At 55.8% G+C, this 57,671-nt stretch carries 45 protein-coding genes, 1 other RNA gene and 3 pseudogenes (1 of these 49 cut by a window edge); 16 read left to right on the top strand and 33 right to left on the bottom strand.

Features of this window, described 5'->3' with window-relative positions; genetic code table 11:
* From ABEA08_RS03155 to ABEA08_RS03080, 17 genes are all read right to left on the bottom strand, one after another.
* Window positions 1-1,233: an NADH:flavin oxidoreductase/NADH oxidase family protein gene (locus tag ABEA08_RS03155; RefSeq protein WP_345333224.1), complete on the bottom strand. Its 1,233-nt coding sequence runs from the start codon at window positions 1,231-1,233 to the stop codon at window positions 1-3.
* 200 nt (window positions 1,234-1,433) lie between these two features.
* Window positions 1,434-1,673: a HypC/HybG/HupF family hydrogenase formation chaperone gene (locus ABEA08_RS03150; protein ID WP_345333223.1), complete on the bottom strand. Its 240-nt coding sequence runs from the start codon at window positions 1,671-1,673 to the stop codon at window positions 1,434-1,436.
* 12 nt (window positions 1,674-1,685) lie between these two features.
* On the bottom strand, window positions 1,686-3,416 hold the full coding sequence (locus tag ABEA08_RS03145; protein WP_345333221.1) for a Kae1-like domain-containing protein: 1,731 nt from the start codon (window positions 3,414-3,416) through the stop codon (window positions 1,686-1,688).
* Window positions 3,400-3,969, bottom strand: a complete 570-nt coding sequence (locus tag ABEA08_RS03140) for a HyaD/HybD family hydrogenase maturation endopeptidase (protein WP_345333219.1) — start codon at window positions 3,967-3,969, stop codon at window positions 3,400-3,402. Before ABEA08_RS03140 ends, ABEA08_RS03145 begins: the two co-directional genes overlap by 17 nt.
* Window positions 3,969-4,646, bottom strand: a complete 678-nt coding sequence (gene cybH, locus ABEA08_RS03135; RefSeq protein WP_345333217.1) for a Ni/Fe-hydrogenase, b-type cytochrome subunit — start codon at window positions 4,644-4,646, stop codon at window positions 3,969-3,971. Before cybH ends, ABEA08_RS03140 begins: the two co-directional genes overlap by 1 nt.
* Before the next feature lie 9 nt (window positions 4,647-4,655).
* Complete coding sequence (locus ABEA08_RS03130) at window positions 4,656-6,353, bottom strand: nickel-dependent hydrogenase large subunit (RefSeq protein ID WP_345333216.1); 1,698 nt, start codon at window positions 6,351-6,353, stop codon at window positions 4,656-4,658.
* The gene (locus ABEA08_RS03125; protein ID WP_345333215.1) at window positions 6,350-7,501 is read right to left on the bottom strand and encodes a hydrogenase small subunit; all 1,152 of its coding nucleotides are present in this window, start codon (window positions 7,499-7,501) and stop codon (window positions 6,350-6,352) included. The genes ABEA08_RS03130 and ABEA08_RS03125 overlap by 4 nt, the downstream gene beginning before the upstream one ends.
* Window positions 7,502-7,779: 278 nt before the next feature.
* Window positions 7,780-10,083 carry a carbamoyltransferase HypF gene (gene hypF, locus ABEA08_RS03120; RefSeq protein WP_345333213.1) on the bottom strand — a complete coding sequence of 768 codons (2,304 nt, stop codon included), beginning with the start codon at window positions 10,081-10,083 and terminating at the stop codon, window positions 7,780-7,782.
* A gap of 343 nt (window positions 10,084-10,426) precedes the next feature.
* Window positions 10,427-13,627: a DEAD/DEAH box helicase gene (locus tag ABEA08_RS03115; protein WP_345333211.1), complete on the bottom strand. Its 3,201-nt coding sequence runs from the start codon at window positions 13,625-13,627 to the stop codon at window positions 10,427-10,429.
* A 209-nt stretch (window positions 13,628-13,836) separates the two neighbouring features.
* Complete coding sequence (locus ABEA08_RS21985; protein WP_425557320.1) at window positions 13,837-14,247, bottom strand: DUF6538 domain-containing protein; 411 nt, start codon at window positions 14,245-14,247, stop codon at window positions 13,837-13,839.
* Window positions 14,248-14,619: 372 nt separating this feature from the next.
* Entirely contained in the window at window positions 14,620-14,775 is a 156-nt protein-coding gene (locus ABEA08_RS03110; protein ID WP_345333209.1) for a hypothetical protein, read from the bottom strand.
* Between the two features lie 131 nt (window positions 14,776-14,906).
* Window positions 14,907-15,527 carry a disulfide bond formation protein B gene (locus ABEA08_RS03105; RefSeq protein ID WP_345333207.1) on the bottom strand — a complete coding sequence of 207 codons (621 nt, stop codon included), beginning with the start codon at window positions 15,525-15,527 and terminating at the stop codon, window positions 14,907-14,909.
* Between the two features lie 11 nt (window positions 15,528-15,538).
* Complete coding sequence (locus tag ABEA08_RS03100; RefSeq protein WP_345333205.1) at window positions 15,539-16,159, bottom strand: thiol:disulfide interchange protein DsbA/DsbL; 621 nt, start codon at window positions 16,157-16,159, stop codon at window positions 15,539-15,541.
* 282 nt (window positions 16,160-16,441) lie between these two features.
* Complete coding sequence (locus tag ABEA08_RS03095) at window positions 16,442-17,407, bottom strand: hypothetical protein (protein ID WP_345333203.1); 966 nt, start codon at window positions 17,405-17,407, stop codon at window positions 16,442-16,444.
* A gap of 211 nt (window positions 17,408-17,618) precedes the next feature.
* Window positions 17,619-19,337: an aryl-sulfate sulfotransferase gene (locus ABEA08_RS03090; protein WP_345333201.1), complete on the bottom strand. Its 1,719-nt coding sequence runs from the start codon at window positions 19,335-19,337 to the stop codon at window positions 17,619-17,621.
* A 370-nt stretch (window positions 19,338-19,707) separates the two neighbouring features.
* Window positions 19,708-20,625 carry an IS5 family transposase gene (locus tag ABEA08_RS03085; protein WP_345333199.1) on the bottom strand — a complete coding sequence of 306 codons (918 nt, stop codon included), beginning with the start codon at window positions 20,623-20,625 and terminating at the stop codon, window positions 19,708-19,710.
* 122 nt (window positions 20,626-20,747) lie between these two features.
* Complete coding sequence (locus ABEA08_RS03080) at window positions 20,748-21,446, bottom strand: TetR/AcrR family transcriptional regulator (RefSeq protein ID WP_345333197.1); 699 nt, start codon at window positions 21,444-21,446, stop codon at window positions 20,748-20,750.
* Between the two features lie 311 nt (window positions 21,447-21,757).
* Between ABEA08_RS03080 and ABEA08_RS03075 the strand changes: the two are divergent.
* Together ABEA08_RS03075 and ABEA08_RS03070 are read left to right on the top strand one after the other, a co-directional pair.
* A pseudogene (locus tag ABEA08_RS03075) lies at window positions 21,758-21,910 on the top strand (transposase); the annotation flags it as partial.
* 70 nt (window positions 21,911-21,980) lie between these two features.
* A pseudogene (locus ABEA08_RS03070) lies at window positions 21,981-22,227 on the top strand (transposase); the annotation flags it as partial.
* 12 nt (window positions 22,228-22,239) lie between these two features.
* On the opposite strand, the gene ABEA08_RS03065 reads toward ABEA08_RS03070, so the two are convergent.
* Window positions 22,240-23,391: an IS30 family transposase gene (locus ABEA08_RS03065; RefSeq protein ID WP_345333195.1), complete on the bottom strand. Its 1,152-nt coding sequence runs from the start codon at window positions 23,389-23,391 to the stop codon at window positions 22,240-22,242.
* Window positions 23,392-23,455: 64 nt separating this feature from the next.
* Here ABEA08_RS03065 and ABEA08_RS03060 point away from each other — a divergent pair.
* Window positions 23,456-24,349, top strand: a pseudogene (locus ABEA08_RS03060) (IS3 family transposase); the annotation flags it as partial.
* Between the two features lie 27 nt (window positions 24,350-24,376).
* Here the strand turns inward: ABEA08_RS03060 and ABEA08_RS03055 are convergent.
* The 3 genes from ABEA08_RS03055 to ABEA08_RS03045 all read right to left on the bottom strand — a co-directional run bounded on the left by ABEA08_RS03055 (window position 24,377) and on the right by ABEA08_RS03045 (window position 26,705).
* Window positions 24,377-24,952, bottom strand: a complete 576-nt coding sequence (locus ABEA08_RS03055; protein WP_345333193.1) for a TnsA endonuclease N-terminal domain-containing protein — start codon at window positions 24,950-24,952, stop codon at window positions 24,377-24,379.
* 135 nt (window positions 24,953-25,087) lie between these two features.
* Window positions 25,088-25,185: signal recognition particle sRNA small type (gene ffs / locus ABEA08_RS03050), an RNA gene on the bottom strand.
* Between the two features lie 122 nt (window positions 25,186-25,307).
* Window positions 25,308-26,705, bottom strand: coding sequence for a DASS family sodium-coupled anion symporter (locus tag ABEA08_RS03045; RefSeq protein WP_345333191.1), 1,398 nt, complete (start codon window positions 26,703-26,705; stop codon window positions 25,308-25,310).
* 315 nt (window positions 26,706-27,020) lie between these two features.
* Here ABEA08_RS03045 and ABEA08_RS03040 point away from each other — a divergent pair, with 315 nt between their 5' ends.
* The 4 genes from ABEA08_RS03040 (at window position 27,021) to ABEA08_RS03025 (ending at window position 29,678) form a co-directional block, all read left to right on the top strand.
* On the top strand, window positions 27,021-27,314 hold the full coding sequence (locus ABEA08_RS03040) for a ComEA family DNA-binding protein (RefSeq protein ID WP_345333189.1): 294 nt from the start codon (window positions 27,021-27,023) through the stop codon (window positions 27,312-27,314).
* A gap of 127 nt (window positions 27,315-27,441) precedes the next feature.
* Window positions 27,442-28,332: a UTP--glucose-1-phosphate uridylyltransferase GalU gene (gene galU / locus ABEA08_RS03035; protein ID WP_345333187.1), complete on the top strand. Its 891-nt coding sequence runs from the start codon at window positions 27,442-27,444 to the stop codon at window positions 28,330-28,332.
* Window positions 28,333-28,547: 215 nt separating this feature from the next.
* A complete protein-coding gene (locus ABEA08_RS03030) occupies window positions 28,548-28,982 on the top strand; it encodes a bactofilin family protein (protein ID WP_345333185.1) in 435 nt (144 codons plus the stop codon).
* Window positions 28,983-29,003: 21 nt separating this feature from the next.
* Window positions 29,004-29,678, top strand: coding sequence for a DUF2982 domain-containing protein (locus ABEA08_RS03025; protein WP_345333183.1), 675 nt, complete (start codon window positions 29,004-29,006; stop codon window positions 29,676-29,678).
* On the opposite strand, the gene ABEA08_RS03020 is transcribed toward ABEA08_RS03025, so the two are convergent.
* The 11 genes from ABEA08_RS03020 to ABEA08_RS02970 all read right to left on the bottom strand — a co-directional run bounded on the left by ABEA08_RS03020 (window position 29,590) and on the right by ABEA08_RS02970 (window position 40,654).
* On the bottom strand, window positions 29,590-30,453 hold the full coding sequence (locus ABEA08_RS03020) for an EamA/DMT transporter family protein (protein WP_345333181.1): 864 nt from the start codon (window positions 30,451-30,453) through the stop codon (window positions 29,590-29,592). The genes ABEA08_RS03025 and ABEA08_RS03020 overlap by 89 nt on opposite strands.
* A 15-nt stretch (window positions 30,454-30,468) precedes the next feature.
* The gene (locus ABEA08_RS03015; RefSeq protein WP_345333179.1) at window positions 30,469-31,206 is read right to left on the bottom strand and encodes an ElyC/SanA/YdcF family protein; all 738 of its coding nucleotides are present in this window, start codon (window positions 31,204-31,206) and stop codon (window positions 30,469-30,471) included.
* Window positions 31,203-32,141, bottom strand: coding sequence for an ROK family protein (locus ABEA08_RS03010; RefSeq protein ID WP_345333177.1), 939 nt, complete (start codon window positions 32,139-32,141; stop codon window positions 31,203-31,205). Before ABEA08_RS03010 ends, ABEA08_RS03015 begins: the two co-directional genes overlap by 4 nt.
* 128 nt (window positions 32,142-32,269) lie before the next feature.
* Complete coding sequence (gene glmM, locus ABEA08_RS03005) at window positions 32,270-33,613, bottom strand: phosphoglucosamine mutase (protein ID WP_345333175.1); 1,344 nt, start codon at window positions 33,611-33,613, stop codon at window positions 32,270-32,272.
* A gap of 158 nt (window positions 33,614-33,771) precedes the next feature.
* Window positions 33,772-34,740, bottom strand: a complete 969-nt coding sequence (locus tag ABEA08_RS03000; RefSeq protein ID WP_345333174.1) for a DHH family phosphoesterase — start codon at window positions 34,738-34,740, stop codon at window positions 33,772-33,774.
* Entirely contained in the window at window positions 34,737-35,330 is a 594-nt protein-coding gene (gene cysC, locus ABEA08_RS02995) for an adenylyl-sulfate kinase (RefSeq protein ID WP_345333173.1), read from the bottom strand. Before cysC ends, ABEA08_RS03000 begins: the two co-directional genes overlap by 4 nt.
* A gap of 109 nt (window positions 35,331-35,439) precedes the next feature.
* Window positions 35,440-37,185, bottom strand: a complete 1,746-nt coding sequence (locus tag ABEA08_RS02990) for an SLC13 family permease (RefSeq protein WP_345333171.1) — start codon at window positions 37,183-37,185, stop codon at window positions 35,440-35,442.
* On the bottom strand, window positions 37,182-38,639 hold the full coding sequence (gene cysN, locus ABEA08_RS02985) for a sulfate adenylyltransferase subunit CysN (RefSeq protein WP_345333169.1): 1,458 nt from the start codon (window positions 38,637-38,639) through the stop codon (window positions 37,182-37,184). The genes ABEA08_RS02990 and cysN overlap by 4 nt, the downstream gene beginning before the upstream one ends.
* Before the next feature lie 85 nt (window positions 38,640-38,724).
* Complete coding sequence (locus tag ABEA08_RS02980; protein ID WP_345333167.1) at window positions 38,725-39,072, bottom strand: four helix bundle protein; 348 nt, start codon at window positions 39,070-39,072, stop codon at window positions 38,725-38,727.
* A 57-nt stretch (window positions 39,073-39,129) separates the two neighbouring features.
* Window positions 39,130-40,041 (bottom strand): sulfate adenylyltransferase subunit CysD, encoded by a 912-nt coding sequence (gene cysD, locus ABEA08_RS02975; RefSeq protein ID WP_345333165.1) that lies wholly within the window; start codon window positions 40,039-40,041, stop codon window positions 39,130-39,132.
* Window positions 40,042-40,168: 127 nt separating this feature from the next.
* Window positions 40,169-40,654 carry a GNAT family N-acetyltransferase gene (locus ABEA08_RS02970; protein WP_345333163.1) on the bottom strand — a complete coding sequence of 162 codons (486 nt, stop codon included), beginning with the start codon at window positions 40,652-40,654 and terminating at the stop codon, window positions 40,169-40,171.
* 179 nt (window positions 40,655-40,833) lie between these two features.
* Between ABEA08_RS02970 and ABEA08_RS02965 the strand changes: the two genes are divergently transcribed.
* The 9 genes from ABEA08_RS02965 to ABEA08_RS02925 all read left to right on the top strand — a co-directional run bounded on the left by ABEA08_RS02965 (window position 40,834) and on the right by ABEA08_RS02925 (window position 57,325).
* On the top strand, window positions 40,834-41,130 hold the full coding sequence (locus ABEA08_RS02965) for a DUF6916 family protein (protein ID WP_345333161.1): 297 nt from the start codon (window positions 40,834-40,836) through the stop codon (window positions 41,128-41,130).
* Window positions 41,131-41,176: 46 nt separating this feature from the next.
* A complete protein-coding gene (locus ABEA08_RS02960; RefSeq protein WP_345333159.1) occupies window positions 41,177-41,686 on the top strand; it encodes a phage tail protein in 510 nt (169 codons plus the stop codon).
* 12 nt (window positions 41,687-41,698) lie between these two features.
* Window positions 41,699-42,235: a phage tail protein gene (locus ABEA08_RS02955; protein ID WP_345333157.1), complete on the top strand. Its 537-nt coding sequence runs from the start codon at window positions 41,699-41,701 to the stop codon at window positions 42,233-42,235.
* Between the two features lie 30 nt (window positions 42,236-42,265).
* Window positions 42,266-42,811: a phage tail protein gene (locus ABEA08_RS02950; protein WP_345333155.1), complete on the top strand. Its 546-nt coding sequence runs from the start codon at window positions 42,266-42,268 to the stop codon at window positions 42,809-42,811.
* A gap of 18 nt (window positions 42,812-42,829) precedes the next feature.
* Window positions 42,830-44,104, top strand: a complete 1,275-nt coding sequence (locus ABEA08_RS02945; protein WP_345333153.1) for a S8 family peptidase — start codon at window positions 42,830-42,832, stop codon at window positions 44,102-44,104.
* 11 nt (window positions 44,105-44,115) lie between these two features.
* Entirely contained in the window at window positions 44,116-45,366 is a 1,251-nt protein-coding gene (locus ABEA08_RS02940; protein WP_345333151.1) for a TIGR03032 family protein, read from the top strand.
* An 838-nt stretch (window positions 45,367-46,204) separates the two neighbouring features.
* On the top strand, window positions 46,205-55,750 hold the full coding sequence (locus ABEA08_RS02935) for an Ig-like domain-containing protein (protein WP_345333149.1): 9,546 nt from the start codon (window positions 46,205-46,207) through the stop codon (window positions 55,748-55,750).
* Window positions 55,750-56,751, top strand: coding sequence for a methyltransferase domain-containing protein (locus tag ABEA08_RS02930; protein WP_345333147.1), 1,002 nt, complete (start codon window positions 55,750-55,752; stop codon window positions 56,749-56,751). The genes ABEA08_RS02935 and ABEA08_RS02930 overlap by 1 nt, the downstream gene beginning before the upstream one ends.
* Window positions 56,726-57,325 carry an aspartyl/asparaginyl beta-hydroxylase domain-containing protein gene (locus tag ABEA08_RS02925; RefSeq protein WP_345333145.1) on the top strand — a complete coding sequence of 200 codons (600 nt, stop codon included), beginning with the start codon at window positions 56,726-56,728 and terminating at the stop codon, window positions 57,323-57,325. The genes ABEA08_RS02930 and ABEA08_RS02925 overlap by 26 nt, the downstream gene beginning before the upstream one ends.
* Here ABEA08_RS02925 and ABEA08_RS02920 read toward each other — a convergent pair.
* Window positions 57,318-57,671: the 3' end of a phytanoyl-CoA dioxygenase family protein gene (locus ABEA08_RS02920; RefSeq protein ID WP_345333143.1), read on the bottom strand. It continues 675 nt past the right edge of the window; only the last 354 of its 1,029 coding nucleotides appear in the window; its start codon lies off the right edge, out of view; its stop codon occupies window positions 57,318-57,320. The genes ABEA08_RS02925 and ABEA08_RS02920 overlap by 8 nt on opposite strands.

Below are 57,671 nucleotides of genomic sequence, written 5' to 3'. Positions count from 1 at the left end.
TTAGGCCCTGCGCTTGATAAAAGCGTGTGTCCCTAAGGCTATGAAGATCTCGACTAACACCCCCCAAGCCGACAAACGTGGCTTGGGCGACTTCCCTTGAGCCATCCGCCTAAGCTGGGCCTCATACCAGGTAATATCGAGCATGGCAGCCCGATCCAGCGCTTTAAATCCTGTGGTTCGACGGGTCACATCAGCGACAAAAGCCGGATCCGCCAACGCCCGCGTCGGCAGATCTGGGATCAACGCCATCGAGCGCGCCACCCCCACCATGTCCGTCACCTTATCGGCAACGGCTTGCTCCATCGCCTTGGTGGAGCGAAAGCCACCGGTGACCACCAGCGGGGTGTCTATCCGCTGACGCAGCAGCTCGGCATACTCCAGGAAATACGCTTCGCGTTTCAGGGTGGATGCCTTAACCCCGGCGCCCACCATACTGGGCGACTCATAGGTGCCGCCGGAGATCTCGATCAGATCCACCCCGGCCTCGGCCAAGGCTTCCACCACCGCCATCGACTCCGCCTGGCTAAAGCCATCCTTCATGAAATCCGCCGAGTTCAACTTAATGCCCACCGGGAATGTCGGGCCAACGGCCTGGCGGATCGCTCCGAAAACCTCGAGCACAAAGCGTTGCCGCGCCTCACTGCTGCCGCCCCATTGATCGCTGCGCTGATTATGCCGAGGCGACAGGAATTGGCTGATCAGGTAACCGTGCGCCGCATGGATCTGAACCCCATCAAAACCGCACGCTTTGGCCTGCTTCGCCGCATAGGCAAAGGCATCGATGGTGGCGAGGATCTGCGCCTCGGTCATCGCCTTAGGCGTATTAAAATTGCTTTCCAGGCCACGCCCGAGCGGGATCGCGGAGGGAGCGAGCGGCTCTTTGCATAACATTGCGGGGATCTGCTTGCCGGGATGATTCAGCTGCATCCACAGCTGGGTGTCATGACCGCTGCCCTGCTCCGCCCATTGGCGAAAACGGGCCAGATCGCTGTGCTTGTCCAGCACCACATTGCCCGGCTCGCCCAGCGCGGTGCGATCCACCATCACATTGCCAGTCACCGAGATCCCCACGCCGCCTTCGCTCCAGAGCCGATACAGCTGAGCCAGTTGCGGAGTCGGATCATGGTGCCGATCGCCGAGCTGTTCGCTCATGGCCGACTTAAAGAAGCGGTTCTTGATGGCGAGTGATTCATTGAGTTTAAGCGGTGAGGCTAGGATCAGATCAGCGTCCATGGATCGTCTCTTTTCAGTGAAGTGGGTACTGGTATGGCCAGTGTGTTTCTGTTCTACCCCATTTCCTGCTCAGAAGAAAGGTCAGTTCCAGCTAAGAGGACAGTAAAAACAACAAAGCGGCAAGCCGGGAATGCTCCCCACTTGCCGCTGCTTGGCGTCAGCTCCTGCCCAAGCGTTATCGCCCGGGCAGCCACTCTCGGTTAGATCGTGCCCGCTTCCATCTTCTCGACGATCTCACGGTACAGTTGCAGGCTATCCAGCGCCCGCGCCTCGTCGATGATCTCCATGGCAAAGCCATGTGAGATCAGGACATAGTCCCCGACCTTGATCTCTGGCAGCAGGTGCACCGAGGTATGCCGGGTTCGCCCCAGCGTGTCGACTTCGGCGATATCCGTCTCTGGCTCCAGCGACAACACCTTGGAGGGTACGGCAAAACACATGACAACGCCTCCTTAAGCGGGCTCAGCAGCCGCCGCGGCCTGCCCCTTGATCTCCGCCAGATCGGCCGGATCAACAAACAAACCGCCCATTGCCAGTGTCGCACCGGCGAGATCCAGCGGGCTGGGCAGGCGGATCTTAACGTTGCGATCGAGTCGGCTGAACAACCTATCGAGCAACACCGGATTTTCAAATTCATCCCCTGCCAAGATCACCTCATCCAAGCCGTAGTCAGCATCAAGCTGCTCAACCCAGGTGGCAACAAAGTCACAGAAAGAATCGATAAACCCGTAGGCCAGTGCCGAGGCGCTCTCGGTACCCGCTAAGCGATAGCTCAGGCAGGATTGGAAGGCCCGCAGCCACTGCAATTCGAGTGCGCCGTCACCACCCGCTAGCTCGGCGTCAATACGAGGAGCAACCGGACTGTCGTGCTGCAGTGCACTGGCGATCAGTGCCTCTGCAGCCATTGCCTGATCGTCATCCGACGTTGGGATCTCCAGCTCCAGCAACCAGGCTGCCATCGCCATGGCATCACTGACGCTGCCACCCACGATCAGCTCACTGCGCTCAGCCCGCGCCAAGCTGTCGCCAAACGCACTGCGGCATCGCTGCATTAAACGGGCTGATGACTCGTTACGCGCCTCGATATCATTAAGGCACTGCCGCACCGAGCGTTTGATCTCGGGCAGGCGGACCAACCAGCGGTACTGACCGCTATCACTGCGATATAACAGTCCGGAATCATGCCGCTTACTCAGATAGAGCACAGCGCTGCGCTTGGGCACGCGATCCTGACGGCGTACCCCTTCCAGGGCCGCTGCCGCCGCTAACGGCAACGCCGTATCTGCCTGGGTGGTGGGTGAAAACGCGATCTTTTCCCCATCCCAGCGCGCTTCGATCCCCCGATAGCAGCTGCGCTGTTGCCGCGGTGGATGGGTGATCAGGCTTTGCACGCCCGGTTGCGACAAGGCGATCGGGGTTTGATCACAATGGCTCAGCTGCAGCGGGACAAAGCGGGAGCGGATCGCAACGGCGCAGATCCCCCGCGCGGCCAGCGCGTCACACAGCGCCAGCGTCAGGCGTTCATCCGCCAGCTGAACCTGATAAAGCGCCCGAGGCAGGTTATGGGCCACCACGAATTCATAGCGCGGCACCAGTCGCAACTGCGGTTTTTCCAGGCCACTCAGTGCCAACTGGCCGATGCGGCCTATATGCAGGGCGTCCGCCAAGGCTTGAGGCTGACAGAACAGCAAGGCCTCGTCAGCGGGCGTCACGTACTCCAGCAAGAGCAACTCCCGATGGCCGTGGCGACAATCAAATTCGGTGCGTCCGTCGAGCAACAGCGCATCAAGATGACGCTGCACCCAACGCTCCAGCGTGGCATGCTCTGCCAGCCAGTGGCCGTCACTCACGCTGTCGCAATGGCGGCAACTGTGGCTTGGCAGATCCCGGCAGTGACGACAGTAGGTCATCTCCAGTCGTGACTCCGCCAACGGCTGAGCCTCACCATCGAACTGCTCGATCGCCTCCGTCTCGCTGTGCGTCAGCCAGCAGGAGAGCGGGAAGGTCTTGCCTATCAGCTCCGCCAGCGCCGACAGCTCGGCCTCATCGCCCTCAGCCTCGATGGCGTAGCCCTGCTCGGTACGACCGATGGTTTTCACCAGAGGGTGCTGCAAGATCTGATTACACAGGCGCGCGTAGATCGGCACCGCCTGCTCAGTGTGGAAACTAAAGCGTAGCTTCATGCTGTCCCTCGTCGGATCCAAAGTGACAAGAGCGCGCGGCGATCTCGTTAATGTCCGGCTGCGCCAGCTCGATGCAGTCCAGGCCTAGACTGCGTAAATGTTTCAGCAATGCCTGCTCCATCAGCGGCACCGCCTGCTGCACCTTGTCGGTCAACGCAAAGCTCATCGATTCAAGCACCTCGGGGATCACACCGAGAATAAAGGTTTGGGGTCGGTCACCGACCATGTCCATCATGGTCAGCGTGTGCAACATCTCCACTTCGTGGGCGCTGCCCTGGAAATCGATATGGTGGGGCACGAGATCGAAGTCAAAGAAATAGACATCGCCGTGCTGCCCTTGGGTCGAGTGAATGGTATCGAGCACCACCACTTGATCGTACTGAGTGATCATCGGGATCAGGGCATGGGCTAACGTGCCGCCATCGGCGAAATCCACGTTAACCGGCCCGTCGATCCGATACTTATTTTGGAAATAGTGGGCAAAGTGTACGCCGATCCCTTCATCGGCGTACAAGACATTGCCTATCCCAAGGATCAGGATATTTTCTGGCATTACTTCTCTTCTGTGTCGGCTTTATGGGTGTCGTAACCTGAGATGATGGTGTCCATCGAGCTGCCCAGTCGCACGGCGCTAAATACCGCCATGTAGATATGAACAGGCAGGAAGATGATGAATACCCAGGTGCCGATATGGTGCCATTCCCGCACCGGTGCCAGGCCGCCAAACAGTGCCGTAAACCACTCTGCCAGTGGGTAAAGAGCCCCACCCAAGCCGTCGTGATAAACGTTGGCGTGCAGCACCAGTCCGGTCACACACATGAACACGGCAGCCAGGCTCACCGCCAGGTAGGCGACAAATTGCAGCGGACCGTAGATCCCCTTCTTATGCAGCTTCTCCCCCATAAAGAGGTAGGACTTGAGATTGATGATCCAGCTATTGGGGCTGATCACATCGCCAATGGAGCGGCGCTCAACGTCATTGCGGCTAAAGCAGAACAGATAGGCCCGGTACACAGTCACAGCACACAGCACAAACCCGGCCACCAGGTGGGCAAAGCGCACCCAGCCCTGTTGCAGGTTGTCGCTGCCACCGTACGGCATCAGAAACGGCCAGGCGATGTAGAAGCCGGTGCCGATCAAGATGAAGATACTGAAGGCACGCAGCCAGTGTCCCCACATGACCGCAGGGCCAAAGACTTTATCCCGGGTGTACAACTTACTCGCTGACATACCCACTCCTTAGGCGGTACCCACTTGGAATTGGCCCAGATCCGTCCCTTTGTAATCCATTACATGCACCGCACAGGCCATACAAGGATCGAAAGAGTGGATCACGCGGATGATCTCCAGCGGCTTGGCCGGATCTTCCAGCTTCATGCCGATCAGAGAGAGCTCATACGGCCCTTTCTTACCATTGGCGTCCATCGGTCCGGAGTTCCAGGTCGTCGGCACCACGGCCTGGTAATTCTCGACCTTGCCGCCTTTGATGCGGACCCAGTGCGACAGCATGCCGCGGGGTGCTTCAACCATCGAGTGACCAACGTACTCCTCGCTGTCCTTCATGCCCGGATCGACGTAGGTCTCCTCGTCCACCAGGATGTTGTCCACCAGCGCATCGAAGGTTTCCAGCGCCGCTTCGGTCACCAAAGTAGTCTGCAGCAGACGTGCCGCGGTGCGGCCCAAGGTGGTGAACAGCGCTTCGATCGGCAGACCCGTGGCGGCCAACAGACCATCCACCGCCTGCACCACGCGGCTGTTGCCCTTGGCGTAGTTCACCAGCAAACAGGCCAACGGCCCCACTTCCACCGGCTCACCGTCGTAGCGCGGCGATTTCACCCAAGTGTACTTGCCATCGCCATCGACGGTTGGCAGCTCACCATAAACGGTGTCACGCTTGGTAAAGCCTGTGTAGTTCGGCTCAGTGACGCCGTCATAGGGGTGCTTGGCGTCGCCATCCTTGTACCAGGCGTGGGTGACGTCCTCTTTGATCAGGGTATGATCGATCTCAGACACACCGGCTAGATCGCCTTTCATGATCACGCCGCCTTCGAACAGGTACTGGCCGCGACCGATGGCGAAATCCTGACAAGCCAGGAAGCTGTTGACGCCCACGCCCTTGAGTACCGAACCTTCGGTCTTAAATTGGGCTGCGGCCATCAGCACATCCGGCAGATAGGCACGGTTGATGAAGTCGGCGACCTCGCCATGCTTCTGTTTCCACTCCTGCAGACGAGCAGGGCTAAGTGCATCACGCACACAGGTTACCCCGCCCACCACCAGCGACTGCGGGTGTGGTTGCTTACCACCGAAGATGGCCAGCATCTCCGCCGCCACTCGCTGCACTTCCAGTGCCTTGAGGTAGTGGGAGACCGCGATCAGGTTCTGCTCCGGGGTCAACTTGTAGGTGCCGTTGCCCCAGTAAGCATTGGCAAACGGCCCCAGCTTGCCGGAAGCAACCAATTTAGCCACCCGCTCCTGTACCGCGCGCAAGTCGCCTTCACCGGCAGCGATCGGCTTATCGGTCCAGCGCATCGCTTCCTGCGCCGCCGCCGCGGGATCAGCACTTAACGCCGATACCACATCCACCCAATCCAGCGCGTGCAGGTGGTAGAAGTGCACCACGTGATCGTGCATGTACAAGGAGGACTGCATCAAAGAACGCAACAACTCGGCGTTGTAAGGGATCTTCACATCCAGCGCGTTTTCAACCGCCTCAATACCGGCACGGTAGTGAGAAAAGGTACACACCCCGCAGATCCGCTGCACCAGCAAACCGGCATCCATAGGACTGCGACCCTTCATGATGGTCTCAATGCCACGCCACAAGGTCGAGGAGGACCAAGCATCGGTGATCACATTGTTCTCATCCACTTCCACTTCGACCCGCAAGTGGCCCTCGATCCGGGTAATAGGATCAACAACAACACGCTTACTCATGCTTCATCCTCGGCTTTTTCTTTATTTTTAGTGAACACAGTGGCAACGGCATGGGCACCGATCCCAACGGCGGTAACGCCGAGCACCGCGGCGCCGATGGCATCGGCGGTCTTATCCAGACTGTGGATCTCGCGGCGTCCCAGTGGCTTCTCAAAGTCCGCCATGGTGTCCCAGAAGTGCGGCTCTGAGCAGCCAATGCAGCCGTGACCCGCCAGAACCGGCCAGCTGGTGTGATGGTTGAAGCGCTCGGTGGGGCAATTGTTGTAGGTATACGGCCCTTTACAACCTACCTTGTACAGGCAGTAGCCATCCTTCGCGCCTTGATCGCCAAAGGTTTCGACAAACTCACCGGCATCGAAACGACCGCGACGTTCACAGTTGTCGTGTACCCGCGCGCCATAGGCCCAACGTGGACGGTTGAACATATCCAGCGGTGGCAATTTGCCGAACATGATGAAGTACATCAGGGTACCGACGATGTTCTTCTCTGACGGTGGGCAGCCACCGAGATTGACCACCGGCTTGTTGATCACCTCCATCACGCCTTTGGCTTCAGTCGGGTTCGGCTTGGCCGCCTGAACCCCACCAAACGCGGCACAGGTGCCGACCGAGATGATGGCCGCGGCGCCGTCGGCGCACTCTTCGATGATCTGCATGCCGGTGTGGCCTTTACAACCGACGGTCAGGAACGCACCGTTGTTGGCGGTTGGGATCGCCCCTTCCACGGCCAACAGGTATTGCCCTTTGTAGGCCTCCAAGGCGTGCTCTAGATTCTCTTCCGCCTGCCAACCGGATGCGGCCATCAGCGTCTCGTGGTACTCCAGCGAGATGTGATCGAAGATCAGGGTATCGACGGTGGGCGTATCGGCGCGAATGAGCGACTCAGAGCAACCGGTGCATTCGGCCATATGCAGCCAGATAAGCGGGATCCGGTTGGCCACTTCCGCCGCCTTGGCGACCATAGGCGCAAACGACATCGGCAACGACAGCACCGCAGCGGTGGTCGCACTCCATTTCATGAAGTCACGACGGGAAACCCCTTGCGCTTCCATGCTGTCTTGCAGTGACACTTGCTTAAGCGGCGCTTGCGCAGCCAACTCATCCAAACGCGTGCGACAACGCGCCATCAAGGCATCGTATTTATTCATTTGAGCGCCTCCGGCAGTCGCATTACTGAATGAATGGCGTGTGCCGTCTTCCCTTTCGGCGGCACCACGATCAAAGCGATAAAGCCTGTTTTCATCTCTTAATCCTCAAGTCCATCGAACCAATGGCAATATCAACGCAGCCGTAACCCTGCAGGTCGGAGCTGCTTAAAATGGATAGTAATGCGTTTAAAGTGCCCCGCCGCGTGAGCTAGATCACCCTGCGCAATCACACAACTTGATTCACATCAAACAAGCCAAACACTTACATTCAACAAACCTCAACTCTGATAACAAACGTGTCGCAATCTGGCGGCAGCGATCGCTGCCTGTCCCACGGCGATACCGCCATCATTCGCGGGGATCCGCCGGTGAAATAGCGGGGTTAAACCAACTTCATTCAACTGCAAGCGCAGCAGGGTTTGCAGCAAGCGGTTTTGCATCACCCCGCCACTGAGAAGCACGGTACGGCAATCATGTTGCTCGGCGTGATAGCGCGCAACGGCCACCAGCTCCGAAGCCAGTTGAGCGTGAAACAGATAGGCCAGATCCGCCGGCTCCCGCCCCGCTGCCAAGCCATCGAGTAGGGTGTGCCACAATGCCGTTAACTCAGGTTCAGGTTTCGCGCTCTGCGCCGGCAGATGACGCGGCGAGATCTGCCCCGCCAGCGCCTCCAGTGCCATCGCCGCTTCCCCCTCGAAGTGGATCTGCTCAAAGTTAAGTCCCAGCAAGGCCGCAATGGCATCAAACAGTCGCCCGCTGCTGGAGGCGGGGGGGGACTGCATGCCGCGCGCGATCGCCTGGCGCAGCATCAGCAAAGGCTTGCTCTCGAGTTGACGCAGCACCGGCAACGTCAATGTCTGCCAATGGGGGGCAAACCGTTCCAGATGGGCCAGCAGATTACGCCAGGGCTGACGCGCGGCGAGATCGCCGCCGGGCAGCGCCACCGCCGGCAAACCGGTCAGGCGCTGACAACGCTGATAATCCCCCAGCAACAACTCCCCGCCCCACAGCGCATGCTCGGTCGATCCATCCCCCATGCCGGTGCCATCGAGCACCCACGCCAGCACGTCGCCATCCTCGGGCCGCCAGCCGTTGTCGACCAAACCACTGGCCAAGTGCGCATGATGGTGGGGCACGGTCAGGGTCGTCGCCTCCTGCCGTGCCAAGCGATGGCTGTGGTAGCCCGAATGGGCATCGCAGATCCGATGCGTGGGGCGCACATCAAACAGTCGGCCAAACAGCGCAATATTGTCCTGATAGGCCTGAAACAGATCCGGATCATCCAGATCGCCCAGATGCTGGGACAGCAGCACCTTGCCCTGCTTCACGTAAGCAAAGGTGTTTTTCAGATCGGCGCCATACGCCAAGATCTGATCGGCCCGCTCCAGCCCCAGCGGCAACGGGATCGGCTCCGGCACATAACCACGCGCTCGTCGAAGTAGCTGAACCTCACCATCCACCACTCGGGCGATGGAATCATCCGCGCGATTGACGATGGCCCGATCATGGGTCAGAAATCCGTCGACAATAGGCCCCAGCTCCGCCAAGGCGACCGCATCATCAATGCAGGGGGGACGGCCGCTGGCGTTACCCGACGTCATCACCAGTGGCCCGGCAAACGCCGCCATCAACAGCAGTTGCAGCGGATTCGATGGCAACATCACGCCGAGGCAGGGCTGGCCCGGCGCCACCTCCGGCGCCAATGCACGGCCTTGATGCTGACGGTCCAGTAGCACGATCGGCGCTGCCAACCCTTGCAACAGCTCAGTTTCCTCCGCTGAGATCTGCACATAGCGCCGGGCACACGCTAGGGTTGGCACCATCAAAGCAAACGGCTTGCTGAGTCGACGCTTACGCTGGCGCAGTCGCTGCACCGCCGTGGCATTGGTGGCATCCACGGCCAAATGAAAGCCACCCAAGCCTTTGATGGCCAGGATCTCACCCCGCTTGAGGGCCAAGACGGCGTCATCCAACGCCATATCGTCGATGGCCAGATCGTGGCCATCACTGCCGCACCAGCGGATCCTCGGGCCACAGTTGAGGCAGGCATTGGGCTGAGCATGAAACCGTCGATCCGCCGGATCGTCATACTCCTGCTGACATTGAGGGCATAAAGGAAAGGCCTTCATCGAGGTCGCGGGCCGATCGTACGGCACCGACTCAATGATGGTGAAGCGGGGACCGCAGTGGGTGCAGTTGATAAACGGATAGCCAAAGCGCCTATCGGCGGGCGCGCGCAGCTCAGACGCGCAAGCGTCACAGATCCGCGCATCCGGTGCCACCGAGGTGTTGGCCCGTCCGGCTTGAGACTGAGTGATGGTAAAAGGAAACGGTAAGGGCTGATCGCACCGCTCCGACGTCGACTCAACCTCATCCACCCGGGCCAGCGGCGGCAACCGCGCCCAAAACTGAGCCATAAAGGCATCCAGCCGATCGACCGGCGCCAGGCGGATCAGCACACCTTCGGCATCGTTAAGCACCTCACCGGACAGCCCGAGTTGATACGCGACTTGCCAAACAAAGGGGCGGAACCCTACCCCTTGTACCTGCCCCCTGACTCGCAACGATACCGCTGCTCCCATAGCCAACTCCTTGTGCGCACTGGATTTAGCGCCCAGTCTACCCAAGGGGATCGGCCCTAGGCCGTGGCGTAGATCACAAAGGCATTGGCAATATTCTGCGTAACATCATGTTTTTACTGAGCTCGGATCAACTGCAGCAACAGGCACTAACAGCTCTGTGAGCACCGAAACCCGCCAGAGTCCCCTGCCACGTACTCCGCCCGACAGGGAAATCCAAAAACACCAACAACCATCTGTGACGCAAGGCGTCATCTCTTCCAAAGCGCGAAACTGCCAAACTGCCAAACTGCCAAACTGCCAAACTGCCAAACTGCCTACAATGAACATCAACGCCCCAACGCGCTCATGCCTCGCGAAACAGCGCCAACAGTTCATCACCGCTTTCCAACGAAGCCAGCGGCGAGGCCGGATCGCCATAGACGCTGTCCGCCAGCGCCTGCTTACGCTGCTGCATCTCCAACACCCGCTCCTCGATGGTCTGCTCACAGATCAGCTTATAAACGAACACCGGCTTATCTTGGCCGATGCGATAGGCCCGATCCGTCGCCTGGGCTTCCGCCGCCGGATTCCACCAGGGATCGACATGGATCACCGTATCAGCCTGGGTCAGGTTGAGCCCGGTTCCCCCGGCTTTCAGTGAGATCAAAAACACCGGCACCTCGCCCTCCTGGAAGGCATCGATCGCCTGCTGGCGCTTGCGGGTCTGGCCGGTCAGCTTGCTGTAGTCAATGCCATGGCTTTGCAGCCGCTGCTCTATCAAAGCCAACATCTGGGTAAACTGAGAGAAGATCAGCACTCGTCGCCCCTCCTCCACCATCTCAGGCAGCTGCTCCATCAGAAAGTCCAGCTTGGCCGACTCCTTCACCGCCTGCGCCTGCTCCAGCTTAAGCAACTGCGGAGCACAGCAGATCTGGCGTAGCTTGAGCAGGGCATCGAGAAACTCGATCCGACTCTTCGCCAAGCCCTTACTGGCCAGCAACTCCCGGATATGCTGCTCCATCATCGCCCGCACCGCCTCATACAAGGTACGTTGGGCGTTGGGCAGGGCGATGCGTTGGATGATCTCTGTCTTAGCCGGCAGCTCGGTGGCCACCTGATCCTTGGTCCGGCGCAGCAAAAACGGACGGATCTTCTCCATCAGCCGCTGCCGCGCTTCGTGGTTGCCGAGCTTCTCGATCGGGTGGCGATACTGCTTGTTAAACTCTGCCAGGGTGCCGAGAAAGCCCGGCATCAAAAAATCAAACAGTGACCACAGCTCACCCAGATGATTCTCCATCGGCGTTCCCGTCAAGCACAAGCGCTGTCCGGCATTGAGCTGCTTGATCGCCAGGGTCATCTTGGCGGTGGGTGTCTTGATGGTTTGGGCTTCATCGAGGATCGCCAGACTGAAGCGCCACGCCTCCAACTGATCGATATCTCGGCTGATCAGCGGATAGGTGGTGATCACCAGATCGGCGTCATCGATCCTATCAAACTGAGCATGGCGCTGACTGCCATGCAGCACCAGCACCCTCAGCTCGGGGGCGAAGCTCGCCGCCTCACGCTGCCAGTTGCCCACCAAGCTGGTGGGGCAGATCAACAGGGCCGGCTGCGCCAAACTGCCCGCCGCTTTCAGTCGCAGCAAGTGGGCCAGGGTCTGCATGGTTTTCCCCAGCCCCATATCATCCGCCAGCACACCACCAAAGCCGTACTCATGCAGGAAGCCGAGCCAATCCAGCCCACGCCGTTGGTAATCCCGCAGTGTTGCCTGCAGGCCGGCGGGCACCGCCACCGGGCGGATCCCATCAAAATCTTTCAGCTTCTGCGCCAGTGTCTGGACGTGACTGCCACCGATCCAGCGGTTAACCTCCGGCAATTGGGTCAACACCGCGGCCTGATGATTTTCCAGCCTCAGCGTTTCACCGTCCCCCTGTCCCAACTCCGACAACAACCGCAGCACCGGCTTAAGACTGTCATAGCTGATCTTCAAAGGTGCGCCCTGCTCACGCTCGAGCACCAGATCGGCCCGCGCGGTTTCCCAGTCATCATTGAGCTGCAACCATTGGATAAGCAGCGGCAACAGCGGGATCCGCTCGCCCTGCAGCTCCACCGCGAGCCCCAGATCAAACCAGTGATCCTGCTCCTCGATCTCCACATCCAGCGCCAACACCTCGATAGGCTCGAGCAGCAACTGAGGATCCCAATCGAGCTGCCAGCCCAGTGCCGTCAGGCTTTGATACCACTGCCGACACAAAGCTCGCCAAAAGCCCAGCAAGGCGCCATGACGCGCGCCACTGGGCTGCAACGCCAAGGAGGCAAAGGGCATCGCCCCCCCCTCACTGGGCAACGCTTCCAATCCCATCCGCTCGATCGCCTGCCAGCTTTCCAGCTCGGCTTCAATATCCCGCTCCAGCCACAGGCTCTGGCCTTCAAGCTCAAAGCGGCGCAGCTCGGGCTGCGCCCGCAGCGCCGGATTCAGGGTGATCTCACCATAGCCATAGCCCAGCTCGGCCCGCCATCCCATCCCGTCGCGGCGGATCTGCAAGCGGGGGATCATCAAAGTGCTGATCTCACGCTGCGCCCGTGCCACCGGACTGGGCAGATCGGCGCGGCGGATCGGCGCTAGGATCTGCTCACCGAAGTGCTGCGCTGCCTCGGCTGGCAAAGCCGGTAGCTGCTGCAGGCTATAGAGAAAGGCGGTATTGAGCCCCGTATCCAGCGGGCCGACACACAAGTTCTGATGGTCTACATACCAAGGCGAAGCAAAAGGGATCAGGCTCCAGCTGCCGCCGTCCTGCAAACGCAGATCCAGCACCTGCCGACCCTCCTCCTCATGCCACTGTGGCGCCAAGGTACGGGCCGGGCCCAGTCGCAGCGGTTGCCCCTCCTGCTGCCAGAACACCCGCTGGCTTGCCAGCATGCGCTCCAACGCCTGCTGATGCAGCTCAGAGTAGAGATAGGTATTGCTGTTCTGATAGGGCTGAGTACTGCTGAGCAGCAATTGCAAAATGGTCTTGGCGTCGGCGTCGAGCGCCTCGCGGTAATGGGGCGTCAGCAGGGCAACGGCGGACTTGGCCGTCAATTTGCTCATACCGCCGCGCTTCAGCGGCCGTTGGATCCCCGGTTGCACCAGCAAGCTGGTGAAGGGATCGGTTCCCTCCACCGGGGACAGCGAAAAGGCAATACGCTCACCATTGGACGCCGTGTTGACCATCCGCTGCTGCGCCGCTTGCGCCTGCTCCCAGCGACTGAGCCAGCTCTGGTACTCCCAATCGCTCTCATTTTCTTCACGCAATGCCATCAGCAGCACCGCCACCGCGTGCTTGCAGTTGTGGCCCACTGGGCAGGAGCATTGGCACCGAAACAGACGGCGGCCGCGCGGCGTGTACTCGATGGACACATCGTATTCCAAGTCACCGCGGCCACTGACCAGCCCCCACAGGCGTCGGCCGCTGCGCCCCTCTTCCTGCAGATCCAGCACGTTGCCTTCTTGGAAATAGCGTTCGCCGCGGGCAAAGGTACCCGCTTCAAACCCATTGCGCACATCCGTTTCTGTAAACTGCACAGCCACCGACTTTCTCACATCAACCGGGAAAATAAGCCGACCAGTGTACCGCGCGAGTCCTTTAAAAAAAAAGCCCCCGCTCCGGGGTTTCAAGCAATTAACGTCGCTCCGCTTGCACCTGCTCAACCCACAGCGCTGACGCGTAAAAACCGATCCCTAAGTAAGAGTTGCATGCCAGCCTGACTGACCACGCCGGTAGCCAAGCCACTTCACAACGGTTTTCCTATCCGCTGCTGCCTAATTGACGGGTACCTTATGACAAAACCCCTAAGTGAAGGATCCCATGACTTCAGATAGCTTTGGCGCTGTTGGTGGAGCCTGTGTGGTATGAGTGGGGCTTGGATTGGTCTTTTGCATCCGCTGTCGGCGCAGGTGGACAGTGAGTTGTCGCACCGGATCAGCACAGACTCATCCAGTCTCTCGTACCAATTCCATGAGCATTGACTCGCTTCACTGTGGCATCGAGTCTTTAAAGACTTACGAAGTTCTGTCTTACCAACCGATAATCTTAGGTCTTTAGGTACGGCTACACGTGCATACCAGACGCCATGACGGGACTGAAACAGGTATGGGGCTTTGGGTGGTTTTAGGGGGGATTGTGACCGTGCAGATACACGCATTTTGTACCACCAATTGTACCATTTGGTGGTCAAAATCTACTTTTTACAGGAAAATTAAGTACTTTGTCGCTTAAACCATAAGTCTGCATAGACGACAACCAAGCATCAAATACTTACCCGCACTTTTGAACCATAAGTTTGCATAAAACTAAATCAAAAGCCTGCATAGCGTTGTTGCCTCAAACTTTGTGTGATGAAAATTTACAACATTAGTCAAGCAAGTTACTGACCTGTTCAGGCTTGACCGGAGGTGTCTATACGACTGGGGGCAGTCCATTCTAATCAAAAGAGCGTCTAAGAAAGGCGGGTCGATTCAGTGTGCTTAGGAACGCCATTGAGGTGATCGGATAACTCCGGAATCACTGATCGGATTCACCGGTATACGCACTTTCTGAGCGTAACCGTCCCGGTATCCTGCAGACACTCTTCGATCAACTTCGGATCGAGCAACTCGGACAGGTTGGAAAGGTTGGAAAGGTTGTCGGGGGAGAAGCTATGGAGGGTATCGAGAGCCTGACTGAGAAGCATAAAAAATCCGAGTTCCTAAATGAGAACTCGGATTCTGACATCATCAAAAGATCGGTCAAACGATCCTTAAATGATCGGCATTACGCCCAGTGGGAGCACTTTAATTCATTGAATTGAAATAAGTTATTTCCTTATGCCTTAGCAGCAGAGCGCAGCTTAGCCGCACCCGAAGCCCAACCGGCAGTCACGGTACCCAGTACAGCGATCTTGATGCTGTAGGTGAAGACCAGCCAGTGACCCATAGTGCCGCCCAAGAAGCTCCAGTCATCTTCGCCACACACACCGGTGATAGCGAACATGCCAGGCCACCACTCGTGCAGAGCCAGAGCAAACGGGTAAGCAGGCTCAGTGGCACAAGCGTTAGCACCGCCACCGGCTGCGAAGAAGTCCATACCGGAATCCAGCGCGTCCATGGTGTGGTGGCTGGCAATGTAGTCCAGCGAGTGGTTCAGACCATAGAAGATCGCCCACCAGGCCAATGCCAGACCCAGCAACTTCACCGCCAGATTCTTAGGCGAGATAGCCAAGAACAGACCAGCGATGATGATGCAGATTTGGCTCAAACGGATGTAGACGCACTTCTCGCACGGATCCATCGCCAACCAACCTTGGAAGTAGATGGTAGAGCACAGCATCATAAAGCCAGATGCACCGGCCATGACCAGCCATACCTGGCGCATGTCGGCCCAGCGATGCAGTGTTGGAACAGGCTCAGCCTTGAACGTGCTCCACAGGGACTTAATAAGTTCCATCAGTGAATTCCTTATTCAGCGGCCATCAGCTCGGCAACCATCTCATCAAGCATGGTCATAGAGCGGATTTTTGCAGTGGTGATCAGGTACTTGCCGTTTACTACCAGAGCAGGGATACCTTGGATCTTCGCGATCTCAACGCCTTGGTCCCATTTGGTCAGCAGTTGCCCAACTTCTGGGGTGTTCACTTGCGCATCGAAGTCGGCTTTGCTGATACCAGCAGATTTCAGACCAAATGCGATCGCTTCTGCACCGTCAGCAAAACGCGCTTTATCGTCGTGGAAGTGCTTGTAGTAATCCATTTTGGCGGCTTTGTAGCCTTTGTCATTACCCATCACTTGAGCCACAGCCAGAACTTGAGACTTCTCCAAACCCAGTGGGGTTTTGGTGGTGATATGGTAACCGTCGTAGCCCGCGCCTTCTGGCAGGTTCTTCACCATATTAGGCACAACGGCGGTTTCGTATTTGTAGCAGAATGGGCAGTTTACAGAGTAAATCTTGCTGACTTCTTTTGGCGCATCGAACTGCAGCTCAGGCTTCAATACTTGGTAGTGCTCACCTTCTCTAAAATCGGAGGCATGGGCAGAAAAGGCCACGACCAAAGTAAACAGTGCAGTTAGTGTTTTTTTCATGTTGATATCTCGGTTTCTATAATAACTAGCCAATCTTTAGCTGGAGTTGTAAGACTCTGCGGGCAATGCAAAGCCCAGGCTGAATGCCAGTCATTTCTCAATTGGGTGCCTTGTTCATTATTAGCCACTTATCCTAATGCAACGACAAATAATAGTCGCACCAACGACAAAGTTACACTTTCAGCGAATAATCATTCATCTTCTCACTCCGACGAACCGTACGGCCCTACTTCCTTCGGTTGACAATCAAAATTAGAGGCGACAATATACTTATAAAAAGCATTAAAAATTCATAACAATACCAAGACTAAGATTACTGTCACTATTGTTATTAATTGCCTCTGAGTAATTTGCTCCCTCTAAGAACAAAGAAAAATGTTCATCAAAATAATAAGTTGCACTTGCTATTGAAATTTTCCTGTTCTTAATTTGGTCACTCCTGCTTTCCGATTGTAAGCTGATTGCAAGTTTCCAGTTTTCATACAGACCCGTAAGTGCCAAACCAAAAACATCTTCATAACCTTTGGGGTCATGCTTACCTGATTCAAACAAAAAGGCAGCATGTAAATGCTGCCATTGATGACCAACAACAGATGCCCAACGGACATAATTATTCTCTTGTGACAGTGCCTCTTTAGAGGTCTCAACACGATTGACACGGAAGATAAAGTTGTTGTGGTTATATAGTAGCCTCGCACTTAGAACATCAAATGTGTTCCCGGACTCATTAAAAGGTGTTGGTACGCTTACCCTTGTTTGGAACTTTCCATATGCTGTTTCCAGCCATGGACTAATGTATGCAAATACATTATTACCATATTGGGACTGTCTAAATAACTGAGAGCTTGTGTCAGGATGGAAGGAGTTGAAGTTGTGCACATCAATGTATTTATACATTGTATTATATTGGCCTGACTGACCTTTGCCGCTATAAAATGAACCAAACTTCTTTGTCTTGATAACCATTGAAGCTTCACGAATATTCACTTTATTTTCATCATTCGCATAGTCAGAGTAATCACCCGTAAATGTAGTAATGACGTTCCCCCAGTCGCTGCTGTAGTTGCCGTTACCAGTAATTGACGATAAGTAGGTGCTTGTTTGCAGGTCCTTGCCTGACTGGAGTAGGCTGTGGATTCCAATCTTACCGCTTATGTTCATATTAATATCTGAGGCCATGGATGTGGCCGAGAATATTGGCATCAACAATAAAGGTATAGTGCGATAGTGCCTGTTAAATTCATTCATTATATTTGCGCGTCCGAATTTTTGTTATATTAACACCCAAGCTAAACTCAGCTTAAGCTATAGCTTTTTAATAGAGTTAAGTGAGACACATTAATCCACTCAAGATTGCAATTGAAACTAAAACTATCTAGCAGATGCACCAAGCAAGCCGTTTCATTGGTGCACTGACAATGATAAATCAAGGGCATAATTAATGCCCTTGACTAGATCGTTAGAACATAACGTCTACATTTATGTTTATTGCTTGATAACCGATGTTTCTGGCCGCGCTAGGGTGAATCTCCAACTCAACTTTAACATCGTCTGTGCCGTACCCAACTTCCATCACGTAGTATGGCCACTTTTTTTCCGGCTCAAACAATCCGGCCGAAGCTGCATATATCAAATAGGTATCTTTATCCGCCTCATAGTTAACAGAGGAAGTAATCGGAGAGTACCACTCGTATCCACGCTCTTTACCGTATTGCCAAAGCTGTTGGACCGTCATGTTTTCCATGTCAATCTTATATTCAACAGCACGGCTGTATTTCATACTTTGAAATGGAGGTTGCTCTAGATGTCGTGCGTCACCATTATCAAAAACAAGTAAAGTCCCTTTCTCTTTGGCAAGCCACGCAGTGTGTTGCATATAGCTAAACTCGAACTCATCGCCATCACAGAGTCCTGACTCTGTACAATGAATTGGAGTGCCATTCGCATTAATAGGAGTCAGAACTTTCTCTTCTAGTCCGTTTTTCCAGCCAGCTCGTGGAGATAGAATCCATTTTACTTCTTTGTCTCGGCCTATCTTCACAGAGCCTTGGTGACGAACTGACAGGACGATGCTGTCATCGGTTGGGTCGTAATCGACAGAGTTTACATGAGCCCAGTTTCGACCAGTACCAATTCCTGGAGAGTCACCGTAGGGAGCATCTGGCTCAATCTCCATAGTCTGTCCTGCACTATCAAGGTCCACGTTTAAACAGACTGCGCCGCGGTCGAGTGCTTTTAACAGATCGTCACGTAGCGGATCTAATATAGTGTTAAGATCCCAAACATCGATTACTTTTCCATGTTGGTCAACCTCAATTATGTGGTCGCGAACTGTAGAAACCACATCACCATCAGGTCGAACGTAATCCTTTTTCGCTACACGTATTAAAATATTTCCATTATCCAACTCTCTTATTTCATGAGAGAAGTCGGTGTATCCTTCTGGAAGTCTACGCTCATATATCATATTGCCTAACATGTCCATGCGATAGTATCTTTGTCCCTGTGCAAAGATAATGTCGCCACTCGCTGTCTGCTTTACACCTTGAAGGACACCGACTTTGTCCGGATTGCTTGTATCAAAGATGTTGTCGTGCTTCAAGTACCAACGTATGTCCCCTTGAGTATCGGTGATAAAGTTAACCGGCGCATAAGTCCACTCGAATGCACCTCCTTTATTTCTGACTAATCCATGCTGATCGCCACTATCCTTGATAATATTATTAACCCAGTAAAGTCGGTCTTCAAAACCTTCTTTCACTTTAACTGGATTCACGGACTCATAAGGAGCATATGAGCCATCGACCGAAACACCATTAATGGGCTGGGTAAACATATTGAATGTTTGTTGGTTCTGTTTACCCTGAGACATATAGTCAACGGTAACAGTGTTGTTATGATCTGGATAAAGACCAAAGACCGGCACGCCGTTATAATGACGCAATGACTCTTTCGTCACATCATAAGAAATCGGCAATCCATTTTTACCCTTACCTGCGACGGTCACTGTGACTTTGTTAATATCTGGCTGCCCCGACTTTTTAATCAAAGCAGTGAGCGGCGCATTACCTGAGGGGTTAATGTTAAATGTGCCTAAAGCCTCATAACTATCTGAAGCCTGTACATTTAAGGCAGCTACAACAGCAATGGCTGCAGCGTGATATCGCATCAATTTCATTATTTATCCTCTTTAATCTATTCTTGTTGTCTATCTGACAACAAGATATTACGAGGCAACAAGAAGTGGCGGTGTTGTATAGATCTTAGTTGACGATACACACTGTATCGCTCTGCTACTCCCCTGAGTACAGGCTGTATCATTTACCTTTGGATGGCTCACTGTTTGTTGCGTTTTAATTATAAAGATCACAAAAAATACTATTTTGTAATCTCAAGAACGAGATTCGGTGTGGTTCAAGGGACAGAGTCTGAGGGATCCCCACGAAATTAATTGAGCCATGCTGCGCTGTAGCTCCGTGTTGTCGCTCGGAGTGGCGTTGTTGATCAATTAAACCTCGGGATAGCCCAACCCCAAGGGCTTTTCTGGGTTAGTTGAGCATCTGACGAACAGGCATACCGAGTCCTATGACTTTGTTCATCGCCTTCACGCCAGCCAATGCCTCACCGACTTGGGCATCGTAATCACGAAGGCTCAGTTTCGGGCTAATGAGTTGCTTGTAGCGGCCAACACCGGTTTCGGAAAGTGACCGCTGGTGGTAATCGTTGTCCTTTTTCCAACCTTTGAAGTTACCGTCTTTCAATGCTTTGACGGCCTCGTTGCGCGGATGACCTTCTTCCCAGTACCCAGCGTTGGAGCGCGGCGGGATCGTGGGTTTGGCTTTCTTCCGTTGCAGTAGTTTATGGCACTCTTTGGTGTCATAGGCTCCATCGGCAGAAACCTGTTTTATCTGGCGACGCAGCGGGTTAAGCAGTGTAGGCAGAACTTCATTGTCGGCGACATTGACCAAGCTTACTTCGGCAGCCACGACGTCGTGCGTTTCAGCATCAATCGCCAGGTGCAGTTTGCGCCACGTACGTCGCTTTTCCTTGCCGTGCTTACGTGTTTTCCATTCGCCCTCACCGTACACCTTGAGTCCGGTGGCATCGACAACCAAGTGGTTAACGGGTCCTCGACATGGGTTACGGTACTTCACTTCAACGGTCTTAGCCCGCTTGCTGATACTGCTGTAATCCGGCGATTTCAGCGGAACATCCATCAACTCGAATAGCGAGTTGATGAAGCCTTCGGTAGCTCGGAGTGACAGCTTGAAGACCCCTTTGAGCATCAAGGCGGTTTCGATGGCAGTATCACTGAACTCAAACCCTCGGCCCCGACCACCATGGTGCTCTTTGCAGTACCAGCTATCGATCGCCGCTTCATCCTTCCAGAAAGTCAGCGAGCCCCGATTTACCAATGCTTGGTTGTACTGTTTCCAGTTGGTGATCTTGCGTTTGGACTTGCCCATCGTCCTCCTCCCAATTTGATGTTCGAGAGATCAGATCATCGAACTGGCAGATGGTTCCCGGGATTTAGTCAACAACGCCGCTGTAAGCGACTATCGTGAGCCGGTATCGAAGACACTTTTTATTATGGGGAGACTCCTATAACAGACCCACTTGTTCTAATTCTGTTGTTGACCCATTTTTCAACACTAGTTGAACTTGGCAAGGGAAGTGAAAGCCAGTTTATCGATTTAAGGGGTACTAATAGTTTGTCGATAAAGTAGATGTTAGGCAAACCAGAGTAATAAGACTCGAGACCAAAGTTCATCAGGTTGCACACTAACCCTCGCTCAATCATCAGCAAATCCAACAGAGTTTCATGGCGTAAACTGGTAGGCACTGTGATCGCATCACATTCAATTGCTTCATCTAAGAAAAAGCGAGGAAATCTATGGTTTTGTTGCAATTTACTGTGCACATCCTCAATTAATTCTGGCCTCGCTTTTTTGTATAAGTGAATATTGGTGGGTAGGAAATTAAGGCCTATCTGATGTGTATGCTGCCGGCGTCGGATTATGCCTATGCTGTAGTATGCAATTACTTTCTCGAGAGAAGTTAGCGAATCGCAATGCCTTAAAGCTCTTCCTGTTGACAACCGCTGTTCTAAATTTTCTTTGAATAGCGCTAAGAACACCTCCTCTTTATTTGGAAAGTGTTTGTACACTGTGGTCTTTGATGCCCCTATCATATGTGCTACATAAGACAAAGAAAAGTTATTGGTACCCACCTTTCTTAATTGGACTACTGAAGCCTTCAATATCGCAGTTCGAACGTCCTTACTCACACTCGCCTCATACGTCACAGGTACCTACATTCATGCTATAGAGATACAGAGTAGACGTCGATGATTCGCTGCCTAAGTTGGGAGTTAATACTTATTATACTTTGACCTGGAACAAACAAAATCACCCCAACCCTTTACTATTGCAGGGCTGGATCACGAAGTAATACAGAGCATGCTTTTTAAACTCGTGTATCGTTCATTCTTTATCATTGAATAGCCCCATATTTAATAAACACATGCTTTCATCACTTGGACTGCCCCCAGTCGTATAGACACCTCCGAGCTATTCTTTGAGCACTGGAGGTATCATCATGAGCAATAATCGATACATGCCCGAATTCAAAGATGAAGTCGTTAAACAGGTTCTTGAGCAGTTACATTCTGTTCAAGAAGTATCTGAACGGTTAGGTGTTTCGGCGCACAGCATCTACAAGTGGGTTAAAGCGGTTAAACCTGCCAAATCAGACACAGTGATCTGATCCGGTAGTTCTGGACACCGAGCTAAGCGAGTAAAATCGCATGTCGAGGTGAACGATGACAACCAAGAAACGCAAAACCTACACTGTCGAATTCAAACAGGAAGCACAAGCTCGCCGACAAGATCGGTACTGCTGCAGCCGCAAAAGAACTCGGTCTTTATGATTCTCAGATCTACAACTGGCGTACCGCTATGGCCAAGAAGGCCAGCACCAGCCAGCGCGAAGCTGAACTCCAGGCTGAAGTCGCCATGCTCAAAAGGCAACTTGCAGAGCAGCAAGAGGATTTAGCCATATTAAAAAAGGCGGCTGTAGATTCAATCTGTCAACGCAACACCCATTTCAAATATCTGTTCGGGCGTTTTGAAGCCCAATGTCTTTCTTGGTCTCGTGTTTAGTTGCCTTGCCACATCGTCAATTGTTTGTTGTGAATGCTGGCCCAAGCATGTCTTTTTGGGGAAGTACTGCCGCACAAGACTATTTGTGTTTTCATTTGTCCCTCGTTGCCATGGGCTTTGAGCATCACAGAAATACACCGGCACGCCTGTCGATTTGGTAAATTCAACATGCTTGGCCAGTTCCATACCTCGGTCCCAGGTGAGTGACTTCCTCAATTCGGTTGGAAGGGTAAGAAAGTAAGCCGTTAAGGCTTGGTTCACTGAATCTGCGTCTTTCCCTTTAAGCTTGAGCATCGCTGTGTAGCGTGACTTTCTGTCAACCAAAGTCGCGATATGTGTATTCTTGGAGCCGGAAATTAGATCCCCTTCCCAGTGCCCTAGCGACTGCCGATGCTCAACGTGCTTAGGCCGTTCACGGATCGAGACCCCATCGATGATATTAATTCTACCTGGCTGCCTTTTTCGGGAGTGTTGTTTGCTATGTCGCAGGCTATGAGATCGGCGCAGATGGCTTACCATTAGATGACTCAATGCGGAGCGACTGCGGTAGTAGATGGTCTTGTAGATTGTCTCATGAGAAATGCGCATTGATTCTCGGGTTGGCATCGTTTCTTTTAACCAGCCTGATATTTGCTCCGGAGACCAGTTGAGAGTCAGTTTTTCCGTGACCAACTCCTTTAGCTCCAAATTGGTGTCGAGTAAACAAGGCTTCGGTCTCCTGGCCTCGCGCCATGCACGGTTATCAGCGCTTACTGCTTTATAGTGACGACTTCCGCGATTTCGGTTTATTTCACGAGATATCGTTGATGGCGACCGTCCCAGAGCCTTGGCTATAGCTCTTATACTTTGATGGGCTGACAACCCCGCTCGGATCTCCTCTCTTTCGGACAACGTCAAATGGGACGCCTTTCTCTGGCGCTTCGGTGGCTTGATACCACCAGTATCACGAAGCAAGGTGAACACCGTGCCAGGCTTGGTATCCAGTTTTTGCGCTATTTCGCTAAACCCAACACCTCGCTTCCATGAATCGAATACGAGCTCTCTTTCCTGTTCTGAAAACATACGTTTCATTCAATGATCCTTCACTAACCTCTGTTTTAACACAGTTGTTGCGTTGACCAATTGAATCTACAGCCACCTACTTCGCGAAGAACCAAAAGTAAGGCGATTTGAGTTCATCCTTGAACATCAACACTGCTTTTCACTGTGTCGAATGGTGGCAGTGCTCAAGGTCTCCCGAAGTGGGTACTATGCTTGGCGGAAAGCCGATGGAATGGCCTGTGAACGCGCTCAGAAACGCCAGAAACGGGATGCCGCCATCAAAGGCGCGTTTGACCAGAGCAAGCAGCGAAATGGCGCTCGTCGGGTCCAAAAAGATCTTGAAGCTAACGGTGATCGGGTGGACCTAAAAACGGTTGCTGACAGCATGCGCCGGCAAGGCCTTGTTGCCAAAGCGGGTAAGAAATTCAAGGTTACAACCGATAGCAAACATAAGCTGCCAGTCGCGCCAAATCTGCTTGAGCAGGACTTCGAGGCAGAGGCTCCGAACCAGAAATGGGCCGGAGATATCACCTATTTGTGGACCAGTGAGGGCTGGCTGTATTTGGCCGTCATCATCGACCTCCATTCCCGAGCGGTAGTTGGCTGGTCCATGAGTAAACGGATGACAGCAGAACTGGTGTGCGATGCCTTAACCATGGCGATGTTTCGCCGCGGCTACCCGAAGGGTGTCATCGTACACAGTGACCGTGGAAGCCAGTACTGCTCATTGGCCTACCGTGCTCTGCTAGCAAAGCACGGACATCATCAGAGCATGAGCCGTAAAGGTAACTGCTGGGATAATGCCTGCGTGGAGAGTTTCTTCCACTCTCTGAAAGTCGAAGCGATCCAATACGAGCCGATCATGGACCGTGAAACGATGCGCCAGGCCGTATTCGAATACATTGAGGTTGATTACAACAGAACCAGAAGGCACAGTGCTCTCGGCTATCTCAGCCCAGAAAACTACGAACTGAAAAATAGTGCTTAGTCCGGTGTCCACTTTTACTGGATCGGATCAGTCTGTCGAAACTTGCCCCCCGGCGACAAGCGATAAGGTTGTTGCCAGGACCGAACCGGGCTCCTCACCACTCGCTTCGACAAGCTCAGCAACCGTCACTGACCCAACGCGCTTGATCATTCTGAGCAAGTGCAAATGCAGTGACGTAGCGGCTTGAAACCCTGAATACCGATGCACCAACTTGAGGTTATTGAGTATCGGGTTGACCCGGATCTGCCTGTCAGTAACCAGCACCAGATTGAGCCCTAAGGCATTTGCCTGTAACTGTTTCGCATAAAAGCGGTTTCTGAAGTCGCTTTTAGTGGCTTTGCTTTGCGGTTTCACTTCGATAAAACGACGCACGCCTTTATCGAGCACAGCAAAGTCAGGGGTATAGCCGCACTGGCGCCCATTGAAGGTGTAATAGAAGCCTTTAGGTTGAGCCTCAAACTGCTCAATGGTTGGGGAGTATTCGAAATGAAAGCAGGCATCGAACTCGAGTGACGATTCAACCGTCAACACGTGGTTCATTTTGGGGCTAGCGAAGCGAAAGAGATTTTTGACCCGAGAATGGCCGAGATTGCGTCGATACATCTGCTGACGCCTTCAATGTAGGATTACTACACCAAAACGTAGTCTATGCAGACTTCTACTGCCAGTTATGCAGCTTTATGCTTCCGCTATGCAGACTTATGGGCAAAGCGACAATACTTAGAAGGTATTTGGGTGGCACCCCAGCCGCATCCCGGCACATGCATCCTAAGCCGTGGCTGCTCCCTTCCGGGCCTGACCAGGGTCGACAAATTAGCATTGCGAGAGGACCGGGGCACCATAGAAAGGTGCGTCCGAAAACGCAGGGGCATTATTACTGCAGCAGGGTACTGATGCAAGCTTAGGCCGCCATAAAGGCGGCCTTTTTTGCGTGTTCGCACACTTATTGGTCAAACCATCAGAACCACAACAGCTGACTGAGTAGATACAGCACACCTATGCAGGCTGCATTCGCCACCACCCCTGCCCGCATCATGTCCGTTTGCTTGATATGACCCGAGCCAAACATGATGGCATTGGGCGGCGTCGCCACCGGCAACATAAAGGCGCAACTGGCCGAGATCCCGATCAATACCGCCAGGATCACGGGCGACACCCCTAAAGCTGCCGCTATCGAAGCAAACACGGGTACCAGCAGGGCGGCACTGGCGGTATTGCTGGCAAACTCGGTCAACATGACCACAAACATAATGATCACCAGCACCAGCAGTGCAATTGGTGCGCTCCCCATCATTTCCATCAATCCGTTGGCCATGAAGACAGACGTTCCGGTGGATTTGAGCACACCGGACAGGGTCAAACCGCCGCCAAACAGCAACAGTACGCCCCATTCAGTTTGCTTTTCGATCTGCTTCCAACTGGCCAGTCGCAGAGCACCTAATGCAACCACAGCTGTGATCGCCACAAAGGAGTCAAATTTGCTTATCCCTCCTAACGCTGCCGAAATGGGTTTGGAAAATATCCAACAGCAGACGGTCACCAAGAACACCAATAAGGTCAGCTTAGCGGTGTCGGTCATGGGCTGCTCGTCCGCTTTAAAGTCAAACCGATGCGACAGATCAGGCTTGACCATCAGGTACAGCATTAGGATCACCAGTGGCCATAAGAAGGCCATCGCCACCAAGCCAAACTTCATCCACTGGGCAAAGTCCAGGCCCACCTGCGCCGCCGCTATGGCATTGGGAGGACTGCCAACCAAGGTACCTATGCCGCCAATGTTGGCACTGTAGGCGCAACCTAGAAGAACAAATACATAGGTGCGACGATGCTCGATCGGATCCAGCTTCGATAACATGCCCAGCGCTAATGGCAACATCATTGCCGCTGTTGCCGTGTTGCTGATCCACATCGACAGCAGTCCCGTCGCGCCAAACAACAGCAGTGATGCCCTAGCGAGCCTGCCACCGGCTAGGTTCACAACCTGAGCAGCAATACGTTTATCGATCCCCTGAACATGCAAAGCTGTCGCCAAGGCAAAGCCACCAAAAAACAAAAAGATGATCGGGTTAGAAAAATTCGACAGTGCTTGGGTGGTATCCATCAAACCAAGGCCGATTGCCAATACCGGTACCAGCATCGCCGTAATGGTGATATTGATCGCCTGAGTCAGCCAGAGCACAGCGATAAACACCAGCATTGCCAAACCTTTATTGATCTCAGGTTCAAATGGCAACAAGACGATCATCGTGATCAGTAAGGCGATATCTGCCAGCAGGATCTTTGCCGCGCTATCAAATTCAGGCCGCTTTTTTATAGCCAATCCGTCTATCGCCTCTATTTTTCCGGAAGCATCCATCTTCTGTCCCTCATACGCTTTGACGATCGTGATTAGGTTTAGCCTGACTTCTAAATGGCTTGGCGGAATTAAACCATAAGAAAAATAGGGATAAGTAGCCTTCAGGCGTTAGACCAAAGGCCAATTGCCGCAACCTCAACCGCGAAAGAGTTTTCATCCACAGCACAACTCACTCAATGAGGGGCATTCGCCCTATGAAGTGTCCAATAATCGACAAATTCCAGATGGTTCCATTTTGCTATTAATGCTCATTCCTTGATCTGGATCGGCTTTTTCGCCGGAGGAGAAGCACCTCACATAAATAAAGGGAGACATATGAAAAGGATTTTTATTGTTTGCTGGCTATTGCTGTGCGGCCCGGCACTGGCAAATATCGCGGAAACCACTGCCCTGCCGGAACAAGCCATACTCGTCCAGAGCATTAACATCAATCAAGCCGACGCAACCACCTTGGCGAAGGGGCTAAAGGGGATCGGCAAGCACAAAGCTCAGGCCATCATCCAATATCGCTCAGAGCACGGGCCTTTTGATCAAGTCGAGGATCTACTGCAAGTGAAAGGGATCGGCGCTGAACTGCTCGCCAAGAATCGAGAGCGCATTACCTTATAATCTCATTCGTGGGGGGATAAGCTCCCCCACTGTTTTCAGACACTCTCCGCTTCATTTTTTCCATTTCTGACTACACTGCTTGGATGCGCAAGGGTTCATTAATGTTCACTTTCCAGGAGGTTGTACGATGAACAGTCAGGTAAAAAAAGCGGTTATCCCGGTTGCTGGCCTCGGTACCCGTATGCTACCGGCAACCAAAGCCATCCCCAAAGAGATGCTGCCGGTGGTCGACAAGCCCCTCATTCAGTATGTCGTCGCTGAAACCATTGCAGCTGGGATCAAAGAGATCGTGCTGGTCACCCATTCCAGTAAGAACTCCATTGAGAACCACTTTGATACCTCATTCGAATTGGAAGCGACCCTAGAGAAACGGGTCAAACGCCAACTGCTGCGCGAGGTTAAGGCGATCTGCCCCCGCGATGTCACCATCATGAGTGTGCGCCAGAGTGAAGCTAAGGGATTAGGGGATGCGATCCTCTGTGCCCGCCCGGTTGTCGGTGATGATCCTTTTGCCGTCGTTCTGCCAGATGTGCTAATCGATCAATATCAAAGCGATCTGAGCAAAGACAATCTAGCGCAAATGATCCACAACTTTAAGCAGCGCCAAACCAGTCAGATCATGGTGGAATCGGTACCAACCGAGTTGGTGTCCAGTTATGGCGTGGTGGATATCAATGGGCACACTATTGGCCCCGGCGACTGTGCCCCCATTCGAGAGATGGTGGAAAAGCCCAGTCCAAATGAAGCGCCATCCAATCTGGCGGTGGTCGGGCGCTATGTACTTGATGCGGCTATCTGGCCCCTGTTGGCACAAACCACGCCGGGAGCCGGCGGCGAGATCCAACTGACGGACGCCATCGCCGAGCTGCTGCGAACTCATCCGCTCGAGGCCTATTCTCTGCTCGGTCGCAGCCATGATTGCGGCTGTAAGATCGGCTATATGCGGGCCAATCTGCAATACGCCCTGCACCACCATGAGCTTGGTGCGCCATTACGGCAATATCTCAGTACCTTGTAGCTCATCGGCGTCGCCCCCCTGAGTTAATTTCAGGGGGGCGACATCACACTTTCCCTCCCTCTCTTAAGTTCCTTTTCTGCGCTGTCGCTCTATTCCCGACACGGGCGGTGGATTTTTTCGGTTATCGATTGCATATTGCAAAATAGCAGTCGGTTGCGGGAAAATCCTGCCGACAAATACTGCCTCAACCCATTAGACGAGACTGACAGACCATCATGTTTGGAAAAAAGAGCACCACCACTAAAAACCCAGCCGGTTTGACCTATATCTCCACTGATTGTCGCCTGAGTGGCGAGTTGGTGTTGGAAAGCGACTGTATGGTCGACGGCAGCATTGAAGGCACTGTGACCGCGAAAGGCAGCGTGATCATCGAACAGCAGGGCCGCATCGAAGGCGAGCTGGAGGCCGAAGAGGTGCGCGTTTCCGGCCACTTCAAAGGTAAGCTGAAGTGCAAGCGCCTGTCCATCACCGCCAACGGCATGGTCGACGGCGAAGTTCTGTCTGAGAAGATCGAGATCTTCGAAGGCGGCCAGTTTGTGGGGACGCGTCTGAAAGAAGAGATGCTGCGCCTGGAAAGCCCAAAGGATGAAAAGCCATCCAAAGCCCGTAAGGCTGAGAAGATCAACACTCAGGCCGCTGCAACCGCCTAAGTAAGCTGCTAGGCTGATCGTATGGAATCGATCAGCATCGCGCCAATGAGTCGCCGCAACAGCATTACCCTGCTGATCTGCGGCGCTTTGTTTTTCGCCCTCAGCCTACTGTTAGGCCAAACACCTTCACTCAAGCCGGTGGCTTTCTGTCTCGGTGTCGTGGCTTGTTCCGCGCTATTTTTTGGGATCATTAAACGTCAGGATCCCCCCACCACACTGAAGCTCTCTCCCCAAGGTTTAACCTTCCAGCATCGCAAGGGACAATGGTACCTGCCGTGGGAGCAGATCCAGCGACTGGATCTACCCAAGTTGATCGATGGTTATCGCTGTTTGGATTTTGTCGGATTACGTTTGCGCACCACCGAGCCCCACATCGCCGCAATAACTCCTCGACTGGCGCTGGCGCTGCTGATGGAGCAGCGCCCCTTGCAGCAATTGGCACAGCCCTGTGAGGACGGTAACTGCACCCCGACCATCAGTGACAGCCGCAATGGCCTGACTGGCGTCATGGCGGCCTATGTCGCCCAACTTGAGGTACTGCGCAGCGGCTATGGCTTTGATCTCTACATCCCCCGCTCAATGATGGACCGCTCCCCCAAACAGATGCTTATTTTGCTGAAACAGTACCGCGAGCAGGCGCTGATCGCTCCCAACACAGCCAAAGCGACAGCAGCATCACCGCCCCCCCCAGGCTAAGACGCAGCAGATCCGCCTCTTTATTCCAAAGTAGCAGATTCACCAAGATCCCCGCTGGAATAAGCACATTGTTCATTACGGCTAACTGACTGGCACTGACCCGTGTGGCGCCGAAGTTCCAGCCGAAATAGCCCAAGCCGGACGCGACGATCCCAAGCCAAGTCAACACGCTCCACTGCAACAGGCTGGTCGGCAGCCGCTCGGCATTGCCAAGCACGATCCAGTTCAGCGCCGCCAGCACCAGAGCGCCGATAAAGAACCAACCAAACGCCTGATGCTTAGGCACGGTATGCGCCGAAGCCAGCCCGCGATAAGCCACTTGGCCAAAGGCAAAGCACAGATTCGCCCCCTGCACTAAGGCAAAGCCCAGCCAGAAATTCCCCTCCAGCGGCTCATAACGGATGATCACCGCGCCCAGCACGGCGGACGCCGCCAGCCACAAGCCCTTAGGCTCGAAGCGTCGCACCCGCAGATCTTCCAGAACCCGAACCCACACCGGCGTCATCACGGTAAAGAGCAGCACCTCCGGCACGGACAGAAACGCAAACGCGTGATAGAGCAGGGTGAACATCAGCCCTAACTGTATCGCGCCGATGGCGGCCAGTGATGCCGCTAGGCGCACTGGGATCGGCCGAAGCAGAGGAAGAAATACGAAACAAGCCAGGATCATGCGGGATAAAACCGCAAAATAAGAATCCACCTGTCCGGCGATATAGACGTCGATCAGAGAGAAGGAGAAGGCCCAGATCAAGGTTACGGCCCAAAGACACCACATAAGATAATTCGCTTTCTATTGTTTTTTTAAACTGAGCCAAAACAGGCCGATGTATTCGTGGATCGCCCGCTGGCTGGTCCATAGATTTTTACTGGTGAGATACCAGGGATGGGTTGGGGTCGCGATAAAGTCCGTCGGCGCGGCCACCGGTGCTAAACCCGCCGCCTGATAAGACAGCATCGAGCGATGCATGTGGGTCGCCGAGGTCACGAGCACGGCCGGTGCTTGCTTTATGATTGCCGCCGTCATTCGCGCCTCCTCCACCGTATCTTTGGCTTCCCGGATCACAATGATCTGTTCATCCGGCACCCCAAGACTGAGCGCCGCCAAACGCTGCAGATCCGCATGGGCGACCGCGTCTTTGCCACTGTAGCCGGAGACCACCAACGTCGCGTGCGGATTCGCGCGCCAGACTCGGATCCCTTCCATCAGCCTTGCCAGCGCAGTGGCAGAGAGCTGCTGCAATGGATGGCGAGTGGGATCGGAATGGTGCGAGCTGCCCAAGACTAATACATAAGAAACCGGCTCTTGTGGCTGCCAAGGGGCGTAGCGACTCTCTAGCGGCCCTGCCAACCAGAGGCTAACGGGCGACAGGGTCAACAGCAACAGGTACACAGGCCCTGCCAGCAACAGTGCCTGCCCGGCACGGCGCCAACGCCGCAGCAGCAACAGGCCCAACAACATGATTAAACACGCGAAAGGCACGGGTAAGATCAGCGCAGTGATCGCCTTTTTCAACCAAAAGCCGATCACAGCTCGCCCCACAACCAGGCCGCGCCGCGCACACCGGAGGCATCGCCGTGATGATTGCGCAGCACCGGTACATGGCACTCGCCGCCGATCACATAATGCGGCAGCACATCAGGCAACTTCTGATACAACCAATCCAGATTCGACAGGCCACCGCCCAAGACGATGCAATCCGGATCCAGAATGTTGATCACATGGGCCAAAGAGCGAGCCAGTTGATCCAAGTACGCCCCCTGTATCGCCAGCGCATCGGGATCCGCCTGCCGCGCCTTAAGCTCAATCTCGGTGGCGGTCAAACGCTCGCCGAACCGCTCAAAAAATTGCCGTTCCAGCCCGCTTCCAGAAACGTAACTTTCGATGCAACCACGTTTGCCACAGAAGCAGTCCGGCCCGGGAAACTCCGCGTCCGACATCCAGGGCAAGGGGTTGTGCCCCCATTCGCCCGCGACGCCATTGCTGCCGCTGTGGGCTTCGCCATTGATCGCCAAACCGGCGCCACAGCCGGTGCCGAGGATCGCCCCAAACACCATCTTTTTGCCTCGCCCTGCACCATCCATCGCCTCGGAGACGGCAAAGCAGTTGGCGTCGTTGGCGGTGCGTACCGGACGCCCTAGGCGGTAGGCCAGATCGGTGTCCAAGCTGTGGCCATTGAGGCACTGGGAGTTGGAATTTTTCACCCGTCCGGTCTGAGAGGAGATCACGCCAGGGATCCCCACGCCCAGCGTCCCCTGCATACCCAGCTCCTGCTCACAGCGTTGCACTAAGGTCACAATCGTATCCAACGTCGCCTGATAATCGCCTTTGGGCGTTGGCTGACGCTGACGCCAAAGGGTTTGGCCGATGCGATCCAGCGCGATCAGCTCGATCTTACTGCCGCCAAGATCCACGCCGATCCGAAGCGGCGCGCCAGCGCTGCCGCCATTTGCCGTATGGGCCATCTGTACTCTTTCCTAGGGTTAAACTAAGGCTCTAAAACGAAAGTCTATCAAGGGCCAGAATGCTTGTCGTTGCTGGATCAAAAAGCCCGCACACGGCGGGCTCTTTACTTACCATTTACGCGTTCGGATCAGCCAAGCTCATCGATGCGCTGCACTTCGTCGGCAATGCGCTGAGCCAGGGCCGGTACATCGAAGCTCGCCTGAGCCTCCACCATCACTCGGATCAACGGCTCGGTGCCGGACTTACGCAGCAGGACACGGCCCTTTTCGCCCATCTCGGCTTCCACCTCAGCGACCACGGCTTTGACCGACTCCGCTTCCAACGGGGCAGTCTTGCCAGAGAAGCGCACGTTCACCAGCACCTGCGGTAGCATGATCAGATCGGCCCGCGCCTCTGATAGGGTTTCACCCATGTGCTGCAGCGCTTTGAGCACCTGCAGTGCCGCGATGATCCCATCACCTGTGGTGTGCTGCTTCAGGCTTAAGATGTGACCAGAGTTCTCGCCGCCCAATGTCCAGTTGTGCTCTTTAAGCAGTTCGACAACGTAGCGATCCCCCACTTTGGAGCGAGCAAACGGGATATCCAGCGCCTTCAGCGCCAATTCCAGACCCAGGTTCGCCATCAGGGTGCCAACAACGCCCCCTTCCATCGCACCGGTCTTTTGCAAGTGACGGGCGATGATGTAAAGGATCCCATCGCCATCGATCACGCTGCCATCGCGATCGACCATCATCACACGGTCGCCATCGCCATCGAACGCGATCCCCATGTCTGCACCGGTTTCCAGCACCTTGGCGACCAGAGCATCCAAGTGGGTGGCGCCACACTCGTTGTTGATGTTCAGGCCATTTGGCGATGCGCCAATCACGGTGATCTCCGCGCCCAATTCACGGAACACGGCCGGGGCGATGTGGTAGGTCGCACCATGGGCACAATCGAGCACGATGTGCATGCCCTTCAGGTTGCTGCCCTTATCGAAGGTGCTCTTACAAAACTCAATGTAACGACCGGCGGCATCATTAATGCGACGCACCTTGCCCAGTTTATCCGAGGCCACGCAGCCCATCGGCTGATCCAGCTGGGCTTCGATGGCCAACTCGTTGTCATCGGTCAACTTGGTGCCGGTGGTGGAGAAAAACTTGATGCCGTTGTCGTGATAGGGATTGTGCGAAGCACTGATCACCACACCCGCATCGGCGCGGAAGGTTTGCGCCAGGTAGGCAATGGCCGGGGTCGGCAGCGGGCCGGTCAGAGCCACATTGACGCCAGCGGCGATAAAACCCGCTTCCATGGCAGACTCGAGCAGGTAGCCGGAGATCCGGGTGTCCTTGCCGATGATGACTTCACTGGTACCGGCTTCGGCCATGATGGTGCCCGCGGCATACCCCAACTTCATGGCAAACTCGGGGGTGATCGGGAACTGACCGACCAGGCCGCGAACCCCATCGGTTCCAAAATATTTTCGACTCATACTCATTCTTTTAATCTAGCGCACACATAGTGCTAAATGCCTCACCGAACATGCCGGGATGCTGTCCATGTCAATGGCCGTCATTTTGCCACTGATGCGTGCCATAACCAAAAAATAATCGGCCACGTCCGCTGGCGGGGTTCAAAATCGAGATCCCGCTAAGAAGATCCCGGATAATGCGTCGCAAGGCGCAGGATAAAATTATCCAGCTGCGCGTGTGGCAAGCGGTTGATCCCCGCCGCCCTAGTTCGGCCCCCCCCGGTTTCAAACTCACGACAGAGCTGATCGGCCCCTTGCGGCGCATTGACCGGCGCCCGCACCGACACCGTCCAGCTCCCCTCCTCACTTTCGGTCAGCAAGGCGATGGCACAATCCGGATTTTGCCTCGCCCGCAGGTTGGCCAGCGTTCCGCTGATGCGAAACGCCCAAGGGGCATTGGGTAAGCGGTACACCAAAGCACCCGCTCCGGCAGTGCTTGCGTTGATCGCTTCCCCATGGGCTAAATCGCCGGCAAACCCGCGCTCAAGCTGATGAACTGGAGATCCCGTATCGTCCCACACGGCAAACGGCGACGCGTAAGTCTGCAGTCTCTGATAGAGCTCGGCCGGTGCAAAGTGCAGATCCGCCACGCTGCGGCCATAACCGTTGTAATTCACCAGCTCGCCCAAGGCCTGCAACTGCTCACGCTGAGAGATCGTCAATCCAGCCGCTGCTGCCAGGTCGTTGGCGATAGCGATCAGGTTATCGCCATAGGTTCCGGCGATGGCCCACAGGTGTTGTGCCCCGCCCAAGTGGCGATCCACTAACAAGCTGGTGCACCATTGCGAGCCCGTGTCGATATGCCCCTCAAAACCAGTCGAGGTCGGCTGAGTGCCAACATAGTGATGATCAAAATAGGTCACGGCAATGCCCGCCGACAGCAGCGCCTCGACCGCCTCCCGATTTTTATCCAGCGACACATCCAGCACAGTGACGCAGTCCCCCGGCTTAGCCTTCACCTGCGCCACCAAGGCAATGTCCCGTTTGACCCCGGAGATCAGCGTGCTGGCCTTTGGCTCCGCCTTACGCAGCTGAATGAGCGCGAAGATCCCATCGGCATCGCCATTGAACACATCGAAGTGGCTCATAACACCTGCCGCTGCTTCAGTAGCGTCACCATGGCTTCGACGCATTCCTCGATGGACTGCGCCTTCGTATCCAGTCGCAGCGCCGGTGCCAGCGGGGGCTCATAATCGGAGTCGATGCCGGTAAAGTGGCGGATCTCCCCCGTCCTGGCTTTCTGATAGAGCCCCTTGGGATCCCGTCGCTCACACTCGGCCAGCGGCGTATCGACGAAGATCTCCAGAAACTGCCCTTGGGGCAACAACTGCTCCACCAAGGCACGATCCGCTCGAAAGGGGGAAATAAAGGCGGTCAGCACCAAGGTGCCGGCATCGGCAAACAGCTTGGCGACCTCACCGATACGGCGAATATTCTCCACCCTATCGGTATCACTAAACCCAAGATCCCGATTGAGGCCGTGGCGAACATTGTCACCATCAAGCAAATAGGTATGCACGCCCATCTGTGCCAGTCGTCGCTCCAAGGCATTGGCCAACGTGGATTTGCCCGAGCCTGACAAGCCGGTAAACCATAAGACACTAGGTTCATGTCCCTTGAGCGCGCGCCGTTGCTGCTCCGAAACACTGTGGCGATGCCACACAACATTTTCCGTCATTCCATCTCTCTTGTTGTCATCAAACCGTCCTGGGCACTAGAGCATGCTCAGCATTCCATTGTTTGTAAGCTCAGCCCCTGACCTAACCGGCTTGCGCTTACGGTCTGGTTCAAAACGGGAATACGATAGGGATCAGCCACAGCGCTAAGCCGCTGTAGAGTATCGATAGAGGCACGCCCAGCCGCATAAAGTCCCGTTTACGGTAGTTGCCCAGGTTCATCACCATCATATGGGTCTGATAGCTAAAGGGACTGATAAAGCTGGCACTGGCGCCATAGGCCACCGCCATAATAAAGGGCATCGATGCGACCCCAAACGCCTCTGCCAACCCCAGTGCCAGCGGCAGCATCAGCGCGGCGGCGGCATTGTTGGTCATCAGTTCGGTTATCAATAGCGAGGCCAAATATACCGCCACAAAGGCCGCCATCACCCCGCCGCCTGCCAGGTTCTGTTGCATCCACAACGCAAAGGTATCGGCCAGCCCGGTCTGGCTAAAGGCCTCCGCCAAGGCTAATGCCCCTGTGATGATCACCCATAGCTCAAACGGAAAGCGTTGCCGTACATCGGTGCTGGTCAGGACATTGCTGCCCAGCAAAGCCGTCAGCAGCAACGCCAGGGTAATGAACAGCGACACGCCAAGCGTCAGATTGGCCAACAGTGCCAGGGCAAATCCGCCCAACACCAGTCCTTCTTGCCAACGCAGCAAAGGGCGCTGCAATACCGTGCCACCGATGTGATAGAAGTGGCGATTCACGCTGCGCCGGGCGACGTAACGCTCACCGGTGGCCAGCACCAGGATGTCGCCGCCTTGCAAGGTAATGCCGCCGAGCTTACCGGACAGACGCTCGCCTCGGCGGCGCATCGCCACCACCGCCGCATCAAAGCGAGAGCGAAACTCGGTGTCCTTGAGCGTCTTGCCCACCAAGTTCGAGGTCGGGCTGAGCAGCACCTCCACCAGATTAGATCCCAATAAACCATTGCTGCCGGCAAACAGACTCAGCCCCTTGAAGCGCTGCAGCTCACTGAGCTGATCCACTTCGCCGCAAAACACCAGCTTATCGTTGGCCTGAATGGTTTGATCCGGCGCCACCGGGGCGATCAAGCAACCGCCGCGAACGATCTCCGCCAGATACAAACCCTGCAAGCTGCGCAAGCCGTTTTGCTGTACCGAACGACCGATCAGCGGACTGCCCGCTTCCACTTCCGCATCGATAAAATAGGGCGGCTCTTCCGTCGCCTCCCCCTCCCGCACCGGCAAGGTGCGCGCCAGCAGCAGCAACAAGCCCAAGCCTGCCACCGCCACGGCGGCGCCCACCGGCAGAAAATCAAACAGCGCCAGCTCGGGCCGGCCCTGCTCGCTTAAGACCGAGTTAACCACTAGGTGAGTCGAGGTGCCGATCAACGTCAGAGTCCCGCCCAAAATGGCGGCATAAGAGAGGGGCAGGAGCAGACGGGAAGGCAGGTGATCCGGCTGACGGCTGACCACGCCAGCCATCGCTGCCACCACCGCGGTATTGTTCAAAAACGCCGAGCTGAGTACCGTGCCGGCGCCCATGCGGGCCAAGGTATGGGTATAACCGGGCCGAAACAGATGCCGGCCGATCATCGCCAGCAATCCGGTCTTCTCCAGCGCCGCCGACACCAGCAGCAACAGCAGCAGGGTGATCACCGCCGGATTGGCCGCCAATTGCGGCAATCGCGCCGCCGGCACCAGCCCGGTCAGGGCCAGCACCAGGGCCAAAGCAGCAAACAGCAACTCCGGGCGCAGTTTGGTGGTCACCAGCGCTAGGATCAACGCCAGCGCCAACCCCACCACGCTCCACTGATCCAGTGTCAGCGCCAGCGATGCGCTCATGCGGGCTGCCCGTCGCTGTCCTTCGATCCAGTCAAGCTATCCAGGCTGATGTCCCGACTGTGCCAATGAGGGAAATGTTTACGTACCAGGGCGTTCAACTCCAGCTCAAACGCGCTGTAGCGCTGCTCGCTGGCTCGCTCAAGCGTCGCGTCCAGCGCCCCTTGCACTATGCCCGCCGCCACCGTCACATTGCTGATCTTATCGATCACGATAAACGCGCCAGTGGTGCGGTTATCCTGATAACGATCAAACAGCAGTGGCTTGGCCACACTCAGCTCCACCATGCCTATCTCGTTGAGCGCCAGCTGCTCGGCACCACTGCGCTCAAAAGTATTGACATCGACCCGTTCGGTCACCCGATCGATCCAACCATTGACCGACTGGGTCGCCAACTTGATGCCATACTCGCGGCCCGGCTGCATCGGCTCGTCCGCCATCCATACTAAGGTGGCCGACAGGCGAGCGCTTTGGCTGGGTTGCTGCTCGGGGCTGACCAACATCTCGCCCCGACTCAGATCGATCTCATCATTGAGAGTCACCGTCACCGCATCCCCCGCCTGGGCGTGGGCCTGCTCACCATCAAAGGTGACGATGGACTTCACCGTGCTGGTTTTACCCGAAGGCAGTGCCATCACGCTTTGGCCCGGCTGTAATTGGCCGGACGCTAGGGTGCCGGCAAAGCCACGGAAGTTCAGATCCGGTCGACTGACGTGCTGCACCGGCAAGCGCAGCCCCAGTGTGCTGCTGTCCTCGATGATCGCAACACTCTCCAGCAGTGACATCAGGGCCTGACCGTCATACCAAGGGGTGTTGCTGCTCAGGTTAACCACATTGTCCCCTTCCAGCGCAGACAGGGGCACAAAGTGCAGATTGGCCAATCCCAACTGCGCGGCCAGTTCGGCGTACTCGGCGCGGATCTCGTCAAACCGGGCCTCGGAAAAGTCCACCAGATCCATCTTGTTGATCGCCACCACCACCTGCTTAATGCCCAGCAGCGAGACCAAATAACTGTGCCGGCGAGTTTGCACCTGCACCCCATGACGGGCATCGATCAGAATGATGGCCAGATCGGCGGTTGACGCGCCGGTAGCCATGTTGCGGGTGTACTGCTCGTGTCCCGGCGTATCGGCAATAATAAATTTACGTTTGTCGGTGGAAAAATAGCGGTAGGCCACATCAATGGTGATCCCCTGCTCCCGCTCCGACTGGAGTCCATCCACCAACAGGGCCAGATCCACCCGCTCACCGGTAGTGCCCACTTTCTTGCTGTCGGATTCGATCGCCGCCAGCTGATCTTCAAAAATCATCTTGGAGTCGTGCAGCAGCCGACCGATCAGAGTGCTCTTGCCGTCATCCACGCTGCCGCAGGTGATGAATCGCAGCAGCTCCTTGTCTTCATGTTGTTGCAGATACGCCAGGATATCCTGCTCGATCAGTGTGTTTTCCGCGTTCATCGTTTTGTCCTTTCAGCAAGCTAACAGCATTTAGCCATTAGCTTTCAGCCATGCATTTCGCCCACCCAATTCAGGTGAGATATCCTTAAAGTTTCTGCTCAATCCACTTCATTAATCCGGTGAGCATAGCGCCGAGCTCCCGCGTTTCCGCCACACAAAAGTTTGAAAAATCAGTCTCTAAATACTGAATTTCTGCGCCAATGATGGCCTGTGTTCTCAGCTCTGCCAGAGAGGCCCTGGCAATATCCAAAAAGCGAAGTTTGTCTTTATCGCTTCGTCTCGCCATGCCTTCAGCAATATTGCTGGGCACTGACAGCCCAGAGCGTGTTAACTGACTGCGTAAAGCCAAATCGCGAAGTCGATCGGTTCGTTTATACAACTCACACGATAAATGGAAGGCGCGTTGCCAAACTTCCAGCTTCTCAAAGTCCATCTCGTCCGCCCCTTGCTCTTAGCTATCGTCTAATGGCTGCCAGCTTTTCACTGTTCCTCAGAAATACCCTTCGACCTTCTTCTTCTCCATCGAGCCGGTGGAGTCGCGATCGATCACCCGCCCCTGGCGCTCAGACGTTTTGGTCAACAGCATCTCCTGAATGATCTCCGGCAAGGTGGTCGCTTGCGACTCCACCGCGCCAGTCAGCGGGTAGCAGCCCAAGGTTCGAAACCGCACCATCTTGTGCTCCACCGTTTCGCCGGGCTCGATCGGCATCCGCTCGTCATCCACCATGATCAAAGTGCCGTCACGCGCCACCACAGGCCGCTCTTTGGCCAGGTAGAGATCCGGGATCTCAATGTTCTCTAGGTAGATGTACTGCCAGATATCCAGCTCGGTCCAATTGGACAGCGGGAAGACACGGATGCTCTCGCCGGGATTAACCCGACCGTTGTAGACATTCCACAGTTCCGGGCGCTGATTCTTGGGATCCCAGCGGTGGTTCTTGTCCCGGAAGGAGTAAACCCGCTCCTTGGCTCGGGATTTCTCTTCGTCCCGACGGGCACCACCGAAGGCCGCGTCAAACTTGTGCTGATCCAGCGCCTGCTTAAGTCCCTCGGTTTTCATAATGTCTGTGTGAGTCGTACTGCCGTGAGTGAAAGGCCCGATCCCCATCTCCAGACCACGGGGATTCTTGTGCACCAGAAGCTCAAAGCCATACTGCTTGGCCACGCGATCGCGGAAGCTGATCATCTCCTTGAACTTCCAATTCGTGTCCACGTGCAAAAGGGGAAAGGGGATCTTGCCGGGATAAAAGGCCTTGCGCGCCAGGTGCAGTAGCACCGACGAATCTTTGCCGATGGAATAAAGCATCACCGGGTTATCAAATTCCGCTGCCACTTCGCGGATGATGTGAATGCTCTCCGCCTCCAACCGCTTCAAGTGGGTGCGGCGCTCGCTCTGTTGCATCCCTGTACCTCATCTATTTCACGACTAACGGCCACTCCGCTGCCGACCTGAGTGCATTATTACTTATAAAAACTCCGGTATTTATTCCCAGTTGGAATAACAAAGAGCCATACAGCCAGAAAGTCCGTCAGGGAGACCACTGCATCAGGTAATACACTTCGTTTGTCACACCGATCACTTCGAAACCCAGTCGCTGATACAGCGCCAACGCCGGATTGTATTTCTCCACATGGATCGTCACCGGCAAATGGCGGGCCCGCCCTTCACTTAACACCTGATTGAGCAGTTGTCCGCCGATCCCCTTGCCCCGATAGGGCTCCAATAAAGCAATATCAACTATCCGGATCTGATCGCGCCAATAATCAACAAACAAGCGACCGGCGGGCACAGCGCCTATCTCCACCAGATAGAAATGATCGGTACAGTAATGGGTAAAATAATGATGCTGCTGCGCCTGAAACTGCTGTTCAAGAAAGTGTAAACGGTCTGCCGGCGTTACTTGAGCCTGTTCAAACTCCTCCTCCCGCAACGAATAGTAGAGCCGTTGCAAAAACGGCCTATCGCTCACTTGCACCGGCCGAAGGCGCACCGGAACGGGCATTTTCGTCGTCATAGACTGCGTCCTCCCTGGACTCTTTGATGGCAACGCCAGCCACCTCATTCACCCACTCAAGCTAATGGAGACACGATCAAATGCAACCGTTGGCACCAAATTCAGCAAAATAGATTGGCGCCCACCAATGAACAGCATTACCTTAATGATATGTCCGACGCTGGAGAAGGAACTCCGCTATGCACGTCTATGATTACGAACATTTCTCTAGACTCCGAAATACTCAGCTCACCCTTAGCGACAGCCAAGAGAATCAGATCGATGTCACGGTCATAGATGTTCTTGAAAACAAAGTAAACGAAGCGTATGACGCCTTTTCTGTCACCTTGCAAACTCAGCAGCCTCTCACCTGCCCACAGGGTATCTACCAGCTGAGTGGTCCTACGTTCGGTGACAAAGAGTTCTTTCTCGTCCCCATTGCCCCCAACCAATTGCACTTAGTCATCAGTCATGCCCGCATCACTGAGGCGGTATAAAACGGCTCAAAGACTGGCACCTACCGGACCAAAGAGGAGAATCAAAATGGCAGAACCCTTCCAAAGTGAAATAAAAATGTTCGGATTTAATTTTGCTCCAAGAGGCTGGGCACAATGCGATGGCCAGATCTTGCCGATTAGCCAGAACCCGGCGCTCTACAGCCTTATCGGCACGCAATTTGGTGGAGACGGACGTACCTCTTTTGCTCTGCCGGATATGCGCAGCCGGGTGCCCTTGGGCCAAGGGGATCTGGCTGGTCAGCAGTTTGTAGCTGGCGTCCACCATGGGGTAGAAGCCGTCACCCTGACCCAGGCTGAGCTGGCTGGTCATAGCCACTCACTCAATGCCTCTGCATCGACTGGCACCCAGAAGATCTATGAAAATTCGGTGTTTGGCTCCGGCAGCCAGGTCTACAGCACGAAAACTCCCAATGTGGCTCTCAACCCGACACAAGCCACCTCGGTTGGTGGTGGCGCATCACACAACAACATGCAACCGACGCAAGTAGTGAATTATTGTATCGCCCTAACCGGGCTGTTTCCTTCCAGAAACTAAGAGGACCGCATCATGGCTGACCCCTATCTCGGCGAGATCCGCATGTTTGCGGGAACCTTTGCGCCCCTTCACTGGGCTTTTTGCAATGGCCAGCTCATCGCCATCAGCGAAAATCAGGCACTGTTTTCCTTACTGGGCACGACGTACGGTGGCGATGGCCGCTCCTCCTTTGGCCTGCCGGATATGCGCGGCCGACTGCCTATGCATCAGGGTCAGGGCCCAGGCCTAAGCAACCGCATAATCGGACAACGCTTCGGTACTGAAACCGTCACCCTGACACCGGCAGAGATCCCCCCCCATCAGCACACCATGGCAGCTTCCAGTGAGATAGCAAACAGCAGTTCACCGCAAAACGCCGTCCTGGCCCACCAGGTGGACGATACTCTGTACACCCCCAATGGAACTGCCATCGACGGCTCCAAGTTGATGAGCATGGCCGACAGTGCCGTCTCCCCGACCGGTGACAACCGAGGGCACAACAATCTGATGCCGTCCCAATGCCTGAGTTTCATCATCGCCATGCATGGCGTTTATCCATCACGGAACTGAGCCCTCGTCCCATAATTCAAGGAGAGAACCATGGCTGATCCCTTTATTGCTGAAGTTAAGATGATGGCGAATACCTTCGCCCCCCGTGGCTGGGCGCTGTGTGATGGCAGCATACTGCCGATCGGTGAAAACACCGCCCTATTTTCCTTGATCGGCACCACGTATGGCGGCAATGGCCGCAGCACCATGGGCCTACCCGACCTTCAGGGGCGCACCCCCATGCACTGGGGCATGGGCCCAGGCCTGAGCCATCGGGCCCTGGGGGAATTTGACGGCGAGCCCAGCGTCACTTTGATGCCTTCCCACCTGCCCAGTCACATCCATCAGGTGAAAGGACTCAACGCCAACGGCAGCCAGGCCGCGCCGTCACAAGGCTGCTACCTGTCACGAGATCAGCGGGGCACGCCAGGTGAAAACATCAAGCTGACAGTTCCAGCGACGGCCGGGCAAAGTGTTGCAATGAGCGCTTCTGCCCTTACCATCGCCGGAGACAGCCAATCCCATGAAAATCATCAACCATCACTGGTTCTGCCATTTTATATAGCCCTGCTAGGCATATATCCTTCACGGAACTGACCCTAAAGAATGTGGACAGTGAACAATACTATAAGGAATACCAGCCCCCTAGCGGATCACTGCCGCCGGGGCCTGTTGGCATTGCTGATATTTAGCCACTCAAGCGCACTGTTCGCGAACTCTGCGGAGCCCTTTCGCAACCTCAAACAGCAATGGCCTGTACAGGTCGAAACCCTATGGCACACGGACCCGCAAACCATTCGCTTGTCTACGGGGAGCTTACAGGTTCAATTCAATGGCTCGGTATTACTCAAAGCGCCAGCTCAAGCCACTCCTGAGCAAGTTATCAAGTGGTGTCAATGTCTACCAGCAGAGCCTATTCAGCAACTCTACCTTGGGCACTCTTTCAGCTATTTCCGATTGACACTGCTGCAGGACGAAGGGACACAAGCCCTCCAGCGACTGCAACAGCAAAAAGCTATTACCTTGCTACAGCCCGACTTGCTGCAACTGTCCTGGCAGCCAAATTCGGCTGCCGAAAGACCGATTGGCACCTCAGCAGAGCCCCCTTCAGTCAATACCCAGATCATTCAGCCGAGTGAGCCAGTAGAGAGCAACTTGGCAGAAGGGATCACGATCGCAGTGATCGACGATGGTTTTCGCCTCAACCACGCCGAACTCAGTGAGTTAAGGGTGGCCTTCAGCTTTGATGTCACTCAGGGTAATTGGGATCCCAGCCCCAAGCATCGGCGGGAACGCCACGGCAATCTGGTGTTAGGGCTGCTCGGCGCCAAACACGACAGTCAGGCACCCGAGGGCCTAGCTCCTGACGCCGACTATGTCTTGATCCGCCAGCCTGATAGCTGGACCTCCAATACCCTGATCAGCCTGCAACTGGCTAAGCTAGCTGGAGCGGACATCATCAACAACAGCTGGCACACCCACCACCTGCTCGAACCCATCGCCGATGTCGTCGCCGATCTGCGCCAACACGGCCGCAGTGGCAAAGGGATCCCCGTGGTGTTTGCCGCGGGCAATCAGGCTCAACTGCTCCAGCCCAACGAGCATGAAGCCAGCCTCACCACAGCACTGGTGATCGGTGCCAGCGCCTCTGACGGATCGCCGATGGACTACAGCAATCAAGGGCCCAGTATCGATGCCTGGTTTAACGACGACCAAAGCCAATCGCTAGGCCGAGGCAAGCGTACCCGCCGTTTTAGCGGCACCTCGGCCGCCGCCGCCAAGGCCAGCGGCTGGCTGGCACAACAGCTCAGCGCCGATCCAACATTAACCGTCGAAGAACTCGAACAGCGGCTTAAGCAATCTCAAGCCTCAGTCCAATCAATAAGGTGACAAGAACAACAATGCAAACGCCCACAGCAGCAGAAACGAACGCGAAAGAAGAACTTAAGCAGCTCTACCAGGAGATGGATTACGGCTGCGAATACTCCGACAACCTACCGGGCCTGCTGAGTGCCCTCAATATTTCGCTGGCCTTCACCTCCTATCAGGCCGGTAGGCTGATGCTGGTACGTACCGATGGCGACAGCATTGACGTCAACTTTACCGCCTTTCCCCGCCCCATGGGTCTGGCTTGTCAGGGCGACAGCTTGACTCTGGGCACCTTCACTCAAGTGATCCAATTCAGCCGGGAAGATCACCTGCTCCCCCAACTAAAACAACCTTTACCGGGGATCGATCAGGACATTACCGCACCAAAACTGCACCGTCCGACTAAAGCGGACACACCGACCGCACCTGAACAGCCCGCACTCACAGAAGAGCAGCTGGCACATCGTAAAGAGCAACAGGCCTTTATTCGCCAGCAGTTTGCGCCTTTAGAGCCTCACACCGATGCCTGTTTTATTACCCGCAGCAGCCACCACACCGGGATGATCAATATCCACGATATCGCCTGGGGCAGTTCAGGACTATGGGCGGTCAATTCGAGTTTTTCCTGCCTATGCACACTGGACAGTAATTACAGCTTTGTACCGCGCTGGCAGCCGCACTTTATCTCCGAGTTGACCCCGGAGGACCGTTGCCACCTAAATGGCATGACCCTGCGCGACGGTCAGCCCCGCTACGTCACTACCTTCTCCACTTCGGACCAGCCGGGCAAATGGCGCGACAGTGACAAATCCACCGGCACCTTGATGGACGTGCAGAGCAACGAGTTTCTGCTTCAGGGCTTGATGATGCCCCACTCTCCGCGCTGGCACGACGGCAACCTCTACGTCTGCGAATCTGGCCACGGCCTGTTCTGCCGCTACAACTTCGACACCGGAGAAAAACAGGTGGTGGCAGAGCTGCCCGGCTTTACCCGGGGCGTCGACTTTATCGGTCCCATCGCCATCGTCGGCCTTTCCAAGGTTCGCCAGTCCGACGTCAGCCGCCCTGCCCCGTTAGCCCAGAAATACCCAGAGACCCACTCCGGCCTCTGGTTTATCGATCTTCGCAGCGCCGAGGTTATCGGAACGCTGAGTTTTACCGGCAATGTGGATCAGATCTACGACGTTGCCGTACTGCCCGATTGCACCTTCCCGGCGCTGATTGAGCCGCACCACCCTAGGATGCGCAACCACTTTACCTTCTCCGAATTACAACCTTTGTGAGGCCCTGAGCATGAAACACGCCAAGGATGGTAAACCGCAAGTCATAGCTAAACCCGAAGTGAAACCGCAGGATGCGACCACTTTCCCGGTTAAGAGCTCAGGCAAGCCGCCCCGTCGCTGGCTGCCGCTGGTAGCCGCCATGATGCCGGCTTTGGTACCCAATGCCCAAGCCAACTCCCTCACATTCGGTTCAAGAAGCTTCGGCGCCCTCAGCCGCCAACGAACGGCCGCCACCGCACAGACTCACGGGAGTATACCCACGCAGGCTCAACCAAATCAGGACGTTGTCAGTCAACCCATAAATAAGTCACCAAGTCGCCAAAGCTCTAAGACACCATTTTCAACATTTGGTCAAAATGCACAGACACCGGCTAAGCACAAAGTGAAAGGAACAGCTCAAATTGATGGGCATCTGCTGACATACTTAAAGGTCAACCAACTATTAAAAACCAATAGCACACTGTCAGCAAAACTATCAGGGACAATCCAAGCTGATGGACAAGGACAAAAAGTGCTTGCCAGCTTCCTTTCAACGATTGCCACCGGTACAGACATTCAGTGTCCTGGCAAAACAAATGTCCTTTTTGCTTATGCGCCAATTAGTAATTACTGCTTCTATGGCACCACCAACTCCGCTTATTACATTTGGAATTCAAATACTTCCAAAACATTGACGACAGTCAGCGGATTAATAAACCGTTATGTCAATGGTCAAGCGAATTTCCAAGCCCAATGCCAGATAAAGTTGACTGAATGCTATACCCCTGCCAACGCCCCCCCTACCGACATCACTCTAAGCTCCAACTCTGTCAATCAGAGCGGCGGAAACAATGCCACCGTGGGTACCCTATCCACCACCGATCCCGACGCTGATAGTCATACTTACACCTTGGTCAGCGGTAGCGGGGACACGAACAACGGCTCATTTAATATCAGCGGCAACGCACTTCGGGCCAATGATGCCTCCAGCCTAAGTGCAGGCAACTATTCAGTACGGATCCAAACCGATGATAACGCTGGGGGAACCTATTCCGAAGCGATGACCATTGCAGTGGTGGATAACGTAAGCCCATCGTTTGAAAACAGCACCCCCAGCATCAGCAGCACGACCCTCGATGGCGCTACCGTCTCGGCCGATCTCGATGAGGATGGCACGGTGTACTATGTGGTGGTTGCCAATGGCAGCACCACTCCCTCGGCCGCCCAGGTCAAAGCGGGACAGGACGGCAGCGGCGCCTCAGCCCTGGCCAGTGGCAGTTTTGCCACCAGCGGCACCACAGGCAGTGATACATTCAACGGCCTCAGCGCGGGGACCGCTTACGACCTCTATATCGTCGCCGAAGACGACGAAGGTACCCCCAACCTTCAAGCCAGTGCGACTCACGTCGATTTCATCACGCAAAGCCCGGACAGCGACGCGAACCTGACCGCAGCTGTGGGTGTCACCGAGCCTGTTGCCCTGCCCAGCACTGTGGATTCCTCAGTCGAGGCCATTGCTCTGTTCGACTTTACCCTCACAGATGGCGGCAGTGCCGATGGCTTAGCGCTGGATATCAGCCAGATCGAGCTCAACGTCAGTGGCACGGCGGATCCATCGAAGATCAGCTGGGTGCTCAACGGTCCCGATCTCACAGATACCGCCGGCGTCTACAGCAGCAACACCCTCACCTTCTCGAGCCTGCCCATCAGCGTGGCCGATAGCAGCAGCGAGGTGTACACGCTCAGTGCCAATTTCAACGACAATACCGACCTGACCGACGGTCAGACCCTGATCGTCAGCATCGACGGCGATACAGATCTAACCGTCGGAGCCAGCGGCACCCAGATGGGCAGCACCACGGCCATCACCAACAGTGTCGGCAGCCCCGTCGAGATCACCGCGACTCAATTGGCCTGGACCACCCAGCCTGCGGGCTCGGTCTCCGGCAGCACCCTGACCACCCAGCCGGTGATCACCGCACAGGATGCCTTTGGCAATACCGACACCGACTTTAGTGAAACCGTCACCCTAACCGAGGCCAGTGCCGGTACTTTAACTGGCGACACGGTGACTGCCGTTGCGGGAATAGCCACCTTCTCGGGTCTCACCTACAGCGCCACCGCCGATCAGCAATCCTTTACCCTGACGGCCAACGATCAAGATGCCGTTGGCAGCGATATTGATCCCAGCGACGCCAGTGCCATGACCGCCGATGTGGTGGCGACCCAGTTGGTGTTTGACACTCAGCCCGCCCCTTTAGCGGTGGATTCTGAGCAGGCCACCTCCTTAACCACCGTCCCGGTACTGTCGGCACGTGACGCGAATAATGTGGTGGATACCGGCTACGGCGGCAATATCTCCCTTGCTGAGATCAATGGCGCCGGCAGTGCAACGATAAGTGGCACCGGCGACAGCGACGGCGACAGTGCCACCGTGACTTTGACGCCAACGGCGGGGATCGCCACCTTCACTGGACTGCAGCTGACCTACACACCCACCAGTGGTGCGACGGAAACCTTTAACCTGCAAGCCATCTCCGGCGACGTATCCGCCACCACAAGCAGCCAACTCAGCGCTGCCTATGTGTTACCGACCATCACCTCCGCCACCTTCGACGCCAGCACGGGTGTGCTGGTGGTGACCGGCACCGGTTTTGTCGGCAACAGCGGCGCCAATAATGATGTTGATGTCTCGACCTTGACCCTAACCGGGCAAGGCGGAGGCACGCGCACCCTGTCAACCTCCAACGATGTGGAGATCGATTCCTCGACCCAGTTCACCGTGACACTGAGCGGTGCCGATCTTACTGCTGTCGACGCCCTGCTCAACCGCAGCGGCATTCAGTCCGCAGACAGCACCAGCTACAACCTGGCCGCGGCAGATGACTTTATCGCCTATGTGACCAGTGGTGACGCCAGCGATCTCGTGGCCAATGCCATCACTGTCAATAACGCCTTCGATGCCGATGGTGGGCTCACTGCCGCCAATGGCGTCAGCGAACCGGTTGCTTTGAACTTCTCCGCCGACACTGCAGGCGAAGCAGCCTCCCTGTTCGACTTCACCCTGACTGATGGCGGTAGCGCCGATGGCCTTCCACTCGGGATCACTCAGGTAGTATTCAACCTCGGTGGCACATCCTCCGACGCAGAGCGTGCCGACATCACCTGGCAGCTCAACGGCCCGGACGCGACCAATGTCACCGGCAACTACAACGCCGCGACCGATTCCCTAACTTTCTCGGGCCTGAGCCTATCCGTGAGCGACGGTGCCAGTGAGATCTACACCCTCAGTGGCTACTACAACGACACCAGCAGCCTGACCCACGGCAGCACGGTGATCATCAGTATCGATGGCGATACCAACCTCACCGTCAGTAGCGGTGGCAGCCAGATGGCCAACACCAGCACTGTAACCAACGGCACGGGAACCGCCTTAACCGATGATATCGCCCCGCTAGTCACCTCGGTGTCCGTGCCAGCCAACGCCACCTACACCGCCGGAAATAGCCTGGATTTCACCATTAATACGAATGAAAACGTTACGGTCGATACCTCAGGCGGGACGCCACATCTGGCACTGACCATCGGCTCAGCCACGCGCTATGCCGACTACGTCAGTGGCAGTGGCGGCACGGCGCTGACATTCCGCTACACAGTACAGAGCGGCGATGACGACAGCGATGGCATCGCCTTGGCCGCCACGCTGGCTCCCAACAGCGGCACACTGCAAGACGCAGCCGGTAATGATCTCAGCACCACACTAAGTGGAGTAGGCAGTTTAACCAGCGTACTGGTCGACGCGGTCGCGCCAGACGCTCCGATCGGCCTAGATATGGCCGCCAGCTCCGATACCGGCAGCAGCGACACAGACGATATCACCAATGACACCACGCCCAGGATCAGCGGCAGTGGCGAGCTCGGCGCAACGGTAACCCTATTTAGCGATCTGGATGGCGACGGTGTCCTCGATGTCGGGGAGCCCAGTACCACCAGCGTCAGCGCTGGCAACTGGTCCGTCGACATGGCCACCTTGTCAGCGGCCAATCCCAATACCGCGCATCGGCTTAAGGCATATCAAACCGATGCCGCAGGCAACGTCTCCCCGGTGAGTCAATCCCTGCAGATCACCTTAGATACCACGGCCCCCAGTGGCCATTCCGTCGCGCTGGATCAAGACTACATTAATGGCGCCAATCAAGCCTCGGCCAGCTTCGCCTTCAGTGCTGGCGAAGTGGGCTCAAGTTTCGACTACACCCTGTCCAGTGATGGCGGCGGCACGCCGGTGATCGGCTCGGGAACCCTGGACTCCGCCAACATGAAGATCACGGGACTCAACCTCAGCAACCTAGGCGAAGGGATCCTGACCTTGTCGGCGATCCTGACCGATCAGGCCGGTAACGCAGCAACCGCTCAGACCGACACAGTGACCAAAGACGTCACTGCACCCATTGGCTACAGCGCCAACTTTAACCATGATCCCCTGTCTCAAACCAATGTCAGCAACACCGGCTTCACCCTGTCTGGTGCCGAAGTGGGCAGCAACTACCACTACAGCATTAGCAGCAGTGGTGGCGGTAGCAATGTCGCCAATTCAGGTACCGTTAGCGCATCTAACGAGAGCATTGCAGGGATCGATCTCAGCGGACTCGATGACGGCACCCTGACCCTGTCCCTCACCCTGACGGATGGCGCCGACAATGTCGGCTCTGCCACCACGGATACGGTCGACAAGGACGTCCAAGGCCCACAGATCACGTCAGTGGCGCTCAATAGCGGCGATCTCAAGGGATCCGATACCATTACCGCCACCTTCAGCTTTGACGATGTGGTTATCCTGTCGGACACGAACAACACAGCAACCTTGAATATTGGTGGTACCAGTCGAAGCGCGAGCTACAGCAGCGGCAGTGGCACCTCGACCCTCACCTACCAATATGTCGTGCAAACTGGAGACAATGACGACGATGGCGTTGCTGTCACCAGCTTAAGCCTCAACGGCGATACCGCAACCGATGGTAATGGCAATGATGCCGATCTAAGCTTTGTCGCCTTAACCGAAACCGCGCTGCTTGTGGACACAGAGGCACCGGCTCCGGTCTCGCCCGAGCAGGCGGCGCAGATCCTCAATGCCGACACCCAGGCGCTATCACAACGCGATTATGGCGAAGAGGGGATCACCATTAAGCTACTGGCGGACAACGACGGCAATGGCATTGCCGACAACGATACCGCCATCGCCAGCGACACAGTGAACGGATCAAGTTGGTCACTGACCGCCACCTTAAGGCAAGACAGCGATAACCACTTCGTCCTGCGCGCCGAAGATGCGGCAGGCAACTATGCCGATCTGCCCGTGGGCAACTTCCAGGAAGACTCTACCGCGCCAGAAAGCCCGACCGTCAGTGCTCCGCAAGAAGCGCGCTTCCAGCCTACAACGGGCCTGACAATTTCGGGTGCTCACAACGAAAATGGCGTGACCATCGCCCTGTTTGCCGACAGCAATAATGATGGCGTCGCCGACAACGATACCCAGTGGTACAGCACCACTGTCAGCGGCAATGTCTGGTCGCTGGATCTCTCCCTGGCCGAGAACAGCACCAGCGACTACGTGGTCGCCGCGCTCGATGCCGCCAATAATCGCTCTGCCGACGTCGACCTGGTCAGTCTGACCCACGATGACGTAATACCGAGCGCCACCGTGACCAGCAACCTGACTAATGACACCACACCCAGCCTGTCCGGCACCCTACAAGATGATGGTGGCATGGAAAGCCTGACTGCCACTCTCGAGAACGCCGCTGGTACCGAATTTGGACCCTATACCATCAACCTCACTGACGGTCAGCCAAGCGGTAACTGGAGCCTGACCGATGTTGCCGACACCTTGGATGATGGGATCTATGACATTCATCTGAGCGCGACCGATCGAGCGGGCAATAGCCAGATCCTTACCGATGCCGGAACGGTGGAGGTAGATACCCAGGCGCCTGCGGGATATACCGTCGCGATCGAGCAACTGCGGATCGACAGCAACAACGAAACCGCGCTGAGCTTTGAGATCGCCGGTGGGAATACTGACGACCGATTCAGCTACCAGATCAGCGACGGCACCGACGAGGTGACCGGCACCGGCACGCTAACCAGCGGCCGCTTTACCGTAGAAAATGTCGACGTCTCCAGCCTAGCTGAGGCCCAATTGACGCTGACGCTGACGCTGACCGATCCCGCCAAAAATACCGGCGATCCGGCCAGTGACTCCGTCACCAAGATCTACAACCTTGCCCCCATCATCGCTCAGGGCAGCAGCACCTCGGTTACCATGAGCGAAGATGGCAGTCCCACCGCCTTTGCCTTAACGCTTAATGGCAGCGACATCGATAATGACGCCTTAAACTGGTCTATCGTCAGTCCAGCAGCGCTAGGCACAGCCTCAATTACCGGCAACAACACCACTGCTAGCCTGGCCTACACCCCCAATGACAACGTCAATGGCAGTGACAGCTTTCAGGTTCAGCTCAGCGATGGCAGCCTCACCGACATCATTACGGTCAACGTCACCATCGAGGCGGTCAACGACGCACCGGTGCTTAGCGGCACACCGAGCACAACGGTCAATGAGGATACTTCCTATCTTTTCACTCCCTCGGTATCGGATCTCGATAGCAGCAACTTCAGCTATCAGATCGCTGGCAAACCCAACTGGACCAGCTTCGACAGCACAACCGGCGCGCTGAGCGGCACGCCGGGCAACAGTGATGTCGGCAGCTACGCCAATATCGTCATCAGCGTCACCGACAGCGCCGGCGCCAGCGCCAGCCTGCCGGCCTTTACCATCACCGTCGCCAATACCAACGATGCGCCCACGCTCAGTGGCGCACCAGCCATCAGTGTCGATCAGGATGAAGCCTATAGCTTCACCCCAACCCTGACCGACATCGATGTCGGCGACAGTCACACCTTCGCCATCAGCGGCAAACCCAGCTGGGCCAGCTTCGACAGCACAACCGGCGCGCTGAGCGGCACGCCGGGCAACAGTGATGTCGGCAGCTACGCCAATATCGTTATCAGCGTCACCGACAGTGCCGACGCCAGTGCCAGCCTTGCCCCCTTCACCCTCTCTGTCGTCAACACCAATGACCTGCCGCAACTGAGCGTGGCCGTTCTGGTGGTCGAGGAGGATGGAGAGCTCCTGTTTGATGTGCAAAGTGAAGACCTGGATGAAGACCCAGTGACCGTTGAGATCCAGACGCCCCCAGAGCATGGCGAGCTGCAACAAACGCCCTGGCGCTACATTCCCAACAGCAACTTCCACGGTCAAGATAGCTTTGTTCTGGTCGCCAATGATGGCCAAGCAGATTCTGAGCCGCTTACGGTGCCGGTGACTGTGGTTGCCGTAAATGACCCACCACAGGCCAGTGATGACCTCTTTGAGCAGACAGCCAACGATACCGGTGTCTACACCTTGGATGTGCTCGCCAACGACACCGATATCGACGGTGACACGCTCAGCCTGATCAACGCCCAAAGCAGTCAAGGCAGCGTTGCTATTGAAGACGACGCGCTAATACTGACGCTCGGTGCTGACGTTGCTGGCGAGATCACTCTCGATTATGTGGTCGATGATGGCTTTGATAGCACAGACAGCGCCAGCGTCACCCTGCGCCTGAGCGGTGGAGGCGATCTACCCACGCTGACAGTACCCGATGATATCGTCATTTGGGCGACGAGCACACGAACCAAAGTCGATCTGGGCAGCGCAACGGCCGAAGATCACACCGGTCAGCCGCTGGCCGTCTCTCGCACCCCTCGAGGATCACGCTTTGCGCCGGGCCGTCATGAAGTGGTGTGGCAAACCGTGGACAGTGAGGGCCGTAGCTTGAGCATGACGCAAACCGTCGATGTCCATCCGCTGATCAACTTCGGCAAAGACCAGTCACTTGCCGAAGGCAGCGATGCGTCCCTCTCTCTCTATCTCAATGGCAATGCACCAGAATACCCCCTGACGGTGCCCTTTAGCCTCAGTGGCAGCGCCAGCGACGGCAGCGATTATGAGCTGAGCGCAGGCGCGTTTACCTTCGAACAAGGCACCGAATCGCAGATCAGCGTCACTATCCTCAACGATGAAGAAGCCGACGTACCGGAAACCCTGCTGCTGACCTTGGCGGAGGACATCAATCGAGGCACACAAAGCACCCACACCCTGACCATTGTTGAAGAGAACCTAGCGCCCAGCATCCAACTGAGTGCACAACAAGCTGGAGAAGTACGACGCCTATTCAGTCAGGATGGCGGCCCGGTGATCCTAAGTGCCGACATTGAAGATCCGGATCCCAACGACACCCTGACGGTTCAATGGCAGGACGCAGTCTTGGCCGCTGGCTCGCCCGATCTGGACGGCGATACCCAACTGCTGTTTGATCCCACAGCCATGGCTCTGGGCAGCTACGAAGTCAGCGCCAGTGTCAGCGATGGCGATCTAGAGCGCCGCACCAACCTGCACTTCGAACTGGTTGCCACCCTAGCACCACTAAGCGAAGCCGACAGCGACGGCGATCTGATCCCCGATGCCCAGGAAGGCTACGGCGATGACGATGGCGACGGCCTGGAGAACTACTTGGATGCCGTCGAAGGCTGCAATCTGGCACCACTGGATCTGAACGATCAGAACCAGAATCTGGTGGAGGGCGATGCCGGGATCTGCATCCGCGCTGGCGCTCTGGCCATCGGCGGGGAGAACAACAGCATCAATGTGGACGAACTCGATGTGTTGCCTGAGCCCGCCGACTATCAGTTTGTCAGCGATGTGGTGGACTTCGTCGCCACCGGACTGCCGGAGGGTGGCCAGCGTTACCGCTTGGTACAGCCTCAGCGCGAACCGCTGCCAGCCAATGCCGCCTACCTCAAGTACAGCGATAGCAAGGGCTGGTACGAGTTTGATACCAGCACCGGTGACCAACTGCACAGTACCGCGGGCGAAAAAGGTTACTGTCCACCACCGGGCGGCGACATCTGGCAGTCCGGTTTGACCGAGGGCCATTGGTGCATCCAGCTGACCCTGAGCGACGGCGGTCCCAACGACGACGATGATATGCCCAATCAGATCACCGATCCCGGTGGCGTGGTGATCCTGCAAACGGATAACAGCGCCCCGCAGGCTCAGATGGCCACCTTGGAGATGGCGCAAGGCAGCAGCCTCAACATTGACCTCATCGCAGTTGCACAAGCACAGGATCCCGACGGCGATCCCCTCACTCTGGTTCAACTGGATGTCAGCGACGGTCAGATCGAGCAGGATCACGCGCTCCAACTGATCTATCAACCGCCCGCCAACTTCATCGGTGAAGCCACGCTGGCGTACACCCTGAGTGACGGCAACGGGGGCAGCGTCAGTGAAGCCATTCTGATCCAAGTGCGTTTCAACCAAGCGCCGGAGGCGCAACCGGACAACGCCACAACGCAAGATCGCACCAGCATCATTGTCGACGTTTTGGCCAATGACAGCGATCCCGACCAGCAACCACTGCGCCTGCTGTCCGTCAGCGCCGAGCACGGCTCTGCCAGCCTGACGGCCGACCAACAGGTGCTGTACCGCCCACAATTGGGCTACCAAGGCGTCGACACCGTCACCTACCGGATCGCCGATCCCCTCGGTGCCGAAGCCGAAGGCAGCTTATCCGTCACCATCGATGCCTATGAAACCATTACCGTTACCCACAAAGGCAGTGGCGGCGGAGTGGGCCCAGGGCTGCTCCTGCTGGCCTTCTTCGCCGCAGCAGGCCGGCGCAAGCTCTGGCGCGTCAGCGCCGCCGCCAGCACCCTTCTTTGCGCCCAAGCCGCCGCGAACTGGGAGGTCTCACTGCAAAGCGGTTACAGCCGTACCAGCAGCCAAACCCAGCTCGACCAACTGCAACTGACGCAAGCGGGCTTTGAGATCGACCAGTTGCACCGTGACAACAGCGACTGGAGCTGGGGCGGCGCGATCGGCTATCAAGCCCTGCCCCAATGGCGGCTGCGCCTGGGCTATCAGGATCTGGGCGAATACAAACTCGAATACCGTGGTACCGCACTGGACCCCGCTGCCAGCCAACAGGCCGCCGCTGCACTCGGCCCTCGTGCGACCAGCGGCGTCACCCTTGGCGCCCACTACCGTTGGCAGCTCACCGAGCCATTGGCGCTGGAGCTCGGTGCCGGCGCCTGGTGGTGGGACAGCGAAATGAGCGGCCGCTCCACACGACTGCATACCGAAGCCAAGGAGGATGGCACCGACTGGTATACCGAGCTAGGCCTACAGTGGCAACTCAACGACCACTGGTCTGTCGGCGGCGGCTGGCAGTATTTTGCTCAGGATGGCCAGTATGCTGACGACATCGACAACCTTTACCTGCGACTGAGCCTGGGGTTTTAATGCCATCATTGAAAACCGAGTTAACCAACATCATCCGCCAGCTACAGTGTGTGCCGACGGACGAGCCAGGGCTTATCAAGCATCATCAGGATGCCTATCTTGAGCGCCTATGCCAGTTTCTGGAACTGGATCTGAGGCCAGCCACCTTCATCGATCAGGGCTACAGCCATACCGCAGCGGGCAAAGCAGTCTCACCTCAGGTCGCCGCCATGTGTGCCATGGAATATATGCGGGTACAGCAGTTTCAACAGGGGATCCTCGCTGCAATAGCCGCACACGCAGATCCGGCTCAGCCGCTTCAGCTGCTGTACGCGGGCACAGGGCCACTGGGCACTTTGGTGTTGCCGCTCTTGCTGCTGATCAAGCCCAGTCAGGTACGTATCACCCTGCTCGATATCCATCGGGATTCGCTCGACACACTAAAGCGGGTACTGGATGAGTTGGATCTGGGGGAGTTTATAGAAGAGATCGTCCTCGCCGATGCCATTACCTGGCACAGCGAGCGTCGATTCGATCTGATCGTTTCCGAAACCATGAAAGCGATGTTAGAGCAAGAACCTCAGGTACGCATATTCGCCAACCTCTCGCGCTGTCTCAAACCCGGCGGTTCGCTGATCCCGCAGCAGATCCGTCTCAGCGCCACTCTCTATCATCGCCAAGCGCTTCAGTATCGAGCGCTGCCACTGCCCTTGGGGCCGTTTTTTACTCTCGACCGTGCCACAGCCCAAACCATCGACCAAAACGATCACATTGCCGGCACACTGAGCTGCCCTCCCCATGGCCTGCCCGACCGCCTCGATCTGGCGACCGATATCCAGATCTTTGCAGACATTTGGCTCACCCAAAACCAATCCAGCCTCAATCTGATAAAAAGCCTCACTCTGCATGAGTGGCACCAGCTGGACAGCATCGCTTTCCACTACCAGTGGGGCCGTGAGCCCTGCTTCGTCTTCCAACCCAGCGGAGAGCGTGTACATGAGCCTGCCCTTCGTCCGGCTTAAGCGCATCGATACAGCACCTATCCTGCGAGAGCTTGCCCCCTTACTCAACGGCGAGTGGCATCCGCACGTCAATACCCGCGGCCATCAAGGTCGCTGGGATTGTCTGCCGCTGCGCTGTGCCGCACAGCACCGCCAAGCCCATCCCATCCTGCAGCTTTACGCGCTGGAGGGGCACTCGCAGTGGTGCGATCTGCCCACCCTTGCAGATTGCCCTCATCTGCTTGCACTGCTTGATCTGCTCCCCACCGCCATCGGCGCCGTGCGTCTAATGCGACTGGCGCCCGGCGCCCATATAAAACGCCACCGAGATAAAGATCTGTCGCTCGAAGGGGGGGAAGTGCGGCTTCATCTGAGCTTAACCGGCAGCCAAGGCGTGCTCTATCATATTGATGATCAGCCACTGCGCATGGCCGTCGGGGAGCTGTGGTATTTCAATGCCGATCTGCCCCATGAGGTATGGCATCGAGGCACAGAGGGTCGCATTCAGCTGGTGATTGATGCCCAAAGCAGTGAGCCACTGCGTGCTTGGATCCATCAGGCAGCCCAATACGAGTTATCAGGGCTACTCAGCTAAAACCACCCGCAGCCACTCCAAGCGAGGACTGGGCAGCGTCAATATCGATTGGCGCTAAATTGAGGTACTGCACCAATCGAGGCATCCGTCCCAAATTCGGCCGGCTGCCATGGGGCAAGGCCGCATGCCAAATCACCATATCTCCGGCCTGTGCCGGTACCGGTATCGACCCCAACTCATGCAGATCCTGCTGCTGCGGGTCAACCCCTGCAGGCAAAGCAGCCAGCCAATCCGCCAGCCGATGTTGGAAACCCGGTACCAAGGTCAACGCGCCCTGCTCCGGCGGCGTATCCGTCAGATAGACCAACCCCTGAGTGGCAAACCGCAGCGGTTGACTAAGATCGAG

The sequence above is a fragment of the Ferrimonas pelagia genome, from assembly GCF_039543565.1.
In the GTDB taxonomy this organism is placed as follows: Bacteria; Pseudomonadota; Gammaproteobacteria; order Enterobacterales; family Shewanellaceae; genus Ferrimonas; species Ferrimonas pelagia.
The sequence above is the reverse complement of the archived record's forward strand: the minus strand, read 5'-3'. Positions and strand labels throughout refer to the sequence as shown.

Bases quoted from the DNA above. Each gene is read 5' to 3' on its own strand.
- ABEA08_RS03155 (WP_345333224.1), bottom strand. From the start codon at position 1,233: ATGGACGCTGATCTGATCCTAGCCTCACCGCTTAAACTCAATGAATCA.
- ABEA08_RS03150 (WP_345333223.1), bottom strand. From the start codon at position 1,673: ATGTGTTTTGCCGTACCCTCCAAGGTGTTGTCGCTGGAGCCAGAGACG.
- ABEA08_RS03145 (WP_345333221.1), bottom strand. From the start codon at position 3,416: ATGAAGCTACGCTTTAGTTTCCACACTGAGCAGGCGGTGCCGATCTAC.
- ABEA08_RS03140 (WP_345333219.1), bottom strand. From the start codon at position 3,969: ATGCCAGAAAATATCCTGATCCTTGGGATAGGCAATGTCTTGTACGCC.
- cybH (WP_345333217.1), bottom strand. From the start codon at position 4,646: ATGTCAGCGAGTAAGTTGTACACCCGGGATAAAGTCTTTGGCCCTGCG.
- ABEA08_RS03130 (WP_345333216.1), bottom strand. From the start codon at position 6,353: ATGAGTAAGCGTGTTGTTGTTGATCCTATTACCCGGATCGAGGGCCAC.
- ABEA08_RS03125 (WP_345333215.1), bottom strand. From the start codon at position 7,501: ATGAATAAATACGATGCCTTGATGGCGCGTTGTCGCACGCGTTTGGAT.
- hypF (WP_345333213.1), bottom strand. From the start codon at position 10,083: ATGGGAGCAGCGGTATCGTTGCGAGTCAGGGGGCAGGTACAAGGGGTA.
- ABEA08_RS21985 (WP_425557320.1), bottom strand. From the start codon at position 14,247: ATGCGTGTATCTGCACGGTCACAATCCCCCCTAAAACCACCCAAAGCC.
- ABEA08_RS03110 (WP_345333209.1), bottom strand. From the start codon at position 14,775: ATGCTTCTCAGTCAGGCTCTCGATACCCTCCATAGCTTCTCCCCCGAC.
- ABEA08_RS03105 (WP_345333207.1), bottom strand. From the start codon at position 15,527: ATGGAACTTATTAAGTCCCTGTGGAGCACGTTCAAGGCTGAGCCTGTT.
- ABEA08_RS03100 (WP_345333205.1), bottom strand. From the start codon at position 16,159: ATGAAAAAAACACTAACTGCACTGTTTACTTTGGTCGTGGCCTTTTCT.
- ABEA08_RS03095 (WP_345333203.1), bottom strand. From the start codon at position 17,407: ATGAATGAATTTAACAGGCACTATCGCACTATACCTTTATTGTTGATG.
- ABEA08_RS03090 (WP_345333201.1), bottom strand. From the start codon at position 19,337: ATGAAATTGATGCGATATCACGCTGCAGCCATTGCTGTTGTAGCTGCC.
- ABEA08_RS03085 (WP_345333199.1), bottom strand. From the start codon at position 20,625: ATGGGCAAGTCCAAACGCAAGATCACCAACTGGAAACAGTACAACCAA.
- ABEA08_RS03065 (WP_345333195.1), bottom strand. From the start codon at position 23,391: ATGAAACGTATGTTTTCAGAACAGGAAAGAGAGCTCGTATTCGATTCA.
- ABEA08_RS03055 (WP_345333193.1), bottom strand. From the start codon at position 24,952: ATGTATCGACGCAATCTCGGCCATTCTCGGGTCAAAAATCTCTTTCGC.
- ABEA08_RS03045 (WP_345333191.1), bottom strand. From the start codon at position 26,705: ATGGATGCTTCCGGAAAAATAGAGGCGATAGACGGATTGGCTATAAAA.
- ABEA08_RS03040 (WP_345333189.1), top strand. From the start codon at position 27,021: ATGAAAAGGATTTTTATTGTTTGCTGGCTATTGCTGTGCGGCCCGGCA.
- galU (WP_345333187.1), top strand. From the start codon at position 27,442: ATGAACAGTCAGGTAAAAAAAGCGGTTATCCCGGTTGCTGGCCTCGGT.
- ABEA08_RS03030 (WP_345333185.1), top strand. From the start codon at position 28,548: ATGTTTGGAAAAAAGAGCACCACCACTAAAAACCCAGCCGGTTTGACC.
- ABEA08_RS03025 (WP_345333183.1), top strand. From the start codon at position 29,004: ATGGAATCGATCAGCATCGCGCCAATGAGTCGCCGCAACAGCATTACC.
- ABEA08_RS03020 (WP_345333181.1), bottom strand. From the start codon at position 30,453: ATGTGGTGTCTTTGGGCCGTAACCTTGATCTGGGCCTTCTCCTTCTCT.
- ABEA08_RS03010 (WP_345333177.1), bottom strand. From the start codon at position 32,141: ATGGCCCATACGGCAAATGGCGGCAGCGCTGGCGCGCCGCTTCGGATC.
- glmM (WP_345333175.1), bottom strand. From the start codon at position 33,613: ATGAGTCGAAAATATTTTGGAACCGATGGGGTTCGCGGCCTGGTCGGT.
- ABEA08_RS03000 (WP_345333174.1), bottom strand. From the start codon at position 34,740: ATGAGCCACTTCGATGTGTTCAATGGCGATGCCGATGGGATCTTCGCG.
- cysC (WP_345333173.1), bottom strand. From the start codon at position 35,330: ATGACGGAAAATGTTGTGTGGCATCGCCACAGTGTTTCGGAGCAGCAA.
- ABEA08_RS02990 (WP_345333171.1), bottom strand. From the start codon at position 37,185: ATGAGCGCATCGCTGGCGCTGACACTGGATCAGTGGAGCGTGGTGGGG.
- cysN (WP_345333169.1), bottom strand. From the start codon at position 38,639: ATGAACGCGGAAAACACACTGATCGAGCAGGATATCCTGGCGTATCTG.
- ABEA08_RS02980 (WP_345333167.1), bottom strand. From the start codon at position 39,072: ATGGACTTTGAGAAGCTGGAAGTTTGGCAACGCGCCTTCCATTTATCG.
- cysD (WP_345333165.1), bottom strand. From the start codon at position 40,041: ATGCAACAGAGCGAGCGCCGCACCCACTTGAAGCGGTTGGAGGCGGAG.
- ABEA08_RS02970 (WP_345333163.1), bottom strand. From the start codon at position 40,654: ATGACGACGAAAATGCCCGTTCCGGTGCGCCTTCGGCCGGTGCAAGTG.
- ABEA08_RS02965 (WP_345333161.1), top strand. From the start codon at position 40,834: ATGCACGTCTATGATTACGAACATTTCTCTAGACTCCGAAATACTCAG.
- ABEA08_RS02960 (WP_345333159.1), top strand. From the start codon at position 41,177: ATGGCAGAACCCTTCCAAAGTGAAATAAAAATGTTCGGATTTAATTTT.
- ABEA08_RS02955 (WP_345333157.1), top strand. From the start codon at position 41,699: ATGGCTGACCCCTATCTCGGCGAGATCCGCATGTTTGCGGGAACCTTT.
- ABEA08_RS02950 (WP_345333155.1), top strand. From the start codon at position 42,266: ATGGCTGATCCCTTTATTGCTGAAGTTAAGATGATGGCGAATACCTTC.
- ABEA08_RS02940 (WP_345333151.1), top strand. From the start codon at position 44,116: ATGCAAACGCCCACAGCAGCAGAAACGAACGCGAAAGAAGAACTTAAG.
- ABEA08_RS02930 (WP_345333147.1), top strand. From the start codon at position 55,750: ATGCCATCATTGAAAACCGAGTTAACCAACATCATCCGCCAGCTACAG.
- ABEA08_RS02925 (WP_345333145.1), top strand. From the start codon at position 56,726: ATGAGCCTGCCCTTCGTCCGGCTTAAGCGCATCGATACAGCACCTATC.